At 65.3% G+C, this 57,671-nt stretch carries 49 protein-coding genes (1 of these 49 running past the window's edge); 30 read left to right on the top strand and 19 right to left on the bottom strand.

Going from position 1 to position 57,671, the window contains the following annotated elements; translation table 11 throughout:
* On the top strand, positions 1-415 hold the 3' portion of the coding sequence (locus tag ACSR1C_RS12915) for an NAD(P)-dependent oxidoreductase (protein ID WP_460259840.1). It extends 920 nt beyond the left edge of the window; 415 of the gene's 1,335 nt are visible here — the last part of the coding sequence; its start codon lies beyond the left edge, outside the window; it ends in the stop codon at positions 413-415.
* Between the two features lie 16 nt (positions 416-431).
* A complete protein-coding gene (gene preA / locus ACSR1C_RS12910) occupies positions 432-1,736 on the top strand; it encodes an NAD-dependent dihydropyrimidine dehydrogenase subunit PreA (RefSeq protein ID WP_460259841.1) in 1,305 nt (434 codons plus the stop codon).
* Between the two features lie 81 nt (positions 1,737-1,817).
* On the opposite strand, the gene ACSR1C_RS12905 is transcribed toward preA, so the two are convergent.
* Positions 1,818-2,432 (bottom strand): TetR family transcriptional regulator C-terminal domain-containing protein, encoded by a 615-nt coding sequence (locus ACSR1C_RS12905; protein ID WP_460259842.1) that lies wholly within the window; start codon positions 2,430-2,432, stop codon positions 1,818-1,820.
* Positions 2,433-2,696: 264 nt separating this feature from the next.
* Between ACSR1C_RS12905 and aptA the strand changes: the two genes are divergently transcribed.
* The 8 genes from aptA (at position 2,697) to ACSR1C_RS12865 (ending at position 11,425) form a co-directional block, all read left to right on the top strand.
* Positions 2,697-4,025 (top strand): omega-aminotransferase AptA, encoded by a 1,329-nt coding sequence (gene aptA, locus ACSR1C_RS12900; protein WP_460259843.1) that lies wholly within the window; start codon positions 2,697-2,699, stop codon positions 4,023-4,025.
* A 39-nt stretch (positions 4,026-4,064) separates the two neighbouring features.
* Complete coding sequence (locus tag ACSR1C_RS12895) at positions 4,065-5,315, top strand: Zn-dependent hydrolase (protein WP_460259844.1); 1,251 nt, start codon at positions 4,065-4,067, stop codon at positions 5,313-5,315.
* Positions 5,316-5,423: 108 nt separating this feature from the next.
* A complete protein-coding gene (gene hydA / locus ACSR1C_RS12890) occupies positions 5,424-6,878 on the top strand; it encodes a dihydropyrimidinase (RefSeq protein ID WP_460259845.1) in 1,455 nt (484 codons plus the stop codon).
* Positions 6,879-6,938: 60 nt separating this feature from the next.
* Entirely contained in the window at positions 6,939-7,721 is a 783-nt protein-coding gene (locus ACSR1C_RS12885) for an ABC transporter ATP-binding protein (RefSeq protein WP_460259846.1), read from the top strand.
* Positions 7,714-8,580 (top strand): ABC transporter permease, encoded by an 867-nt coding sequence (locus ACSR1C_RS12880; protein ID WP_460259847.1) that lies wholly within the window; start codon positions 7,714-7,716, stop codon positions 8,578-8,580. The genes ACSR1C_RS12885 and ACSR1C_RS12880 overlap by 8 nt, the downstream gene beginning before the upstream one ends.
* Positions 8,577-9,419: an ABC transporter permease gene (locus ACSR1C_RS12875; RefSeq protein ID WP_460259848.1), complete on the top strand. Its 843-nt coding sequence runs from the start codon at positions 8,577-8,579 to the stop codon at positions 9,417-9,419. The genes ACSR1C_RS12880 and ACSR1C_RS12875 overlap by 4 nt, the downstream gene beginning before the upstream one ends.
* A 51-nt stretch (positions 9,420-9,470) precedes the next feature.
* The gene (locus tag ACSR1C_RS12870; protein WP_460259849.1) at positions 9,471-10,439 is read left to right on the top strand and encodes a glycosyltransferase family 2 protein; all 969 of its coding nucleotides are present in this window, start codon (positions 9,471-9,473) and stop codon (positions 10,437-10,439) included.
* Positions 10,440-10,444: 5 nt separating this feature from the next.
* Positions 10,445-11,425 carry an ABC transporter substrate-binding protein gene (locus ACSR1C_RS12865; protein WP_460259888.1) on the top strand — a complete coding sequence of 327 codons (981 nt, stop codon included), beginning with the start codon at positions 10,445-10,447 and terminating at the stop codon, positions 11,423-11,425.
* A 70-nt stretch (positions 11,426-11,495) separates the two neighbouring features.
* On the opposite strand, the gene ACSR1C_RS12860 is transcribed toward ACSR1C_RS12865, so the two are convergent.
* A complete protein-coding gene (locus ACSR1C_RS12860; RefSeq protein WP_460259850.1) occupies positions 11,496-11,996 on the bottom strand; it encodes a hypothetical protein in 501 nt (166 codons plus the stop codon).
* A gap of 218 nt (positions 11,997-12,214) precedes the next feature.
* Here ACSR1C_RS12860 and ACSR1C_RS12855 point away from each other — a divergent pair, with 218 nt between their 5' ends.
* Positions 12,215-12,385: a hypothetical protein gene (locus ACSR1C_RS12855; RefSeq protein WP_460259851.1), complete on the top strand. Its 171-nt coding sequence runs from the start codon at positions 12,215-12,217 to the stop codon at positions 12,383-12,385.
* Between the two features lie 67 nt (positions 12,386-12,452).
* On the opposite strand, the gene acs is transcribed toward ACSR1C_RS12855, so the two are convergent.
* The 6 genes from acs to ACSR1C_RS12825 all read right to left on the bottom strand — a co-directional run bounded on the left by acs (position 12,453) and on the right by ACSR1C_RS12825 (position 19,795).
* Positions 12,453-14,402, bottom strand: coding sequence for an acetate--CoA ligase (gene acs, locus ACSR1C_RS12850; RefSeq protein ID WP_460259852.1), 1,950 nt, complete (start codon positions 14,400-14,402; stop codon positions 12,453-12,455).
* 79 nt (positions 14,403-14,481) lie between these two features.
* Positions 14,482-15,237, bottom strand: coding sequence for an ABC transporter ATP-binding protein (locus tag ACSR1C_RS12845; RefSeq protein WP_460259853.1), 756 nt, complete (start codon positions 15,235-15,237; stop codon positions 14,482-14,484).
* An 81-nt stretch (positions 15,238-15,318) separates the two neighbouring features.
* The gene (locus ACSR1C_RS12840) at positions 15,319-16,074 is read right to left on the bottom strand and encodes an ABC transporter ATP-binding protein (RefSeq protein WP_460259854.1); all 756 of its coding nucleotides are present in this window, start codon (positions 16,072-16,074) and stop codon (positions 15,319-15,321) included.
* Between the two features lie 12 nt (positions 16,075-16,086).
* On the bottom strand, positions 16,087-17,304 hold the full coding sequence (locus ACSR1C_RS12835) for a branched-chain amino acid ABC transporter permease (protein ID WP_460259855.1): 1,218 nt from the start codon (positions 17,302-17,304) through the stop codon (positions 16,087-16,089).
* A gap of 4 nt (positions 17,305-17,308) precedes the next feature.
* On the bottom strand, positions 17,309-18,340 hold the full coding sequence (locus tag ACSR1C_RS12830; protein WP_460259856.1) for a branched-chain amino acid ABC transporter permease: 1,032 nt from the start codon (positions 18,338-18,340) through the stop codon (positions 17,309-17,311).
* Positions 18,341-18,448: 108 nt separating this feature from the next.
* Entirely contained in the window at positions 18,449-19,795 is a 1,347-nt protein-coding gene (locus ACSR1C_RS12825; protein ID WP_460259857.1) for a substrate-binding protein, read from the bottom strand.
* 219 nt (positions 19,796-20,014) lie between these two features.
* On the opposite strand from ACSR1C_RS12825, the gene ACSR1C_RS12820 reads away from it, so the two are divergent.
* The 5 genes from ACSR1C_RS12820 to ACSR1C_RS12800 all read left to right on the top strand — a co-directional run bounded on the left by ACSR1C_RS12820 (position 20,015) and on the right by ACSR1C_RS12800 (position 25,747).
* Complete coding sequence (locus ACSR1C_RS12820; protein ID WP_460259858.1) at positions 20,015-21,319, top strand: short-chain fatty acyl-CoA regulator family protein; 1,305 nt, start codon at positions 20,015-20,017, stop codon at positions 21,317-21,319.
* 67 nt (positions 21,320-21,386) lie between these two features.
* On the top strand, positions 21,387-21,755 hold the full coding sequence (locus tag ACSR1C_RS12815; RefSeq protein WP_460259859.1) for a response regulator transcription factor: 369 nt from the start codon (positions 21,387-21,389) through the stop codon (positions 21,753-21,755).
* Positions 21,752-22,045: a hypothetical protein gene (locus ACSR1C_RS12810; RefSeq protein ID WP_460259860.1), complete on the top strand. Its 294-nt coding sequence runs from the start codon at positions 21,752-21,754 to the stop codon at positions 22,043-22,045. Before ACSR1C_RS12815 ends, ACSR1C_RS12810 begins: the two co-directional genes overlap by 4 nt.
* Positions 22,045-24,744 (top strand): ATP-binding protein, encoded by a 2,700-nt coding sequence (locus ACSR1C_RS12805; protein WP_460259889.1) that lies wholly within the window; start codon positions 22,045-22,047, stop codon positions 24,742-24,744. Before ACSR1C_RS12810 ends, ACSR1C_RS12805 begins: the two co-directional genes overlap by 1 nt.
* 79 nt (positions 24,745-24,823) lie before the next feature.
* Positions 24,824-25,747 (top strand): FliM/FliN family flagellar motor switch protein, encoded by a 924-nt coding sequence (locus ACSR1C_RS12800; RefSeq protein WP_460259861.1) that lies wholly within the window; start codon positions 24,824-24,826, stop codon positions 25,745-25,747.
* A gap of 1 nt (position 25,748) precedes the next feature.
* Here ACSR1C_RS12800 and ACSR1C_RS12795 read toward each other — a convergent pair whose 3' ends face one another.
* The 3 genes from ACSR1C_RS12795 to ACSR1C_RS12785 are packed head-to-tail and all read right to left on the bottom strand — an operon-like array spanning position 25,749 to position 27,506.
* The gene (locus ACSR1C_RS12795; RefSeq protein WP_460259862.1) at positions 25,749-26,171 is read right to left on the bottom strand and encodes a DUF6691 family protein; all 423 of its coding nucleotides are present in this window, start codon (positions 26,169-26,171) and stop codon (positions 25,749-25,751) included.
* Positions 26,171-26,596 carry a YeeE/YedE family protein gene (locus tag ACSR1C_RS12790; RefSeq protein ID WP_460259890.1) on the bottom strand — a complete coding sequence of 142 codons (426 nt, stop codon included), beginning with the start codon at positions 26,594-26,596 and terminating at the stop codon, positions 26,171-26,173. The genes ACSR1C_RS12795 and ACSR1C_RS12790 overlap by 1 nt, the downstream gene beginning before the upstream one ends.
* Before the next feature lie 46 nt (positions 26,597-26,642).
* On the bottom strand, positions 26,643-27,506 hold the full coding sequence (locus tag ACSR1C_RS12785; protein ID WP_460259863.1) for an MBL fold metallo-hydrolase: 864 nt from the start codon (positions 27,504-27,506) through the stop codon (positions 26,643-26,645).
* 150 nt (positions 27,507-27,656) lie between these two features.
* Between ACSR1C_RS12785 and ACSR1C_RS12780 the strand changes: the two genes are divergently transcribed.
* From ACSR1C_RS12780 to ACSR1C_RS12770, 3 genes are all read left to right on the top strand, one after another.
* Entirely contained in the window at positions 27,657-27,974 is a 318-nt protein-coding gene (locus tag ACSR1C_RS12780; RefSeq protein ID WP_460259864.1) for a TraR/DksA family transcriptional regulator, read from the top strand.
* 38 nt (positions 27,975-28,012) lie between these two features.
* Entirely contained in the window at positions 28,013-28,225 is a 213-nt protein-coding gene (locus tag ACSR1C_RS12775; RefSeq protein ID WP_460259865.1) for a hypothetical protein, read from the top strand.
* 149 nt (positions 28,226-28,374) lie between these two features.
* Positions 28,375-30,234, top strand: coding sequence for an enoyl-CoA hydratase-related protein (locus ACSR1C_RS12770; RefSeq protein ID WP_460259866.1), 1,860 nt, complete (start codon positions 28,375-28,377; stop codon positions 30,232-30,234).
* Between the two features lie 10 nt (positions 30,235-30,244).
* Here the strand turns inward: ACSR1C_RS12770 and ACSR1C_RS12765 are convergent, their stop codons facing one another.
* On the bottom strand, positions 30,245-30,460 hold the full coding sequence (locus ACSR1C_RS12765) for a hypothetical protein (protein ID WP_460259867.1): 216 nt from the start codon (positions 30,458-30,460) through the stop codon (positions 30,245-30,247).
* 131 nt (positions 30,461-30,591) lie between these two features.
* On the opposite strand from ACSR1C_RS12765, the gene ACSR1C_RS12760 reads away from it, so the two are divergent.
* Positions 30,592-30,852 (top strand): DUF2312 domain-containing protein, encoded by a 261-nt coding sequence (locus ACSR1C_RS12760; RefSeq protein WP_460259868.1) that lies wholly within the window; start codon positions 30,592-30,594, stop codon positions 30,850-30,852.
* A gap of 34 nt (positions 30,853-30,886) precedes the next feature.
* On the top strand, positions 30,887-31,495 hold the full coding sequence (locus ACSR1C_RS12755) for a DJ-1/PfpI family protein (protein ID WP_460259869.1): 609 nt from the start codon (positions 30,887-30,889) through the stop codon (positions 31,493-31,495).
* Positions 31,496-31,518: 23 nt separating this feature from the next.
* On the opposite strand, the gene ACSR1C_RS12750 is transcribed toward ACSR1C_RS12755, so the two are convergent.
* On the bottom strand, positions 31,519-32,394 hold the full coding sequence (locus ACSR1C_RS12750; RefSeq protein WP_460259870.1) for a hypothetical protein: 876 nt from the start codon (positions 32,392-32,394) through the stop codon (positions 31,519-31,521).
* Between the two features lie 87 nt (positions 32,395-32,481).
* Here ACSR1C_RS12750 and ACSR1C_RS12745 point away from each other — a divergent pair, with 87 nt between their 5' ends.
* Together ACSR1C_RS12745 and ACSR1C_RS12740 are read left to right on the top strand one after the other, a co-directional pair.
* A complete protein-coding gene (locus ACSR1C_RS12745) occupies positions 32,482-34,140 on the top strand; it encodes an ABC transporter permease (RefSeq protein ID WP_460259871.1) in 1,659 nt (552 codons plus the stop codon).
* 190 nt (positions 34,141-34,330) lie between these two features.
* Entirely contained in the window at positions 34,331-36,289 is a 1,959-nt protein-coding gene (locus ACSR1C_RS12740; RefSeq protein ID WP_460259872.1) for a PhoX family protein, read from the top strand.
* A gap of 35 nt (positions 36,290-36,324) precedes the next feature.
* Here ACSR1C_RS12740 and ACSR1C_RS12735 read toward each other — a convergent pair whose 3' ends face one another.
* The 6 genes from ACSR1C_RS12735 to ACSR1C_RS12710 all read right to left on the bottom strand — a co-directional run bounded on the left by ACSR1C_RS12735 (position 36,325) and on the right by ACSR1C_RS12710 (position 43,954).
* Positions 36,325-37,761, bottom strand: coding sequence for an ArnT family glycosyltransferase (locus tag ACSR1C_RS12735; RefSeq protein ID WP_460259873.1), 1,437 nt, complete (start codon positions 37,759-37,761; stop codon positions 36,325-36,327).
* Entirely contained in the window at positions 37,748-38,044 is a 297-nt protein-coding gene (locus ACSR1C_RS12730; protein WP_460259874.1) for a lipid-A-disaccharide synthase N-terminal domain-containing protein, read from the bottom strand. The genes ACSR1C_RS12735 and ACSR1C_RS12730 overlap by 14 nt, the downstream gene beginning before the upstream one ends.
* Positions 38,041-38,781 carry a glycosyltransferase family 2 protein gene (locus tag ACSR1C_RS12725; protein ID WP_460259875.1) on the bottom strand — a complete coding sequence of 247 codons (741 nt, stop codon included), beginning with the start codon at positions 38,779-38,781 and terminating at the stop codon, positions 38,041-38,043. The genes ACSR1C_RS12730 and ACSR1C_RS12725 overlap by 4 nt, the downstream gene beginning before the upstream one ends.
* A 170-nt stretch (positions 38,782-38,951) precedes the next feature.
* On the bottom strand, positions 38,952-40,064 hold the full coding sequence (locus ACSR1C_RS12720; RefSeq protein WP_460259876.1) for an ABC transporter permease: 1,113 nt from the start codon (positions 40,062-40,064) through the stop codon (positions 38,952-38,954).
* 3 nt (positions 40,065-40,067) lie between these two features.
* Entirely contained in the window at positions 40,068-42,866 is a 2,799-nt protein-coding gene (gene rbbA / locus ACSR1C_RS12715; RefSeq protein ID WP_460259877.1) for a ribosome-associated ATPase/putative transporter RbbA, read from the bottom strand.
* The gene (locus tag ACSR1C_RS12710) at positions 42,863-43,954 is read right to left on the bottom strand and encodes an HlyD family secretion protein (protein WP_460259878.1); all 1,092 of its coding nucleotides are present in this window, start codon (positions 43,952-43,954) and stop codon (positions 42,863-42,865) included. The genes rbbA and ACSR1C_RS12710 overlap by 4 nt, the downstream gene beginning before the upstream one ends.
* 462 nt (positions 43,955-44,416) lie before the next feature.
* Here ACSR1C_RS12710 and ACSR1C_RS12705 point away from each other — a divergent pair, with 462 nt between their 5' ends.
* The 7 genes from ACSR1C_RS12705 to ACSR1C_RS12675 all read left to right on the top strand — a co-directional run bounded on the left by ACSR1C_RS12705 (position 44,417) and on the right by ACSR1C_RS12675 (position 57,398).
* Positions 44,417-46,789 (top strand): glycogen/starch/alpha-glucan phosphorylase, encoded by a 2,373-nt coding sequence (locus ACSR1C_RS12705; RefSeq protein ID WP_460259879.1) that lies wholly within the window; start codon positions 44,417-44,419, stop codon positions 46,787-46,789.
* A gap of 61 nt (positions 46,790-46,850) precedes the next feature.
* Entirely contained in the window at positions 46,851-49,067 is a 2,217-nt protein-coding gene (gene glgB / locus ACSR1C_RS12700; RefSeq protein ID WP_460259880.1) for a 1,4-alpha-glucan branching protein GlgB, read from the top strand.
* Positions 49,064-50,329, top strand: a complete 1,266-nt coding sequence (gene glgC, locus ACSR1C_RS12695) for a glucose-1-phosphate adenylyltransferase (RefSeq protein WP_460259881.1) — start codon at positions 49,064-49,066, stop codon at positions 50,327-50,329. The genes glgB and glgC overlap by 4 nt, the downstream gene beginning before the upstream one ends.
* A complete protein-coding gene (glgA, locus tag ACSR1C_RS12690) occupies positions 50,326-51,759 on the top strand; it encodes a glycogen synthase GlgA (protein WP_460259882.1) in 1,434 nt (477 codons plus the stop codon). The genes glgC and glgA overlap by 4 nt, the downstream gene beginning before the upstream one ends.
* A complete protein-coding gene (glgX, locus tag ACSR1C_RS12685) occupies positions 51,756-53,843 on the top strand; it encodes a glycogen debranching protein GlgX (RefSeq protein WP_460259883.1) in 2,088 nt (695 codons plus the stop codon). Before glgA ends, glgX begins: the two co-directional genes overlap by 4 nt.
* A complete protein-coding gene (malQ, locus tag ACSR1C_RS12680; protein ID WP_460259884.1) occupies positions 53,840-55,756 on the top strand; it encodes a 4-alpha-glucanotransferase in 1,917 nt (638 codons plus the stop codon). Before glgX ends, malQ begins: the two co-directional genes overlap by 4 nt.
* A gap of 28 nt (positions 55,757-55,784) precedes the next feature.
* Positions 55,785-57,398 carry an alpha-D-glucose phosphate-specific phosphoglucomutase gene (locus tag ACSR1C_RS12675; RefSeq protein WP_460259891.1) on the top strand — a complete coding sequence of 538 codons (1,614 nt, stop codon included), beginning with the start codon at positions 55,785-55,787 and terminating at the stop codon, positions 57,396-57,398.
* Positions 57,399-57,671: the final 273 nt, after the last annotated feature.

Raw genomic sequence — 57,671 nt, 5'->3', positions numbered from 1 at the left:
TCGCCGCGAGCGCGAGGCGATGAGCGCGTCGGAGCACGAACAGGGCCACGCGGCGTCGAAAGGTGTGCGGATCATCACCGGCGCGGCGCCGCTGCGCATCATCGGCAATGGCGCGGTGCAGGCGATCGAATTCGCCTATACCGCCGAAACCGAGGATGGGCTGGTCCTGACCGATGAAACCTTCCGGCTGAAGGCCGATCAGGTGTTCAAGGCGATCGGGCAAAGCCTGGAAGGCACACCAGACGGGCTGCAATTGTCGGGCCGCAAGATCGCGGTGACCGGCGCCGGGCGCACCAACCTGACCGGGGTCTGGGCCGGGGGCGACTGTGCGCTGGGTGGCGACGACCTGACCGTGACGGCGGTGGCCGAAGGCCGCGACGCCGCCGAGGATATTCATGCCAGCCTGATGGGCTGAGAGGAGGAGAACGCAAATGGCTGATCTCTCAAGCGAATTCGTGGGCATCAAATCGCCCAACCCGTTCTGGCTGGCCTCGGCCCCGCCGACCGACAAGGAATATAACGTGCGCCGCGCCTATGAGGCGGGCTGGGGCGGTGTGGTCTGGAAAACCCTGGGCGAGGATGGCCCGCCGGTGGTCAACGTCAACGGGCCGCGCTATGGCGCGATCTGGGGTGCCGACCGGCGGCTTCTGGGGCTCAATAATATCGAGCTGATCACCGACCGCCCGCTGGAGGTGAACCTGCGCGAGATCACGGCGGTCAAGCGCGACTATCCCGACCGGGCGCTGGTCGTGTCGCTGATGGTCCCCTGCGAAGAGCAGGCCTGGAAACGCATCCTGCCGCTGGTCGAAGCAACCGGCGCCGACGGGATCGAGCTGAACTTCGGCTGCCCGCACGGCATGGCCGAGCGCGGTATGGGCAGCGCCGTGGGCCAGGTGCCCGAATATATCGAAATGGTCACGCGCTGGTGCAAACAGACCACGCGGATGCCGGTGATCGTCAAGCTGACGCCGAACATCACCAATATCCTGTACCCGGCCGAGGCCGCCAAACGCGGCGGCGCGGATGCGGTTTCACTGATCAACACGATCAATTCGATCACGTCGGTCGACCTCGATACCATGTCGCCCGAGCCGATGATCGACGGCAAGGGCACCCATGGCGGTTATTGCGGCCCGGCGGTCAAGCCGATCGCGCTGAACATGGTGGCCGAGATCGCCCGCAATGCCGAAACCGCGGGCCTGCCGATCAGCGGCATCGGCGGCGTGACCACCTGGCGCGACGCGGCCGAGTTTCTGAGCCTGGGCGCGGGCAATGTGCAGGTCTGCACCGCGGCGATGACGTACGGGTTCCGAGTGGTGCAGGAAATGGCCGCCGGCCTGTCGGTCTGGATGGACGAAAAAGGCTATAGCTCGGTCGATCAGATCGTGGGCCGCGCGGTGCCCAATGTCACCGACTGGCAGTTCCTGAACCTCAATTACGTCACCAAGGCCAAGATCGACCAGGATGCCTGCATCCAGTGCGGCCGCTGCTATGCCGCGTGCGAGGATACCTCGCATCAGGCCATCGCCATGTCCGAGGATCGCGTGTTCACCGTCAAGGACGACGAATGCGTGGCCTGTAACCTGTGCGTCAATGTCTGCCCCGTCGAGGAGTGCATCACGATGGAACGCATGGCCCCGGGCGAGGTCGACCCGCGCACCGGAAAGCCGGTCGAGAAGGACTATGCCAACTGGACAATGCACCCGAACAATCCGTCCGTGCAGGCCGCGGAATAGGGGTTTCACAACCGTCGGGTGGGTTCGTCCCTGACCCCGGTCCTGTTCGCAGGGCCGGGGTTTTTTACAGGAAAAACCGGCTCAGACGCGCAACAGCCTGGTGAACAGCGTGATCAGATAGCGCTCTGCCTCGGGGAAGGGGTCGTCGGTCTGATCGCCCAGAACCGCGCGCACCTGCACGTCGAAATCGGCGTAATGCTGGGTCAGCGACCAGATCGAAAAGATCAGGTGATAGGGGTGGACATCGGCGATCCGCCCCTCGGCCGACCAGCGCGACAGCACGGCGGCCTTTTCGTCGACCAGCGTTTTCAACTCGCCCTCCAGCACATCCATCACCCGCGGCCCGCCTTGCACGATCTCATTGGCGAACAGCCGGCTTTCATGCGGAAAATCCTGGCTCATGCCCAGCTTGCGGCGGACGTAATCCAGGATTTCGTCCAGCGGCTCGCCGTTTGCATCAAGCGCGCGCAGCGGGTCCAGCCACATGTCCAGCAGCCCCGCCAGAAGGGAGCTGTGGATCGCCTCTTTCGAGGGGAAGTAATACAGCAGGTTGGGCTTGGACAGCCCCGCCGCCTGGGCGATCTGGTCCAGCGTCGATCCGCGAAACCCGTGCTGAGAGAACACCTCCAGCGCGGCCTCCAGAATGGCCTGGGTATTCTTTTGCTGGATTCGCGTGCGGGGCTGTTGTTCATTCATGGCAGTGATCTTTAAATTTTGCGGATGTTGCGTGTCCAGCTTTGGATGGAAAAAAGATGACTATTATCTGTCGCTTAAAATTGCATCACACTGGGGCCGCATCTGCCCTTGATTGCTTCGGTTTCCGTCTCGCGCGGGCGTCACAAAACTGCTACTTCTTGACGGCCTCATATGCACTGCGTAGCGTGATCCTGACCATTTGGTCAAACAATTTCCGCCGCCCCGAATGCGCACGGGGACGGCATACCAGCAGGGGGTGCTGCCATGGCGCTTGATCGCAAACCCGTCCCGAACGACCTGTCCGCCTTCTGGATGCCGTTCACCGCGAACCGCCAGTTCAAACAGGCGCCGCGGATGCTCGTGTCGGCGGACGGCATGTTCTACAAAACCGCCGATGGCCGTGAGGTGCTGGATGGCACTGCGGGTCTGTGGTGCTGCAACGCGGGCCACAACCGCCCCAGGATCGTCGAGGCGATCCGCCAGCAGGCGGGCGAGCTGGACTATGCGCCGGCCTTCCAGATGGGCCACCCCAAGGCGTTCGAACTGGCCAGCGCCGTGCGTGACATGGCGCCCAAGGGCATGGATCATGTGTTCTTCACCAATTCCGGGTCCGAAAGCGTCGAGACCGCGCTGAAAATCGCCATCGCCTATCACCGGGCGCGGGGCGAGGGCGCGCGCACCCGTCTGATCGGGCGCGAGCGGGGCTATCACGGCGTCAATTTCGGCGGCATTTCCGTGGGCGGCATCGTCACCAACCGCAAGGTTTTCGGCAGTCTGCTGACCGGGGTCGACCACCTGCCGCACACCCATCTGCCGGGCGAGAACACCTTTACCAAGGGCCAGCCCGAAAAGGGCGCCTATCTGGCCGACGAGCTGGAACGCATCGTCGCCCTGCACGGCGCCGAAACCATCGCCGCCGTGATCGTCGAGCCGATGGCGGGATCCACCGGCGTGCTGCTGCCGCCCAAGGGCTATCTGGAACGGCTGCGCGCGATCTGTACCAAACATGGCATCCTGCTGATCTTCGACGAGGTGATCACCGGGTTCGGGCGGCTTGGCGCGTCCTTCGCGGCCGAGCATTTCGGCGTGATGCCCGATCTGATGACCACCGCCAAGGGGCTGACCAACGGGGTGATCCCGATGGGCGCGGTGCTGGCCACCGGCGCGATTCACGATGCCTTCATGCAGGGCCCCGAACATATGATCGAGCTGTTCCACGGCTATACCTATTCGGGCAACCCGATCGCCTCGGCCGCTGGTCTGGCGACGCTGGAAACCTACCGCGAAGAGGGGCTGTTCGCGCGCGCCGCCGAGATGGCCCCCTATTGGCAGGAGGCGCTGCATTCGCTGAAGGATGCGCGCCATGTGATCGACATCCGCAACATGGGCCTGATCGGCGCGGTCGAGTTGGAACCGATCGCGGGCGAGCCGACCAAGCGCGCCTTCGCGGCGTTCCTTGCGGCCTATGAAAAGGGCATCATGATCCGCACCACGGGCGACATCATCGCGATGTCGCCGCCGCTGATCATCGAGAAGCAGCATATCGACCAACTGATCGGCACTTTGCGGGATGTGCTTGAAGCTTTGGATTAATCATCTTCAGCAACCACCTGAACCAAAACGGAGAATATCATGTCTGCCCCCGGCGAAAACCTCAAGATCAACGGCGCACGTCTGTGGGACAGCCTGATGGATATGGCCAGGATCGGCCCCGGCGTGGCGGGCGGCAACAACCGCCAGACCCTGACCGATGCCGATGCCGAGGGGCGCGCGCTGTTTCGCAAATGGTGCGAGGATGCGGGCTGTTCCATGGGCGTCGACACGATGGGCAACATGTTCGCCCGCCGCGAAGGCACCGACCCCGATGCGCTGCCGGTCTATATGGGCAGCCATCTGGATACCCAGCCCACCGGCGGCAAATACGATGGGGTGCTGGGCGTGCTTGGTGGGCTGGAGGCGATCCGCAGCCTGAACGATCTGGGGATCAAGACCAAGCACCCGATCGTGCTGACCAACTGGACCAACGAGGAGGGCACGCGCTTTGCCCCGGCCATGCTGGCCTCGGGGGTGTTCGCCGGTGTGCATACCCAGGACTGGGCCTATGGGCGCAAAGATGCCGAGGGCAAGACCTTTGGCGATGAATTGGCGCGCGTTGGCTGGGTCGGCGACGAAGAGGTCGGCGCGCGCAAGATGCACGCGATGTTCGAGCTGCATATCGAGCAGGGCCCGATCCTGGAGGCAGAGGGCAAGGATATCGGTGTCGTCACCCATGGTCAGGGGCTGAGCTGGACCCAGGTCACCATCACCGGCCGCGAAGCGCATACCGGATCGACCCCGATGCCGATGCGCAAGAATGCGGGGCTTGGCATGGCCAAGGTGCTGGAACTGGTCGACGACATCGCCTGGAGCCATGCCCCCCATGCGGTGGGCGCGGCGGGCCATATCGACGTCTATCCCAATTCGCGCAACGTGATCCCCGGCAAGGCGGTGTTCACCGTCGATTTCCGCAGCCCCGATCTGGCGGTGATCACGGATATGGAAGAGCGGCTGAAGGCGGGCGCAAAGGCGATCTGCGACGAGATGGGGCTGGAGGTCGCGTTCGAGAAGGTCGGTGGCTTCGATCCGGTGGAATTCGACGCAGACTGCGTGCAGGCTGTGCGGAATGCGGCCCAGCGGCTGGGCTACAGCCACATGAACATCATCTCGGGCGCGGGGCATGATGCCTGCTGGGTCAACCGGGTGGCGCCGACGGCGATGATCATGTGCCCCTGCGTGGGCGGGCTGAGCCATAACGAGGCCGAGGAAATTTCGCCGGAATGGGCCGCCGCCGGGGCCGATGTGTTGTTCCACGCGGTGCTGGAAACGGCGCAGATCGTGGGGTGAGCCGATCGGGCGGACCGGGGGCCAGCCCCCGGACCCCCGGGATATTTGCGCGAAAAAGAAGAGGCGCGGCAGGGAACATGCCCGCAACGAGTTGCAAGGAGACAGACCATGACCACTGTCATCAAGAACGGCACCGTCGTCACCGCCGATCTGACTTATAAAGCCGACGTTCTGATCGACGGCGGCAAGATCGTCGGGATCGGCGCGGGGCTGACGGGCGATGAAATCCTCGACGCCACCGGCTGTTACATCATGCCTGGCGGGATCGACCCGCATACCCATCTGGAGATGCCCTTTATGGGCACCTACAGCTCGGACGATTTCGAAAGCGGCACCCGCGCGGCGCTGGCCGGCGGCACCACGATGGTGGTGGATTTCGCGCTGCCCAGTCCCGGCCAGGGGCTGCTGGATGCGTTGCAGATGTGGGACAACAAATCGACCCGCGCCAATTGCGACTATTCCTTTCACATGGCGATCACCTGGTGGGACAAGCAGGTGTTCGACGAGATGGAGGCCGTTGTCAGGGAAAAGGGCATCAATACCTTCAAGCATTTCATGGCCTACAAGGGCAGCCTGATGGTGAATGACGACGAGATGTATTCCTCGTTCAAGCGCTGCGCCGAACTGGGCGCGCTGCCGCTGGTCCATGCCGAAAACGGCGATGTGGTGGCCGAACTGTCGGCCCAGTTGCTGGCCCAGGGGAATGTGGGGCCCGAGGCCCACGCCTATTCCCGCCCGCCGCAGGTCGAGGGCGAGGCCACCAACCGCGCGATCATGATCGCCGACATGGCCGGCGTGCCGCTTTATGTGGTGCATACCAGTTGCGAGGAAAGCCACGAGGCGATCCGCCGGGCGCGTCAGGCCGGCAAGCGGGTCTATGGCGAGCCGCTGATCCAGCATCTGACGCTGGACGAGGGCGAGTATTTCAACCAGGACTGGGACCATGCCGCGCGCCGGGTGATGAGCCCGCCTTTCCGTAACAAGCAGCATCAGGACAGCCTGTGGGCCGGGTTGCAGGCGGGCAGCCTGTCATGTGTCGCCACCGATCACTGCGCCTTCAGCACCGATCAGAAACGGTACGGCGTCGGCGATTTCACCAAGATCCCCAACGGCACCGGCGGGCTCGAAGATCGGCTGCCGATGCTGTGGACGTATGGCGTGGGCACCGGGCGGCTGACGATGAACGAATTTGTCGCCGTGACCTCGACCAACATTGCGAAGATCCTGAACATCTATCCGCGCAAGGGTGCGGTTCTGGTCGGCGCGGATGCCGATCTGGTGGTCTGGGACCCGGAAAAGGAAAAGACCATCACCGCCGGCAGCCAGCAATCGGCGATCGATTACAACGTGTTCGAGGGCAAGCAGGTCAAGGGCCTGCCGCGGTTCACGCTGACCCGTGGCAAGGTGGCGGTACAGGACGGTGAAATCCGCACCGAGGAAGGCCACGGCGAATTCGTCAAACGCGCCCCGAACGCCCCGGTGAACGCGGCGCTTTCGACCTGGAAAGAGCTGACCGCGCCGCGGCCGGTTCAGCGCAGCGGCATTCCCGCCAGCGGCGTGTGACGGCCTGACAGCAAAAACTGCGCCTCCGCCGGCGGGGGCGCCAATAACAAGGGACAAGCGGTGACAGACCCGGTAATCAATGCGGAAAAGCTGGACCTGACCTTCCAGACCAATGACGGCCCCGTTCAGGCGCTGCGCGATGTGAACCTGACCATCGACAAGGGCGATTTCGTCAGCTTCATCGGCCCGTCGGGCTGCGGCAAGACCACGCTGTTGCGGGTGATCGCGGCGCTGGAACAGCCCACCGGCGGCACCATCACCGTCAACGGCATGACCCCGAACGAGGCCCGGCAAAGCCGCGCCTACGGCTATGTGTTTCAGGCGGCGGGGCTGTATCCGTGGCGCACGATCGCGGGCAATATCAAACTGCCGCTGGAGATCATGGGCTTTTCCAAGGCCGAACAGGCCACGCGCGTCGAAAAGGTGCTGTCGCTGGTCGATCTGGGCGGTTTCGGCAAGAAATACCCCTGGCAGCTTTCGGGCGGGATGCAGCAGCGGGCCAGCATCGCGCGGGCCCTGGCCTTTGACGCGGATATCCTGTTGATGGACGAACCCTTCGGCGCGCTGGACGAAATCGTGCGCGATCATCTGAACGAGCAGCTTCTGGCGCTTTGGGCGCGCACCGAAAAGACCATCGGCTTTGTCACCCATTCGATCCCCGAGGCGGTGTATCTGTCCACCAAGACCGTGGTGATGAGCCCGCGGCCGGGCCGCATCACCGACGTGATCGAAAGCCCGCTGCCCAGGGAACGCCCGCTTGGCATTCGCGACACGCCCGAGTTTCTGGCGGTGGCCCACCGGGTGCGTCAGGGGCTGCGCGCGGGGCATGGTGACGATGCGTAACGCGGCCCTCCCCATTCTGACGGTGGTCGCGGTGCTGATCGGCATCTGGTACGCGGCGGCGGTGGCAATGAATGCGCAATGGACACGGGATCAGGCCGAACGGGCCGGGGTCACGCTGAGCGTGGGCACGATCGTCAAGGACACGCTGGCGCAGGAGCGCCCCAAGCTGCCCGCGCCGCATCAGGTGGCCGCCGAGCTGTGGAAGACCACCGCTGGCAAAAAGATCACCTCGAAGCGCAGCCTGATCTATCATGGCTGGATCACGCTGTCGGCGACGCTGCTGGGCTTTGCCTTTGGCACCATCGGCGGGATTCTTCTGGCCGTGGGAATCGTGCATAACCGCGCGATGGACATGAGCGTGATGCCCTGGGCGATCGCATCGCAGACCATCCCTATTCTGGCTATCGCGCCAATGATCATCGTGGTGCTGAATTCCATCGGTATTCAGGGGCTGGTGCCCAAGGCGATCATCAGCGCCTATCTGTCGTTCTTTCCGGTCGTGGTGGGTATGGTCAGCGGGCTGCGCAGCCCCGATGCGATGCAGCTTGACCTGCTCAGGACCTATAATGCCAGCGGTGGGGCCACGTTCTGGAAGCTGCGTCTGCCCAGTTCCATGCCGTATTTCTTTACCTCGCTGAAGGTGGGGATCGCGGCGGCGCTGGTCGGCGCCATCGTGGGCGAGCTGCCCACCGGGGCGGTGCGGGGCTTGGGCGCGCGACTTCTGAGCGGGTCGTATTACGGGCAGACGGTGCAGATTTGGGCGGCGCTGCTGGCGGCGGCGGTTCTGGCGGCGGGGCTGGTGGCGCTGGTCGGCCTGATCCAGCGCGTCACCCTCAGACGTATGGGGATCTCGCGATGACCGCGCTGTTCTTTGCCGCCGCTTTCGTGATCCTGGCGACCATCGTGAACATACGCATCGCCAATGGCGAGGCCACCGATACCGCCGCCGCGCGGCTGGCGGTGCCGGCGATCCTGGGGCTGACGATCCTGGTGGCGTGGGAAGGGCTGGTGCATGGGTTGAACGTGCCCGGCGTGATCCTGCCCGCGCCCACGCAGATCGGTGCGCGGATCGGATCCAGCCTCGATATCCTGTGGGTTGATTTCGTGCAGACCTTCGTCAAGGGCGCGCTGACCGGCTATCTGATCGGCTGTGGCGCGGCGGTTCTGGTGGCGATCGCGATCGACCGTTCGCCGTTCTTGCAGCGCGGGCTGCTGCCGGTGGGCAATTTCATCGCCGCCCTGCCGATCATCGGCATCGCGCCGATTCTGGTGATGTGGTTCGGGTTCGACTGGCAGTCCAAGGCCGCAGTCGTGGTGATGATGGTGTTTTTCCCGGTGCTGGTGAACACCGTCCAGGGGCTGGCCGCCAGCGGCCCCATGCAGCGCGACCTGATGAAGACCTATTCGGCCAACTATTGGCAGACGCTGCTGAAATTGCGCTTGCCCGCGGCGATGCCATTCATCTTTAACGGGCTTAAAATTTCAACAACCCTGGCGCTGATCGGTGCAATCGTGGCCGAATTTTTCGGCTCTCCGATCCGCGGCATGGGGTTTCGGATTTCGACCGAGGTGGGCCGCCTGGGCCTTGATATGGTCTGGGCGGAAATCGCCGTGGCGGCCGTGGCCGGGTCGGCGTTTTACGGTCTGATCGCGGTGATCGAGAAGGGGGTGACCTTCTGGCATCCTTCGCAGCGGTGATAGCGGATGGTACAAAGGCACGGGATCGGATGAACGGGGGACGGTGACGGAATGGCAAGCTATTCAACGGTGTCCCTGGTGAAGGAGGACCCCGCGCATATCAGGCGGTTTGCCGAATATTACTGCGCGGGCGGCGCACAGACCGTCTTTCTGTTCTATGACGGCACCATCGATCCGGCCTTTCTGGACGACATGCCGCGCGTGCGCCTTGTGCAATGCGATGCGGAGTTCTGGCAGGGTCTGACCGGCGCGCGGCCCGACGGGCTGGAGGAGCGGCAGATGGCGGTCTACCGGCACGTGGTCGAAGCCGCCGGGGCCGACTGGCTGCTGATCGTCGATCTGGACGAATTCGTTTTCGGCGACATGACGATCAACGCCTTTCTGGACGGTATGCCCGCCGGGGTGGAGTCGGTCGCCGTGGTGACGGCCGAGGCGGTCTATGGCCCCGGCGACGACAGGGCCCGCGATTTCGGCGCCACGGTGTTCCGCACACCGCTGCGCAGCCGTACCCGCGCGCGGATTCTGGCCTTTTTCGTTTATGGGCGGGCAGCGCGGGTGTTCGAGCGCGGCCTGCTGGGCCACAGTGCCGGCAAGCAGTTCCTGCGCACCGGGCGCAGCTATTCCCGCGTGGGCATTCACGGCAGCCAGCGCGACGGCAAGACGGTGACGGTGCGCGCCGACGCGGTGCCGGGCAACGCGGCGCGGATGTATGTCGGCCATTTCGATGCGCTGGGTTATGATCGCTGGGTCGAGAAATGGCGCCGCCGTCTGGAGGGCGAAACCCTGGCCCGGGACATGGGCCCGCGCCGCCGGGTGCAGATGACGATGATCCGCAGCGCGCGCCGCGCTGGGGACCGCGCCCTGAAACGGCTGTTTGAACGGCTTTACGGGCTGTCGGCGGTGCAGTTCGCAGTTTTGTCCGCCCTCGGGCTGGCCTTTCGGAACCCGCTTTTTGCGGAACAGGGTCCGGGTGTCGGAAACACCCTGAACATGAATAACGACAACAGGAGAGTGACATGAACATGATGAAAACCTTGGGCCTGGTGACCGGCCTTGCCGGGCTCGGCACCGCGGCGCAGGCCAGCGACGCGGTCACGCTGCAGCTGAAATGGGTCACCCAGGCCCAGTTCGCGGGCTATTACGTGGCGCTGGAAAAGGGCTTTTACGAAGCGGAAGATCTGGATGTGACGATCAAGCCGGGCGGTCCCGACATCGCCCCCAGCCAGGTGATCGCCGGCGGCGGCGCAGATGTGGTGATCGACTGGATGCCGTCCGCGCTGGCCGCCCGTGAAAAGGGCCTGCCGCTGGTCAATATCGCGCAGCCGTTCAAGTCGTCGGGCATGATGCTGACCTGCCGCAAGGATACCGGCATCACCAGCCCGGCCGATTTCCCCGGCAAGACGCTGGGCGTGTGGTTCTTCGGCAACGAATACCCGTTCCTGAGCTGGATGTCGCAGCTGGGCATTCCGGCGGACGGGTCCGAGGGCGGCGTGACGGTTCTGAAGCAGGGCTTCAACGTCGATCCGCTGTTGCAAAAACAAGCCGATTGCGTGTCCACCATGACCTATAACGAGTATTGGCAGGTGATCGACGCGGGCCTGACCCCCGACGATCTGGTGACCTTCAAATACGAGGATCAGGGCGTGGCGACGCTGGAAGACGGGCTTTATGTGCTGGAAGACAAGCTTGACGATCCCGCCTTCGTCGACGAGATGGCGCGCTTCGTCAAAGCCTCGATGAAGGGCTGGAAATACGCCGAGGAAAACCCGGATGAGGCCGCCGAGATCGTGCTGGAATACGACGAAACCGGCGCTCAGACCGAAAAACACCAAAAGCGCATGATGGGCGAGGTGGCCAAACTGACCGCGGGGTCAAATGGCGCGCTGGATGTGGCCGATTACGAACGCACGGTCGCGTCGCTGATGTCGGGCGGGTCCGACCCGGTGATCACTGCCATGCCCGAAGGGGCCTGGACCCATGCGATCACCGACAAGGCGCTGGATTAAGCGATACGCACGCCGCGCACCGACAAGGGCCGCCCGATCCGGGCGGCCCGACTTGTTTTGGTGGCACGGCTTACATGGTCAGCGCGCTGCTCAGCGTCACGTCGCCATCAAGGGAAATGGCGGCGTCGGTGTCGACCACGGGCAGCGTTTTCAGTTGCGCTTCGGTATAGCCCGAGGCGATGAAGGCGTCGCCGTCATAGGATAGCTGATCCAGTTCCAGCGCGACGTCATGCTCGCCCAGGCCCAGCAGACCGCCGACGCCGACAATCGCCATCACATCGCCGTCGATTTTGGCGAAATCCTCGATCTCGCCGATCACTTCGTCGCCGGCGCCTTTCACCTTGGTGCCGATCAGCGCCGACAGCTTGGTACCGGCGGCCTGGGTCAGATCGGCGCCGGGCAGTTCGGTTTCGGTCTGGTTCATGTTGCCCGTGGCGGGCGTCTCGGCGGTCAGGCTGCCCTCGCCCCCGGTGGTGGTGCCGGACGTGGTTTGCGCCTGCGCAAGACTGCCGGCGGCGGCCAGCGTCAGGGCGGCGGCGCTGCTTAGCAGAATGGTCTTGAACGTGGTCATAGCGGCCTCCTTCGGTTGCGTGTGCGGTGCAAGGGGAACGGCTGGGCCGCAGGTTGGTTCCCGCCACGCGGGGCCGGTGGCGGGGTATCGGCGGAAAACTTCCGGCGGGGCGCAATCCGGGCCCCGGCGGGGTTGATTCCGATCAAGGCCCGGTGCGGCGACACCTGCTAATTTACCCCATGCGGGCAAGCCCGCGTCCTGGAAGAAGGGGAAAACCGATGAAGGCCGAATTCGTTACGATCAAGGGCAGCGCGCGGTTGGCTGGCATGTTGGTGCTGGCGCTGGTTGTGGCCGGATGCGCCGCGCCGCTGAAAGAGGAGGTCGGCGAATGCGAGCCGGGCGTGGCCGGGATCAGCCATGCCGCAACGGTGACCCCGCCGGGGTGCTGAGGCAGCGCCCGCAGAAGGGCCGGCATCTGGCCGGCCCTTCTTTTTATCGGCATAGCCCGGGGTCGGATCAGGCCCGGTTCATCCGGTTTTCGATCAGCTCATCGACAACAGACGGATCGGCCAGGGTCGAGATGTCGCCCAGTGCGCCGAAATCGTTTTCAGCGATCTTGCGCAGGATGCGGCGCATGATCTTGCCCGAGCGCGTCTTCGGCAGGCCCGGCGCCCATTGGATCAGATCGGGCTTGGCGATCGGCCCGATTTCGGTCCGGACCCATTTTTCCAGTTCTTTGCGCAGCCCGTCGCTGGGCGCCTGATCGTTCATCAGGGTGACATAGGCATAGATGCCCTGACCCTTGACCGGATGCGGATAGCCCACCACGGCGGCCTCGGCCACGGCGGCATGGGCGACCAGCGCGCTTTCGACCTCGGCGGTGCCCATCCGGTGGCCCGAGACGTTGATCACGTCATCGACGCGCCCGGTAATCCAGTAATAGCCATCCGCATCGCGGCGGCAGCCATCGCCCGAAAAGTAGTAGCCCTTGTATTGCTGGAAATAGGTTTCCTGAAACCGCGCGTGATCGCCGTAAACGGTGCGCATCTGCCCCGGCCAGCTGTCTTTCAGGCACAACACGCCCTCGGCCTCGGTTTCGGTCTGTTCGGCGCCGGTGGTGGGGTCCAGGATCACCGGCTGCACCCCGAAGAAGGGCCGCGTGGCCGAGCCGGGCTTGGTCGGCGTGGCGCCGGGCAGGGGGGTCAGCAGGTGGCCGCCGGTTTCGGTCTGCCACCAGGTATCGACGATCGGGCATTTGCCCTTGCCGATATTGTCGTTGTACCAGTTCCAGGCCTCGGGGTTGATCGGCTCGCCCACGGTGCCCAGTACCTTGAGGCTGGACAGGTCGTATTTCTCGACCCATTCGGTGCCCTGACCGATCAGCGCCCGGATCGCGGTGGGCGCGGTGTAGAACTGGTTGACCTTGTGCTTTTCGCAGATCGCCCAGAACCGGCCTGCATCGGGCCAGGTCGGCACGCCCTCGAACATCAGGGTGGTGGCGCCGTTGGCCAGCGGGCCATAGACGATATAGCTGTGGCCCGTGACCCAGCCCACATCGGCCGAGCACCAGAACACGTCGCCTTCGTGATAGTCGAAGACATATTCATGGGTCATCGCGGCATAGGCCAGATACCCGCCCGAGCTGTGCACGACGCCCTTGGGTTTGCCGGTCGAGCCCGAGGTATAGAGGATGAACAGCGGATGCTCGGCCTCGATCTCGCGCGCGGGGCAATCGGGCGAGGCATGCTCCATCAGCGCCAGAACGTCCACATCGCGGCCCTGAATCCAGGTGGTCTGATCGCCGGTGCGTTTCACGACCATGCAGCGCACCTTGTCGGAACAGTGCAGCAGGGCGGCGTCGGTATTGGATTTGAGCGCGGTCTTGCGGCCACCGCGCGGGGCATGGTCGGCGGTGATCACCACCTTGGCGCCGCAATCGTTGATCCGGTTGGCCAGCCCGTCGGGCGAGAAGCCCGCGAAGACGATGGAATGAACCGCGCCAATCCGGGCACAGGCCAGCATCGCATAGGCCGCTTCGGGGATCATCGGCATGTAGATGACCACCCGGTCGCCCGCTACCACGCCCTGGGATTTCAGAACGTTGGCAAAGCGGTTCACCTTGTCCGACAGTTCCTTGTAGGTGATGTGCTGGGCGGGCTCATCGGGGTCGTCGGGTTCGAAAATGATCGCGGTCTGCAGCGCGCGGGTGGCCAGATGGCGGTCGATGCAGTTGGCGGCGACGTTCAGCGTGCCGTCCTCGAACCATTTGATCGACACCTTGCCGAAGTCGAAATTGGTGTTCTTGACCGTGTTGTAGGGCTTGATCCAGTCCAGCCGTTTGCCATGCTCGCCCCAGAACGCATCGGGGTCGCTGACGGATGCGGCGTACATCTCTTCGTATCTGGCCGCATCGATATGCGCCGAAGCTGTGAATTCGGCGCTTGGCGGATAGGTCTTTTCGCTCATGTCTTTTTCTCCCCCGGTCTTTTGGGACGTCTTGCATTAGGGTCGGCCCGGACGATTGGCACATTCCGGGCCGCAACAGTCAGATGGCCAGATATTCGGCGCGCAGCTCTTCGTTTTCCAGCACTTCGGCGGCGGAACCGTCAAAGACAATCTGCCCGGTGTCAAGGATCACCGCCCGGTCGGCCAGTTCCAGCGCGCGCACCGCGTTCTGTTCGACGATGACGGTGGTGATGCCCTGTTCCTTGATGTGGGTCAGGGTCTTTTCGATCTCGTCCACGATCACCGGGGCCAGCCCCTCATAGGGTTCGTCCAGCAGCAGTACCTTGATGTCGCGGGCCAGTGCGCGGGCGATGGCCAGCATCTGCTGCTCGCCGCCCGACAGGGTCACACCTTCCTGCTTGCGCCGCTCGCCCAGACGCGGGAACAGTTCATAAAGCCGGTCAAGCGACCAGCCCACCGGCGGGGCAATCTGCGCCAGTTGCAGGTTCTCCTCGACCGTCAGGCCGGGGATGATGCGCCGGTCCTCCGGCACCAGACCCATGCCGGCGCCGGCGGCCTCGTAGGATTTCATCAGATGCAGCGGCTGGTGATCGAGCCAGATCTCGCCATGGGTGGCGGTCGGGCTGTCGAGCCGGGCAATCGCGCGCAGGGTCGAGGTCTTGCCGGCCCCGTTGCGGCCCAGCAGCGCCAGGATTTCGCCCTCGTGCACGTTGAAGCTGATCCCTTGCACGATATAGCTTTCGCCATAATAGGCGTGCAGGTCCCAGACTGACAGGAAGGCGGGCGCGGTGGCCGCCTGATTGGCGTTTTTGTTGAAATCGGGTTTGACGTTCATCGCTGTTGCTCCTTGCGGGTCCAATTCTTCTGCGAAGAATTGCGGCGATTTTTCCGCGAAAAATCGGGGCGGCGGGCCATGTCAGGCGGCCTCGCCCAGATAGGCTTCGCGCACCTTGGGGTGGCCCTTGATGTTTTCCGGCGTGTCTTCGACCAGCGGCGTGCCCTGGGCCAGAACCGTGATCCGGTCGGCCAGCGAAAACACCACATGCATGTCGTGTTCGATGATCGCCATGGTGATGTCGCGCTTTTGCTTGATCTCCTTCAGCAGGTCGATCGTGTTGTTGGTGTCGGCGCGCGCCATGCCGGCGGTGGGTTCGTCGAGCAGCAGCAGCTTCGGCTCCTGCACCAGACACATCGCCATTTCCAGCCGCCGCTTGTCGCCGCGCGACAACGACGCGGCGTGCATGTGCCGCTTGTCGGCCATGTTCACGTCCTCAAGCATCGCCATGGCCTTGTCCATCATCGCGCGCTCGGCCGAAACGGTTTCGAACGCATGCATCCGGAACGCGCCGTCGCGCTTGGCGAAACAGGGGATCAGCACGTTTTCCAGAACCGTCAGGTCGCTGAAGATCTCGGGCGTCTGAAACACCCGGCTGATGCCCATCTGGTTGATCTCGTGCGGCTTGCGCCCCAGCACGCTTTGACCGTCGAACATGACGCTGCCGGTGTCGGGGATCAGCTTGCCCACCAGACAGTTCAGCAGGGTGGATTTGCCCGCCCCGTTGGGGCCGATGATGGCATGCACGGTGTTTTCGGCCACGCTGAGGTTCACGTTTCCCAGCGCCTGCAAACCGCCGAAGCGTTTGCCCACGCCTTTGACTTCAAGGATACCCATTTTCAGTTCTCCTTACTCGGCCACATGGGGCGCTTCTTTGGGGTGATGCTGCGGATCGGGGCCGTCGGGGCCGTCTTTCCTGCCAAAGCGTTTGGCGATGCGCTGGCCGCCTTCCATCAACCCGCCGGGCAGGAAGATGACGACCGCCATGAACATCAGGCCCAGGGTCAGGTGCCAGCCCTCGCCGGTGAACCGGGCGAAGATCCAGACCACCAGATCCTGCACCCCGCCGGGCAGCCACGAAAACCAGTCATGCAGCACGTTCTCGTTGATCTTCGAGAAGATATTCTCGAAATACTTGATGAAACCCGCGCCCAGAACCGGGCCCAGCAGGGTGCCCGCGCCGCCGAGGATGGTCATCATCACCACCTCGCCGCTTGCGGTCCACTGCATCCGCTCGGCCCCGGCCAGCGGGTCCATCGCGGCCAGCAACCCGCCCGCAAGCCCGGCATACATGCCCGAGATTACGAAGGCCGCCAGCGTATAGGGGCGCGAATTCAGCCCGGTATAGTTCAGCCGGGTCTGGTTGGTCTTGATCGCGCGCAGCATCAGCCCGAAAGGCGAGCGGAAGATGCGCAGCGCCAGATAGAAGGCCAGCACCAGCATCACCGCGCACAGGTAGTAACCCACGTTGAACTGGAACAGCCAGCTGCCGATCTCCAGCTCATAGGTTGCGCGCATCTCGGCGCCGAACAGGCCGGTCACCGGGATCGAGCCGTCGGCGGTGGCCGACTGACCCAGCACGCGCGGGTCGTTCAGCGTCAGTTGCAGCCCGGTTTCGCCATTGGTGATCGGGGTCAGAACCGAATAGGCCAAGTTGAACGACATCTGCGCGAAGGCCAGCGTCAGGATGGAAAAGTAGATCCCCGAGCGGCGCAGCGACACATAGCCGATCAGCAGGCTGAACAGCCCCGCCACGATGATCGACAGCGCGATGGCCGGGATCACGTTCATGCTGAGCAGCTTGAACATCCAGACCGCCGAATAGCTGCCCACGCCCAGAAACGCCGCATGACCGAAGGACAGATAGCCGGTCAGGCCGAACAGGATGTTATAGCCGATGGCGAAGATGCCGAAGATCACGAAGCGCTGCATCAGGTCGGGATAGCCCGCGTTGAATTGCGCCAGTTCCGATCCGGCCGGGAACGGGTTCAGGATGAAGGGCGCGGCCAGGGCCAGGATCGCCACGACAGCCAGGAGGGTGGTGTCTTTCTTTTCGAGACCGAACATATGCTTATTCCTCCATCACGCCTTTGCGACCCATCAGGCCGCGTGGCCGGGTCAGCAGGATGACGATTGCGACCACATAGATGATGATCTGGTCGATGCCGGGGATGATCCCCTTGATCGCGTTCATCGAGGCGAAGCTTTCCAGAACGCCCAGCAGGAAGCCGGCCAGCACCGCGCCGGGCAGGCTGCCCATGCCGCCGACGACGACCACGACGAAGCTGAGCACCAGGAAATCCATTCCCATGTGGTAATTGGGTGAATTGATCGGGGTATACATCGCGCCGGCCAGTCCCGCGACCGCGGCGGCGATGCCGAACATGATGGTGAAGCGCTTGTCGATATTGATTCCCAGCAGGCCCACGGTTTCGCGGTCGGCCATGCCCGCGCGCACCACCATCCCGAAGGTGGTGAATTGCAGGAAGGCGAAGACCGCGCCGATGATCACCGCGGCGAACAGGAAATAGATCATGCGCCAGATCGGATAGATCACCGCGTTGGCCTCCATCCCGATCAGCACGCCCAGATCGGCCGAACCCTTGAACGCGTCGGGGGCGGGGGTCGGAATCGGATTGGCGCCGAAGAAGTGCTTGATCACCTCCTGCAGCACGATCGCCAGGCCGAAGGTCACCAGGATCTGGTCGGCATGGGGGCGCTTGTAGAAATGCTTGATCAGCCCGCGTTCCATCACATAACCCAGACCGATCATCACCGGAATGGCAAAGAAGATGGACAAGGGCACCGCCCAGTCGATCAGCGCGCCGCCGAAATCGGGGCCGAACCAGCTTTCGACATAAGGCGTTTTCACCTTCAGCGGATTGCCCAGGAAATCGAGCCGCGTGGGATCCACCGTTTCGAACGACAGGGTGAACAGCTTGGACACCGTCACCGTGCAGAAGGCACCCAGCATGAACAGCGCCCCATGGGCAAAGTTCACCACGCCAAGCGTGCCGAAGATAAGCGTCAGGCCAAGGGCGATCAGCGCATAGGCCGAGCCTTTGTCGAGCCCGTTGAGGGTTTGTAGAAGGATCGCGTCCATCAGTCCCCACCCGTATTTATTGTTGTGAAAGTTGTATCCGCGGCGGTTGCGCCCGGGCAGCGAAGCACCGGCCGCACCCGAAGATGCGGCCGGCCGTGTTCAGGCCGATCAGGCGCCCGGATTGCAGGCGCCCAGGTTTCCGCCTGCGAACATCGGATGATCCGGCGCATATTCCACCTGCGCGCGCGGCGTCACATCGACGACCTCCAGCAGGTCATACTCGTTGGCGGGGTTTTCTTTGCCCCGCATCACGAGCACGTCCTTGAAGCACTGGTGATCTTCGGCGCGATAGAGCGTCGGGCCGTTGCCCAGACCGTCGAATTCGAAGCCTTCCAGGGCCTCGACCACGGCGCAGGGGTTGAACGACCCGGCACGGGCCACCGCATCCGCATAGAGCAGGGTCTGCGCATAGCAGGTCTGGGCGGCGTTCGACGGCGGAAAGCCATATTTGGTGCCGAACGACTTGACGAAAGCCTTGGTGCCTTCGTCCTGCAATGTCCAGGACCAGTTGGTCGAGCCCAGGATGCCCTTGATGTTCTCGCCGGCGCCCTTCGCCATCAGCTCCGAATACAGCGGAACGACGATTTCGAACTGTTTGCCGTTGACCATCTTGTCGCGCAGACCGAACTGCACGGCGTTGGTCAGCGAGTTGACCATGTTGCCGCCGTAGTGGTTCAGGATCAGCACATCGGCGCCCGAATTCAGAACCGGCGCGATGTAGGACGAGAAATCGGTCGCGGCCAGCGGTGTGCGCACCTTCTCGACGGTTTGCCAGCCCAGGGCCTCGGTCGCGGCTGCGATCGATTCTTCCTGGGTCCAGCCCCAGGTGTAGTCGGCGGTCAGGTGATAGGCGCGGCGGTCGGTGCCGTAATTCTTCGCCAGCACCGGGGCCAGCGCGGCGCCCGACATATAGGCGTTGAAGAAGTGGCGGAAGCCGTTGGCCTTCTTGTCCTTGCCGGTGGTGTCGTTCGAGTGGGTCAGACCGGCCATGAAGATAACGCCGGCTTCCTGACACAGGCCCTGAACGGCCACGGCCACGCCCGAGGACGAGCCGCCGGTGATCATGATGGCGCCGTCCTTTTCGATCATCGACTTGGCCGATGCGCGCGCGGCGTCCGATTTGGTCTGGGTGTCGCCGGTGACGTATTTCACCTTGTGGCCGTTGATGCCGTTGCCCTGCAGCGCCTTGGAACTGAAGGTGTTCAGCAGACCGCCATCGCCTTCGCCGTTCAGATGCTCGACCGCCAGCTGATAGGCGCGCAACTCGTCCGCGCCCTCATCCGCATAGGGGCCCGATTGCGGAACGTTGAAGCCGAGCGTGACATCGCCGGTGCCCGGATCGTTGGTAAAGGCCGATGCGGATCTGGCGGTGAAGATCGTCGGCAGCGCAACGCCCGCACCGGCGACAGCGCCGGTTTTGAGCACGCCACGACGGGTAAGTGTCGTTTTGGACATGGAATCCTCCCGTGTTGTTGATCGCGGCCGCGCCTCCTCTGCGCGGGTCGCTACCCTTTTACAGGGTGCGCTCAGTATCAGGGGTGTTTCGAAAATTTCGCAACAACTGCTTTTCTTGAAACGATTTTTTTGTAAATAATTACACAATGCCATGGTGTACATTGTAAATGACTTATCACGCAGGTGCAGAAAGCCCTTGTTAACAGCGGAGTTTTTCCAATGCCGCGAAGCGCATTGACGGGAACGCGAATCCGGGAACGGCGCCTGGTGCTGGGCCTGCGCCAGGCCGATCTGGCGCGCACGGTCGGGATTTCGCCCTCCTACCTTAATCTGATCGAACACAACCGGCGCAGAATCGGCGGGAAATTGCTGATCGACCTCGCGCGCCAGTTGGGGGTCGAGGCCGGCGCGCTGACCGAAGGGGCCGAGGCCACGCTGCTGGTGGCGCTGCGCGACGCCGCCGCCGGGCACACACCCGCCAGCGACGAATTGCCCCGGATCGAGGAATTCGCCGGCCGGTTTCCGGGGTGGGCGCAGCTGCTGGCCGACCGCCACCGCCGGGTGGCCGAACTGGAGCGCATCGTCGAGGTGCTGACCGACCGGATGACCCACGATCCGTTCCTGTCGGCCTCGCTGCACGAGGTGCTGTCGCGTGTGACCGCGATCCGGTCCACCGCCGCAATTCTGGCCGATACCGCCGACATCGACCCCGACTGGCAGGCGCGCTTTCACCGCAATCTGCGCGACGACAGCCGCCGCCTGGCCGAGGGGGCACAGGCGCTGGTCAGCTATCTGGACGACAGCGCCGCCGGGGCGGAACGCCAAAGCGCCCCGCGCGAAGAGGTCGAGACGTTCCTGGAGGCGCGCGGCTATTTCCTGCCCGAGCTGGAACAGGGTTCCGGCGATATCGGCGCGTTGATCGCGGGGGCGGATGCGCTGTCCTCAACACCCGCGCGGGACATGGCGCGCCGCTATCTGGAACGCTATGCCCGGGATGCCGCCGCGCTGCCGCTGGCCCCGTTCGCCGCCGCCGCGCGGGATCTGGACATGGAGCCGGGCCGCCTGGCGCAGCAGTTCGGCACCGATCCGGCACAGGTGATGCGCCGCCTGGCCACCTTGCCCGACGCGCAGCGCCCGGTGAATATCGGGCTGGTGGTCTGCGACGGATCGGGCACGCTGACCTTTCGCCGCCCGCTGGCGGGGTTCGCGCTGCCCCGGTTCGGCGCGGCCTGTCCGCTTTGGCCGCTGTATCAGGCGCTGTCGCGCCCGATGGCACCGATCCGCGCCGTGGTCGAAATGCCGGGCCGCCTGCCGCAACGCTTTCTGATCTATGCGTTTTGCCAGCCGGCACGCCCGGTCGGGTTCGACGGCCCGCTGGTGCTGGAGGCGTCGATGCTGATCCTGCCCGCCCCGGCCGATGAAAACGCCACACCGGCGCAGCCGATCGGTACAAGCTGCCGGATTTGCCCGCGCCGCGACTGCCCGGCCCGGCGCGAGCCGTCGATCCTGGCGGATGGGTTTTGACAGCGGCCTGGTTCTTGGCGATATTCGCCGGATAATAACGAACAGCCGCATAACCGGGGGGAGACGGATGGGGCGAGATGTTCTTTTGATCGAGGACGAGCCGAATATCATCGAGGCGATCCGCTTCATCCTGTCGCGCGACGGCTGGAGTGTGCAGACCCATTCCGATGGTACAAGCGCCTATGCGGCGGTGCGGGCCAAGCGGCCCGACGTGGTGATCCTGGATGTGATGCTGCCGGGGCGCAGCGGGTTCGACATCCTGCGCGACATCCGCGCGGGCGCGGACACGGCGGCGCTGCCGGTGCTGATGCTGACCGCCAAGGGGCAGACCCGCGACCGCGAGATGGCCGCCAGCCTGGGCGCCAGCCGCTTCATGTCCAAGCCGTTTTCCAACACCGATGTGCTGGCCACGGTGCGCGAACTGGCGGGTTCGTGAAACCGCCGGTCCGGCCCCTGTTCCTGGCGCGGCAAAGTTACCGCGCCCGCCGGATCATGGATGCGGCCCGGCTGCTGCCGATCCTGGGGCTGTTTCTGTTCCTGCTGCCGCTGCTGCGGCAATCGGGCGACGGCGGCGAAGGCGGGGGGCTGAGCGCGCAACTGGTCTATCTGTTCTCGGTCTGGCTGGCGCTGATCGCGGCGGCCGCGGCGCTGGCGCGGCGGCTGCGCGGGGCCGAGGATGCCGTGGCCGACCCGGACGGCGCCGGGGGTGGCGGGGGCGCGCCGTGATCCGGTTCAATGTTCTGGTGGCGGTCGGGCTGGCCTATGTGGCGTTCCTGTTCATCATCGCCTTCGCGGCCGAGCGCCGCGCCAGCGCCGGGCGGTTGGGCTGGCTGCGCTCGCCGCTGGTTTATACGCTGTCGCTGTCGGTCTATTGCACCGCCTGGACGTTTTACGGCGCGGTCGGCTATGCGGCGCGGTCGGGGCTGGAATTCGTGACGATCTATCTGGGCCCGACGCTGGTGCTGGTCGGCTGGTGGTGGGTGCTGCGCAAGCTGGTGCGCATCGGCAAGACCCAGCGCATCACCTCGATCGCCGATCTGATCTCGTCGCGCTATGGCAAGTCGAACACGCTGGGGGTGATCGTCACGCTGCTGGCGGTGGTTGGCACGACGCCTTATATCGCGCTGCAACTTCAATCGGTTACGCTGTCTTTTTCAGTTTTCGCGCGCAGTTCGGACCATGGCTGGGGCCCGCCCGATCCGAATGCGACCGCGCTGTGGGTCGCGGTCGGGCTGGCGCTGTTCACGGTGCTGTTCGGCACCCGCAATCTGGATGCGAACGAGCGTCACCACGGCGTCGTCACCGCCATCGCGGTCGAAGCGGTGGTCAAGCTGGTGGCGCTGCTGGCGGTGGGCATCTTCGTGGTCTGGGATGTGGCCGGCGGCGTGGCCGCGATGGCCGACCGCATCGCCGCCTCGCCCATCGCCGATGTCGGCTTCCGCCCCGGCCGCTGGGTCGGGCTGACCTTCATGTCGGGCGCGGCGCTGCTGTCGTTGCCGCGCATGTTTCAGGTGCTGGTGGTCGAAAATGCCGACGAGCGTCACCTCGCCACCGCGTCCTGGGCGTTTCCGTTGTATCTGTTTCTGATGAGCCTGTTCGTGGTGCCGATCGCGGTCGTCGGCCTGGCGACCCAGCCTGAAGGCGCCAATCCCGATCTGTTCGTGTTGTCGGTGCCGCTGAGCATGGACAAGGGCGGGCTGGCGCTGCTGGCGTTTCTGGGCGGGTTTTCGTCGGCCACGTCGATGGTGATCGTGGCGGCGATCGCGCTGTCTACCATGGTGTCGAACCATATCGTGATGCCGCTGTGGCTGCACCGGCAGGGCATGGGCGTGGCGACGATTTCGGGCGATGTGCGCGATCTGGTGCTGCGGGCGCGGCGGATCTCCATCGCGGGCGTTCTGGTGCTGGGATACCTGTATTTCCGGCTGACCGGCGGGTCCGAGGCACTGGCCGCGATCGGGCTGATTTCATTCACCGGCGTGTCGCAGGTTTTGCCGGCGCTGCTGGGTGGCATCTTTTGGCGGGGGGCGACGCGGCGCGGGGCGGCGGCGGGGTTGCTGACCGGCTTTGCGCTGTGGCTTTATACCCTGTTCCTGCCCAGTTTCGGTGCGGGTGTGGTCATGAGCGAGGCGCTGTTGACCCAGGGGCCGCTGGGGATCGGCTGGCTGCGGCCGCAGGCGCTGTTCGGCGTGACCGGGATGGATCCGCTGATCCATGCGATGTTCTGGTCGATGGCGCTGAACAGCTTTGCCTTTTTCGCGGTGTCGCTGTCGGGCTTTCCCTCGCCGATGGAACGGCTGCAGGGCGCGCAATTCGTCAATGTGTTCGAACATTCCAACCCGGCGCGCGGCTGGGCCCAGGGCAGCGCCGAGGCCGAGGATCTGTTGATGATGTCGCAGCGCATTCTGGGTGCGGACGAGGCGCAGGCGCTGTTTCAGCACGCCGCGTCCGGGCAGGGCAAGGTGGGCTATCTGCCCGATACGACGCCGGCCTTTCTGGAACGTCTGGAACGGGCGCTGTCGGGTTCGGTCGGGGCGGCGACGGCCCATGCGATGATCGGCCAGATCGTCGGGCGCTCGTCGGTTTCGGTCGAGGATCTGATGGCGGTCGCGGACGAGACCGCGCAGATGATGGAATATTCCAACCAGCTGGAGGCGAAATCGGAGGAGCTGACCCGCACCGCCCGCCAACTGCGCGAGGTGAACGAGAAGCTGACCGAGCTGTCGATCCAGAAGGACGCATTTCTGAGCCAGATCAGCCACGAGTTGCGCACGCCGATGACCTCGATCCGCGCGTTTTCCGAGATTTTGATGGAGGGCGACGGGCTGAGCGGCGCGGATCTGACGCGCTATTCCTCGATCATCCACGAAGAGGCGATCCGCCTGACCCGGCTGCTGGACGATCTGCTGGATCTGTCGGTGCTGGAAAACGGGCAGGTGCATCTGAACGCCCAGCCCGGCAATCTGCGCGATCTGATCGACCGGGCGGTGGCGGCGACCGGATCGCCGGGCGGCGGCGGGCGGCTGCGGATCCTGCGCGACCGCGGATCCGAGGATCTGGCGCTGGTCACCGATACCGACCGGCTGAGCCAGGTGTTCATCAACCTGATCGCCAACGCGCAGAAATACTGCGACGCCGAAACGCCCGAACTGCGCATCCGGGTGCGCCGCAGCGGCCGCGACGTGGCGGTGGATTTTGTCGACAATGGCAACGGTATCCCGAAGAAGAGCCAGGATATCATCTTCGAGAAATTCTCGCGCCTGTCGGACCGCAACGCGGCGGGCGGGGCCGGGCTGGGGCTGGCGATCTGCCGCGAGATCATGCTGAAGCTGGGCGGCGGCATCGCCTATCTGCCGGGGCAGGGCGGGGCGGCCTTTCGGGTGTCGCTGCCGTTGGCGCAGGAACAGGCGGCCCAGGGGCGCTAACGCTTTATAAACTCTGTCCGGGGCAGGATGAAGCAAAGCCGTTGTGCCCAAGAAAGGCCCCCTGCCGGTGGATGACACTATGAATTCCGCGCTCAGACGCAAGGTCGCGCCGCCGGTGCCCGACGGTCGGGCGGCGCGGCTGCCGCCGACCGTGGCGTATGTGCTGGCCCGTGCGCTGGCCCGCGCCGCGCAGGAAGAACTGGAACTGGCGCTGAGCGTGACGGATGTCGAGGAAAGCCGCCCCGATCTGGCGGCGCTGGACGCGGCGGTCGGCGAACACGCGCTGCTGGTGCTGCTGGACGGTCCGGCCGGTGCGGTGGGGCTGGCGATCCTGTCACAGCCCTTTCTGGCCGCGGTGGTGGCGCAGCGCATGACCGGGCGGATGCCCGCCGCGCAGGCCGCGCCGCGCCCGCCCACCCGCATCGATGCCGAGATGGCGCGCGACCTGATCGACCGCACCCTGGCCGAGGCCGATACCGCCCTGGCCGCGCCGCAGGGGGCGGCGGGCTGGCTGACCGGCTATCGTTTTCGCGATGCGCTGACCGATCCGCGGTTGCTGGGGTTTGCGCTGGCCGATACCGGCTATCACGGCGTGCGGATGCAACTGGAACTGCCATCCGGGGGGGGCGAGCTGTTTCTGGCCTTGCCCGAGCCGCCGTCCGCTTCGGGCACGGCGCCCGCGCCTGATCGGGGCGAATGGGGGGCGGCGCTTCGGGGCAGCGTACTGGCGGCGGAACTGACGGTCGAGGCGGTGCTGGCCCGCATCCGCCTGCCGCTGTCGCAGCTTGCCGGGCTGAAGGCCGGCGATGTGCTGCCGCTGCCGGGTCATTCGATCGGCGCGGTGCGGCTGGAAGGCGCCGGGCGGGCGCTGATCGCCAGCGGCCGGCTGGGCCGGACGCGCGGCGACCGGGCGGTGCGGCTGGACGGGGCGACCGCGACGCCGCAGCAAAAAGGCGCGCCCGAAGCGGACGCGCCCGAAGGGCCGGAACCCGTGGCCGGTTAGGTCAGGCCGGGGCCGGAAACCGGCGCCGGATCGGCACCGCGGCCACCATGCCGGCCAGCATCGCCGCCACAAAGACCCAGTGGCCGACCCCGCCATAGCCGAGCGAGGCCAGCGCCGGACCGGGGCACAGCCCGGCCAGGCCCCAGCCCATGCCGAACAGGACCGAGCCGACCACCAGATCGCGGCCGATCTTCGGCGCGGGCGGGGTGGGGAAATCGCCGCCCAGAACCGGGCGCCGGTTTTTGGTCAGCGCCCAGGCCACCGCCATCGGCAGGATCGCGCCGCCCATCACGAAGGCCAGCGTCGGGTCCCAATCGCCGAACACGTCCAGCCAGCCCTGCACCTTGGCGGTGTCGGTCATGCCCGAGATGAACAGCCCCGCGCCGAACAGCGCGCCGGATAGAAAGGCAAACAGATTGCGCATCAGATCACCCCCAGAATGTGCCGGAACAGCAGCACGGTGACACCGCCCGCCAGGATATAGAACACGGTGGCCGAAATGCCGCGCAGCGACAGCCGCGAAATGCCGCAGACCCCGTGCCCCGAGGTGCAGCCATTGGCCAGCCGCGTGCCGACCCCCACCAGAAGCCCCGCTGCGATGATCACGGCATAGTTCGTGGTGATGTGGGTATCGACCGTCTTGTAGAACGGATAAATCACCAGCGGCATCAGCACGACCCCCGCGACGAAGGCGATCCTTTCCCAGAAGGTACGGCTGCCCGATCCATCGATCAGGCCGCCCAGAATGCCGCTTGCCCCCATGATCCGCCCGTTGAAAAGCAGATACACAGCCCCTGCAATGCCGATCAGCAAGCCGCCGGCAAAGCCCCAGATCCAATCCGGTTCAATCATGTTCGCGCGTTTCCCTTTTTGCCCCGCGGGGCGCTTCGTTTGATCAAAGCTTGTTGATCGGTACCTTCAGATAGACCGTGCCGTTATCCTCGGGCTCGGGCATCTGGCCGGCGCGCATGTTCACCTGAAGCGACGGCACGATCAGCCGCGGCATCCCCAGGGTCGCGTCACGCGCGGTTCGCATCTTGATGAAATCGCCCTTGTCGTTGCCGCCGCCGACATGGATGTTCTTCGCCTTCTGTTCGCCCACGGTGGTTTCCCAGGCAAAGACCTCGCGGCCCGGCGCCTTGTAGTCGTGACCGACGAAGATCCGGGTCTCGTCCGGCAGCGACAGGATTTTCTGCACCGATTCATACAGCGTTTCGGCCGATCCACCGGGAAAGTCGCAGCGGGCCGTGCCGAAATCGGGCATGAACAGCGTGTCGCCCACAAAGGCCGCGTCGCCGATGACATAGGTCAGGCAGGCGGGGGTGTGGCCGGGCGTGTGCAGCACGTCGCCGCGCAGCTGCCCGATGTGAAAGCTGTCGCCCTGGCTGAACAACTGGTCGAACTGGCTGCCGTCGCGCTGAAACGCGGTGCCTTCGTTGAAGACCTTGCCGAACGTGTCCTGCACGACCTTGATCTTTTCGCCGATGCCGATCTTGCCGCCGACGGCGTCCTGGATATAGGGCGCGGCCGACAGGTGGTCGGCGTGGACATGGGTTTCGAGGATCCATTCGACCTCGAACCCTTGCTCCTTGACCCAGGCGATGATCGCATCGGCCGAGCGGGTGTCGGTGTGGCCCGACGCATAGTCGAAATCCAGCACGCTATCGATGATCGCGGCCTTTTTCGACATCGGATCGCGTACGACGTAAGAGACGGTATTGGTGGCCTCGTCGAAGAAGGCCTTCACTTCGGGTGACATTTCTTGCGACTCCTCCTTGGGGGTTCAAAGAACATATGCGTTTTTGTTGATGTGTTTCAACAGTCACGTGACGTGCAATTGACGTGCATCAAGGCGGATACACCCGGTCAGTGTAACAATCATGCAAATACCAAAGGGAAGGATGTGTCGATGGCCACGATAGCTGAGCGTAAAAAAGTTCTGGAAAACAGGCTTGCCGAATTGAATGCCCGTGTGCACGACATCGAGGACGAGTTGGATACGCATCAGTCCCGCGACTGGGGTGAGCTGGCCGTCGAGCGCGAAGAGGACGAAGTTCTGGAAGGAATGGGCAGTTCCGCGCTGCGAGAGATCGACCGCATCCGCGCGGCGCTGGTGCGGATCGCCGAGGGAGAGTACGGTTTTTGCGTGAAATGCGGCGAGGAGATCGCCGAAAAGCGGCTGGATATCCTGCCCGCCACGCCATTTTGCAGCCGTTGCGCGGGGTGATCGCGCAGCACCTGAAACTTTGAAACTGGGAGGGCGTCATGGCCTTCGAAGAACTGAAAGCAGGGATCACGCTGATCATGGACGAGATCGAGAAGCGGCCCGGGGACCGGCATATCCTGCAAGAGGAGTTGCGCGAGAAGATTTGCGAATTGCGCGCGCTGGGACTGCCGGTGCCTGAAGATATCCTGAGGCTCGAACAGCAGCTGGAAGGTGACGACGCCGACGACATGTATGACAACATGCCGGTCTGACGGTCTGCCTGACAGGCGCTGCGCCTGATGATTTCATCAAAGTGTTGCGTTTCCCCTTGGCGCCTATACTAATGGTGCCAAGGGCGGTGTTGTGACGGCCAGTATGGGTGTTGCGGGCCGAGGTGGGTTCAGGGCAGGGGTCTGTCGATATGAGTGAGCAGGTGCGTGTGGCTGTCGATGAGATGGGCATTGCGCGCCTTGTGCTGGACAATCCCCCGCTGAACGCGCTGGGGCCGGTCTTGCGTCGGCAGTTGGGGCAGGCCTTGGCGCGGGCCTGTGCCGATCCGGCGGTGCGTGCGATCCTGCTGATGGCGGCAGGGCCGACCTTTCCAGCCGGGGCCGAACTGACCGAGGCCGCCGTAGCCCCCAATACCCCTGATCTGACCACCCTGTGCGCCCGAATCGAGGCGTGCCCCAAGCCGGTGATCGCCGTGCTTCAGGGCACCGCGTTGGGGGCGGGGTGCGAACTGGCGCTGGCGGCGCATTACCGTCTGGCGGCGGCGCAGGCCCATATCGGGCTGCCCGAGGTCACGCTGGGCCTGCCGCCCTCGGCCGGGGCGACGCAGCGGCTGCCGCGTCTGGCCGGACCCGCCGTCGCGCTGGAAATGATGCTGGTCGGCAAATCCGTCACCGCGGCCGAGGCCGCGCGCCTGGGGCTGGTGGACCGGGTGGCCGAGGGCGATCTGGACACCGCCGCCCGTACCTATGCCGCCGAACTGCTGGCCGGGGGCGCCGGGCCGCGCCCGACCTGCGACCGGCGCGACGGGCTGCGGGATGCAGCCGGCTATCAGGCGGCGGTGCGTGATTACCGGGCGCGGGTGGCGGACCGGCCGATCGCCGCGCCGGGCCGGATCGTCGATTGCGTCGCGGCGGCGCAACTGCTGCCGTTCGAGGCCGGGCTGGCCTATGAGGCCGCGGCCTTCGAGGAATGCGCGGACAGCGACGCGGCCCGCGCGTTGCGCTACGCCTATATGGCCGAGCGGCGGCTGGGCGTTCTGCCGGCCCCCACGGATGCCTCGGCGCGCCGGATCGAAACCGTGGCGGTGATCGGGGTGGGGCCCGTGGCGGCGGGCTGGGCGATTGCCTGTCTGGATGCGGGCGTCCGGGTGCTGCCGGGCGACGCGGCCGCGCAGGCGGATCTGGCCCCCCGCATTGGCGCCACCTATAGCGAGGCGATCCTGCACAAGCGCCTGTCAGAGGCGCAGCGCGCCGAACGTCTGGCCCGGCTGGCCGACACTGGGGCGGATTTGGCGCAGGCCGATCTGGTGATCGCGACCGGCGCGGTGGATGCGCCGGCGCTTGAGGCGGCGATGCAGCCCGGCGCGGTGCTGGCGCTGTCGGTGCCGCCGGGGGGCGCGCCCGATCTGTCGGGGCTGGCGCGGCCCGCCGACGCGCTGATCGTTCAGGTGACGGCGCCTGCGCATCTGACCCGGCTGACCGAGGTCCTGCCGCTGCCCGAAACCGGGCCGGGCGCGTTGATCGGCCTGCGGCGGCTGCTTCGGCGCATGGGCCGGGTCGCGGTTGTCAGCCCCGCGCAGGGTGGCGGGATCGGCGCCTCGGTCTGGGGGGCGTGCGCGCGTGCGGCCTTGGGGCTGGTGGCGGCGGGATCCCCGCCCGAGACGGTCGCGCAGGCATTGCGCGCGCAGGGCTTCACCCGTGCCCCGTGGCGCACGCCGCCCCCGGCGCCGCCCGACCTCCGGATGCGCGCCCTGCCGCCTGACGGGATCGTGACCCGCTGTCTGGCGGCAATGGCCAATACCGGCGCGCTGCTGCTTGAGGCCGGGCTGGCGCGGCAGCCTTCGGATATCGATCTGGTGATGATCCACGGCTACGGCTTTCCGCGCTGGCGCGGCGGGCCGATGATGGCGGCGGACCAGGCCGGGCTGCTGCATGTGCAAAAAACGCTGCAAGCGCTGCGCGAAGACGATTCCGAACTGTGGGCGCCGTCGCGCCTGTTTGCCGATCTGATCAAGAACGGGCGGCATTTCGCCGATCTGAACACGGGCTGAGCGGCGGGGGTCAGCCCAGCAGGATACCCACGATCACCAGCGCCAGCCCGATCACCGACACGAACAGTGCGCCCATGTTCAGCACCACCACCCGTTGCAGCCGGGCGCGCATCTCTTCGTCCGGCAGGTTTGCGCGTTTGGCGCGGGCGGCCAGCAGGATACAGCGGACCAGGCCCACAAGCCCGACCAGCGACACCGCCGCCCCGCCCCAGATCAGCACATCCATGTCCCGCCCCTTTGCATTGTTTCGCGACGGCAGCTAGCCGATTGGCGCGCCCGGCGCAAGCGCGGCGGGGCTTGCGGCGCGGCGGGGCGGGCGGTATCGGAGGGCAAGCAATCGAACAGAATGAGGCACAGATGGAAGATACCGTAACCGACGCGACCTACCGTGTGACCGCAGACGAGCTGCGCCAGTTCATCGAGCGGTTCGAGCGTCTGGAGGCCGAAAAGAAAGATATTGCCGACCAGCAAAAAGAGGTGATGGCAGAGGCCAAGGGCCGTGGCTATGACACCAAGGTGATGCGCAAGGTCATCGCCCTGCGCAAGCGCGACCGCGACGACATCGCCGAGGAAGAAGCAGTGCTGGAAATGTACAAGGAAGCGCTGGGGATGAGCTGACCCCGACCACCGGGGCGGAAAGGATGGCGGCATTATGCGACGGATCGGCGCCCTGATCTTTCCCCGGTTCGAGTTGCTGGATTTGTTCGGCCCGTTGCAGATGTTCGGGCTGCTGGCCAAAAGCTACAGCCTGCATCTGGTGGCCGAAACCGCAGGCGCGGTGCCCAGCGGGCAGGGGCCCTGCGCCTGGGCCGAACAGGCGCTTGGGGACGGGGCGGGTTTCGACATCCTGCTTGTGCCCGGCGGCACGGGCACCCGCCGCGAGGTGGAGAACCCCGTGCTGCTGGACTGGCTGCGGGACGCCGCCGCGCAGGCCGAGTTCGTGCTGAGCGTCTGCACCGGCAGTGCGCTGCTGGCGCGCGCCGGGCTGCTGGACGGCCGGTGCGCCACCACCAACAAGCGCGCCTTTGCCTGGGTCCGGTCGCAGGGGCCGGGGGTGACCTGGCAGACCCGGGCGCGCTGGGTCGAGGACGGGCGGTTCTTCACCTCGTCCGGGGTTTCCGCCGGGATCGACATGAGCCTGGCGGCCATCGCCCGGATGCACGGGGCGGATCGGGCGCGCGAGGTGGCGGGATGGGCCGAATACCGCTGGTCCGAGGACGCGGATGACGACCCGTTCGCGGCGGCCAACGGGCTGCTTTAGCGGCGGCACAGGATCGGGGCGGGTCAGGGCGTGATGAAATGCACGCCCTGCATGCGCTCTATCTCGAACATGTCTTCTTCGTACAGCTCGGTCATTTCCTCGACCAGATCCTCGGTCCAGCCGGGCAGGTCCAGTTCCATCTCGATCTCGTCCTCAATCGCGAACTTGTCGAGAAAGGCCGCCACCACCCGGCGGCGCTGAATCTCGTTCGCGGGCGGGTGACCGTCCAGATAGTCGTTCATCCGCTTCATCCCGGTCTTGCTCATGATCGAGGACAGGAAATCGTCGGTGCCCGCAAGCGTGGTGAACGGATCGTGGCCCGACACTTCGCGCAGCAGTTCGGGCCAGATCAGCGGGGTATCCTCGTTGCACCAGACCGTCAGCGTGGCCTGCGGGTTGGCGTCGCGGATGGCGCGCACCACCTCTGACCAGCGCAGCGCGCGCGGGTCGGCGCCCGACAGGAATTCGTCGAACGGAACATCCGTGCACCCGGTATAGACCGCCGGCAGAAAGGTCGCGGGGTTGCGCAGGCCAAGATAGAACTCGCACTCGGCATCGGGAAAGATCTGCGACATCCAGAAGCTGCGCTCGCCCGCCTGGCTGTACAGCCTGCCGTCGCGCAGCACCCTGGCGGCCGAGCACAGGAAGGTCTGGTTCGAAAAGATCACCCGCTCGGCGTGGTCTTCGTCCATTACCGCGTCCAGCAGCATTTCCTGGGTTTCGGCCGGCGCGGGCTGGCCACGCAGCGACAGCATGGTTTCGCGCAGGATCGGGCGATAGCGCGCCGGTCCGGGCACGATGATCCCTTCCTCGGCCAATATCCCTTTGTTTTTGAGCAGGCATTTGCGCAGCCTGTCCTCGTCGGTGGAATGTGCGCCCAGGTGATAGACGACCTGCATCTGGCCTCGCGATCCTGTCTGTTCTTGCCTCTCATGGATATACGAGCTTTTCTGGACAGTAAAATGGCTTTCCTGTAGATCGCGGTCATGGCCGAGCAAAACACTCAGATTAGCAGCCCCCGTTTCCCGCGCCTGCGGGCCGATCCGTGGTCGGTGGGGGCGGTCGCGATTGCGGTTCTGGTGCTTTTGCCGATCGTGTCGGTGCTGTGGATGGCGCTGAACCCGGCCGAAAATGTCTGGCCGCATCTGATCCGTACCACGCTGCCGCGATACCTGGAAAATACGGCGATCCTGATGGCGGCGGTGGCGCTGCTGTCGGCATCGGTGGGCACCGGCGCGGCCTGGCTGGTGACGATGTACCGCTTTCCCGGCGCGCGTTGGCTGGAATGGCTGCTGCTGCTGCCGCTGGCGATCCCGGCCTATGTCGGTGCCTATGCGCTGGTCGATTTCCTGGAATATGCCGGGCCGGTGCAGACCGCGCTGCGCGATTTTTTCGGCTGGAGCAGCGCGCGCGATTACTGGTTTCCTGAAATCCGGTCGCGCGGGGCGGCGGTTCTGGTGCTGTCGGCGGCGATGTACCCCTATGTCTATCTGCTGGTGCGCGCGGCCTTCCGCGAGCAGTCGGGCGGGATATACGAGGTGGCGCGCGCCCTGGGGGCGGGGCCGCTGGGCCGCTTCGTGCGGGTTGGCCTGCCGCTGGCCCGCCCGGCGATTGCGGCGGGCGCGGCCATCGTGATGATGGAAACGGTGAACGATTTCGGCGTGGTCGATTACTTTGCGGTGCAGACCCTGACCACCGGCATTTTCAGTGTCTGGCTGGAGGGGGGCAATACCGGCGGCGCGGCCCAGATCGCGGTGGTGATCCTGGTGCTGATCCTGGTGCTGATGTCGCTGGAAAAGGCCAGCCGGCGGCGGATGCGCTATTACAACCCGCCGCGCCACAGCCGCCCGATCGCGCGGATCCGGCTGACCGGACTGCAAGGGCTGGCGGCGATGCTGGCCTGTCTGTTGCCGTTCCTGATCGGGTTCGCGCTGCCGGTGGGGGTGATCGCATCGCACGCGCTGAAGGCTTCCGATGGCTGGCTGGCGCCGGGGCTGTTGTTGGCGCTGGGCAACACGGTGCTGGTCGGCGGTCTGGCGGCGGTGGTGACGGTGCTGGGCGCGCTGTTTCTGGTTTACGGTGTGCGGCTGTCGGGCCGGGCGCTGCCCCGGCTGCTGATGCCGGTCACGACGATCGGCTATGCCGCACCGGGGGCGGTGCTGGCGGTCGGGCTGCTGATCCCGATGGCGCTGGCCGACAATGCGCTGGCCGACGCGGTGGAACGCCTGACGGGCGTCGATATCGGGCTGGTGATGACCGGTTCGGCCTTTGCGGTGGTCTATGCTTATTGCGTGCGGTTCTTCGCGGTCGCGCAGGGGGCGGCGGATTCGGCGATGGGGCGGATCACACCCAGCCTGCCGATGGCCGCGCGCTCGCTGGGGCGCACGGCGCGGGGCACGCTGACGGCGGTCTATCTGCCGTTGATCCGCGGCTCGGTCGGCACCGCGTTGTTGCTGGTTTTCGTCGATTGCGTGAAAGAGCTGCCCGCCACGCTGCTGCTGCGCCCGTTCGGGTTCGATACGCTGGCGACGCGGGTCTATGACAAGGCGTCGCTGGAAAACCTGTCCGACGCGTCGCCCGCGGCATTGCTGGTGATGGCGGTGGGGCTGGTGGCGGTACTGCTGATGGCGCGCGCCAACCGCTGAGACGCTGACAGGGCCTGCATCCGGTGGCCGGTCAGGCCGCCGCCAGGCCCAAAACCTTGACGTCAGACAACATCGCCTGACGATTGGACTGCTTCGCAATAACGTTGCGAAAGGTTCATCTTGGGTTCACCGCAGGTTTGCGGGTCCAGGCGACAGTCAATCGATCAGGTCCACCCGTAAAGGATTTCCCATGACCGACCGCAACAAGACGCGTGCGCGCCCGACGCGCAGGACCAAGATGGCATCGACCTATGGGGCGATGTTTTCGGCGCATATCGACCGTCGCGGGCTTCTTGCAGGGTTTGCCGCGCTGTCCGCCACTGCGCTGCTGAAATCCGGGACGGCCTTTGCGCAGGACACCTCGGCGACATTTACCGAACTTCGCCGTGCCCGTGACGCGGACGATCATTGGCCCGAAGGCTATGACCGGCAAATCCTGATCCGCTGGGGCGATCCGATTTTCCCCGATGCGCCCGATTTCGATCCGGCCGCGCAGACCGGCGCGACGGCCGCGCGGCAGTTCGGCTATAATAACGATTTCACGGCCTATCTGCCGCTGCCGCTGGGCTCGAACAGTTCGGACAACGGGCTACTGGTTGTCAGCCATGAATACGCTTCGCCCTATCTGATGGTCGATGGTGTGACCGACGAGGATTACCGCGACAAGCTGACCGAAGACCAGATTCGCGCCATGATGGGGGCCACCGGACTGTCGGTGGTCGAGATCCGCAAAGGCGCAGGCGGTTGGGACATTGTGAAGGAAAGCCGCTACAACCGGCGCATTCACCTGTCGACCGAGATGGCGATCAGCGGCCCGGCAGCGGGTGACGACCGGCTGAAAACCAGCGCCGATCCGACCGGCACGCGGGTTCTTGGCACGATTTCGAACTGCAATGGCGGGGTCACCCCGTGGGGCACGGTGCTGTCGGGCGAAGAAGGCGGCATGGATGTCTTCGGGGGCGACTACACCACCTTGCCCGATCAGGATCTGGTCGAGCGTCAGGGCTGGGACGAGGACGAGAACGACGAATACGCCGCGGCCCGGATCGAGCCGCGGTTCGACTATGGCGCCGAGCCGAACGAATGGATGCGTTTCGACTGGGTGGTGGAAATCGACCCCTTTGATCCCGACGCCATGCCGGTCAAGCGCACTGCCCTGGGCCGCATGACGCATGAGGGCGCGCAGACCGCCGTCGCCCCGGACGGGCGGGTCGTGATCTACATGGGCGACGACGACGACTTCGAATATCTCTATCGTTTCACCACCCGCGATGCGTGGAACCCCGATGATCGCGCGGCCAACCGTGACCTGCTGGATCATGGCACGCTGGCCGTGGCGCGGTTCTCGGACGACGGTACGCTTACCTGGGTGCCGCTGATTGCGGGCGAAGGGCCGCTGACCGCCGAGGCGGGCTTTGCCACCCAGGCCGATGTGGTGCTGAATACCCGGGTTGCCGCCGATCTGTCCGGTGCCACGCCGATGGACGCGCCCGAAGGCTTTGTGCCGCATCCGCAGACCGGGAAGATCTATGTCGCGATGACCGAGAACGAGGATCGCCTGGCCGCGGGCGAGGGCGATGCGCGCGAACAGGTGAACGCCGCCAACCCGCGCGGGCCCAACGATCACGGGCACATTCTGGAACTGATCCCGCCCGGAGCGCCCGACGCGCCGGATCATGCCGCCGATACCTATGCCTGGGGCGTCTTTGTGCTGTGCGGTGATCCGGCGGATGACGCATCCGGTGCCGCGATGCACCCCGCGACCAGCACGGCCGGCTGGTTTACCGACCCCGACAACATGGCGGTCGATCCGCAGGGTCGGCTGTGGGTCTGCACCGATGGCCCGCCCCCCGAGGGCATCGCCGACGCGCTTTACGTGATGGATACCGAAGGTCCGGGACGTGCCCTGCCCAAGCTGTTCTACATCCCGCCGGTCGGATCAGAGGCCTGCTCGCCGGCCTTTACCCCTGACGGCCAGACGGTTTTCATTTCCGTACAGCATCCGGGCGACTTGCGGCTTGAGGATAACGAAGACGCGACACGCATTTCCGACGCGGGAACCGCCTGGCCCGATTTTACGCGGGGCATGCCGCCCCGACCATCCGTCGTGGTGCTGACGCGTCGGGACGGGGGGATGGTCGGCGCGTAAGCTGGTCACTGCGGCGTCTCTTTGCCCCATTCAGATCAGGATTCGCCCGCGTTCAGGCAGCCGGGCGCCAGTCTGAAGATCCGCAGCGTCTTGCGGGCATAGGCGCCTTCAGCAGGTTGCCATTCGGCCAGCGGTTGGGCGCCCGTGCAGGGCGCGGTGGCGCCATCGGTCAAAAACAAGGCCGGTTCCGCTAGTGACGCGGGCACCGGGAACACCTGTTCGTAATAGCTGCCCGGCTGGCCGGGGCGGGGCAGGGCATAGATGCGCAAATCCGTGTCGCGCAGAGTATAGTAAAGATCGGCCAGCAGGCTGCGGTTCTGGGCCACCAGGACCGAAACCCCCTGCGTCTCGGCCACGGCCTGCGCGCGGCGGCTGACATCGGCGATGCCGATATAGCGCGCCAGCAGCGGCTTGCCGTCAAGCCGGGGCGCCTCGGGCGTGATCATCAGCACGGGCAGCGCCAGCGCCAGGCCCAGATGCAGGGCCTGGCTGCCGATCAGCACTGTGCGTCTGGCCTGAAACGCCGCGACCACCAGCACCGTGCCCGCCGCATAGGCCGCGACCGCCCAGTTGGCATAGGCCTTGGACAGCAGCGCCTGCACCACGATCAGCGCCACCACCGGGGCCGAGAACAGCAAAAGCGTCAGATCGGAACCCCGCAGCCGCCCGCGCAGGCCCCGCCATGTCATCCACAGCAGCCCGGCGAACAGCACCGGGCCGAAGACCGCGAATTGTGCGATCAGGAACTCGGCCGCCTGGCCGACATGCAGCGCGGCGGCCCCCCAGCCGGCATTGTCCATCGTGTGCCGCACGGTGGCGGCGTCATGGGTCAGGTTCCACCAGATATTCGGCGCCGCCACGCACAGCGCCACGGCTGCGGCCAGCGCCGTGTCGCGCGTCCGCAGCCGCTGCGCCGGCTGCGCCAGCGCCGCGCCCAGCACGAAATAGACCGCGGCATATTTCGACATCAGCCCCAGCCCCAGCGCCGCCCCCATCAGCGCCGCATCGCGGGCCGAAGCCGCGCGCGCCAGCCGGAAATACATCCACAGCGCCAGCGCGAAAAAGGGCAGCATCACCGTATCGGTCGACATCAGCGCCGATCCCACCGTCACGAAGGGCAGCGCCACATAGACCGGCCCGGCCCAGGCGGCGGCACGCGCGCCGTACAGCAGATTGGCCAGCGCCATTAGCAGGAAGGCGGTGATCATGTGCAGCACCGGCGCGGGCGCGCGGACCCAGAACGGCGCGTCGGACCCGGCGATTTCGGTTACCGCGCGGATCAGCCAGCCGATCATCGGCGGCTTGGAATAATAGCCGAAATCGAGGTTCTGGCCCCACAGCCAGTATTGCGCCTCGTCCACGAACAGATCGGTGCCGTTGAATGCCAGAAAGCCCAGCCGCCACAGCGTCACGCCGATGACAATGCAGATGGCGGGCAAAAGCGATGGCCGCGCCGCGTCAGGTGCGGGCATAGATGAACCACAGATTGCGCAGGTAGATCGCGATGCCGATGCCCTGGCCCAGGATGATTACCGGTTCGCCACGCTGGAAACCGTAGACCAGCAGCATCAGCCCGCCGACCAGCGAGAACCACCAGAACGCGTTGGGCATGACCGACTTGCGCTCGCGCTCGGACATGATCCACTGGATCAGGAAGCGCATCGAAAACATCATCTGGGCGAACAGGCCGATCAGCAGCCAGATCAGATCGCTTCGCGAGGTGATCCCGAAATAGTCGAGCAGGGATTGCATCATTTCGCCGGCACCTCGGTCGGTCGGGATTTCTTGCGCCGCGCGATCAGCCAACTGACACCGATCAGATCGCGTATTCCCACCAGACCGCGCTGAAGGTTGTTATAATTCGACCGGCCCGCGTGGCGCGCGGTATGGCTGACATCGACATGGGCTACGTCCCAGCCATGGGCCGAAAACAGCGCCGGCAGATAGCGGTGCATGTTGTTGAAATAGGGCAGTTCCAGAAACGCGTCGCGGCGAAATGCCTTCAGCCCGCAGCCGGTGTCGCGGGTGCGGTCCTTCAGGATATAGCCGCGGATCGCATTGGCAAGTTTCGACGCGATCTTCTTGGACCAGGTATCCTGCCGCGCGACGCGCTGCCCGGCCACCAGACCGACGCTTGCGGCCCCCTCGATCGCGGCCAGCAGGTGCGGAATTTCCGCAGGCGGGTTCTGGCCGTCGCCGTCCAGCGTGCAGATGACCGGCCCGTGCGCCAGTGTCACGCCCGAATGCACCGCGGCGGATTGGCCGCCCGACACATCATGCTTGACCGCCCGCAGCCAGGGGCGATCCGCCTGGGCCCGCCGGATGATGGCCAGGGTGTCGTCGTCGGATCCGTCATCGACCAGGATCACCTCGAACCGGCGCCCGTCGCAGGCGGCGGAGATGCCGTCGAGCAGGAACAGGACGTTGTCAGCTTCGTTTTTCATCGGAATGACGACCGAAAATTCCGGGGCGCCGCCGTTCTGGTTGTTCAAGTCCTGCCCCTTTCAGGTTTCTTGTCAGTCAAGGCCGGTGCGGTCGTGAAAACCGTCCAAAAGGCCCTGGCCATCCGGCGTGGGGCCGTCTGGTCAGCTTCTCTTACAGTACCGTGACGGGATGATGAAGAAAAGATCGGCGAATGCGCCGGGCCGGGCAGCCCGGCGGCCTATTTCAGGAAATCGCGGAACTGTTGCAGGGCCAGGAAGAACAGCACGCTGCCAATCGCCGCAAGCGCCAGAAGCTGGGGCCAGACCACATCCAGCCCCGCGCCGCGAAACAGCACGGCCTCGGCAAGGATGCCGAAATGCGTGTTGGGCGCCGACATCATGATGTACTGGATGACTTCCGGCATGCTTTCGCGCGGCGTGATGGTGCCGGACAGGACCTGAAGCGGCAGCAGAACCAACATCAGCAACAGGCCGAACTGCGGCATCGTGCCGGCCAGCGTGGCCAGGTAGATCCCCATCGAGGTGGTGGCGAACAGGTGCAGCGCGGTTCCGACCAGAAACAGCGCCAGCGAGCCGGGGATCGGCACCGACAAGAACCCCTCGACGATGACGACCAGCGAAAACGCCGAGGCCGCCAGCACCACCAGCCCCATCGACCATACCTTGCTGACCATGATCTCCAGCGACGAAACCGGCATGACCAGCAGATGCTCGACCGTGCCGTGTTCGCGTTCGCGGATCAGGGCGGCGCCGGTCAGGATGATCGACAGCATGGTGACCGACGTGATGACGTTTGAAATGGCCCCGAACCAGGATTGGTTCAGGGTGGGGTTGAAGCGGGCGCGCAGAACCAGATCGACCGCAGGCGGGCTATCGGATCGGTGCCGCGTCAGATAGGCGTTGATTTCGCCGTTGATGATCGCCTGTATATAGCCCGCGCCGGTAAAGGCCTGGGTCAGCCGGGTCGCATCCACGTTCAATTGGATGGTCGGTATCTCGCCGCCCAGAAGATCGTTCTGGAAATTGGACGGAATATTCAGCGCGAACGTGTCGATCCCCGCGTCCATCCTTGCATCCATCTCGGCCCGGGTGATCAGCTTGGGCGGCACGAAATAGGGCGGGTAGAACGCATCGATCAGGCGTTGCGACGCTGGCGAGCTGTCTTCGTCAATAATCGAGATTGTCGCCTTGTTCAGCACCTCGGGCATCGCCTTGGCGGCGGTATAGATCGACAGGGTGAAGGCATAGACGATCATCAGCGCCAGGATCGGATCACGCAGCAGCCCGCGCAGTTCTTTCACGCCCAGATGCAATATGTTGGACAGACGCATCGCCTACCTCGCCTGTTTGCGTGTCAGCAGCGCACCGATCAACAGCACCACCGGACCGGAAATCAGCAGCGGTATTATCGAGCCGGTCAGATCGCCGAACCCCAGCGCCTTCGAAAACGTGCCGCGGGAAATTTCCACGAAATAGGTCGTGGGATAGATCCGGCCGATGAATGCGCCGGCCCCTTCCAGTGTCGAGACCGGGTCGATTATTCCCGAATACTGCACCGCCGGGATCAGCGTTGCGAGCGCAGTGCCGAACAGGGCCGCGATCTGGCTTTCCATGAAGGTCGAGATCAGCAGCCCCATGGCGGTGCTCACGAACACATAAAGCAGCGCCGCCACGGTCAGCAAGGTGACGCTTCCTGTGACCGGCACCCCGAAGATGAAGACCGCAAGGGCCAGCAGCATGAAGTAGTTGAGCATCGCCAGCCCGATATAGGGAAGCTGCTTGCCCAGCAGGAATTCCAGCGGCGTCACCGGGGTGACATACAGATTCACGATCGAGCCCAACTCTTTCTCGCGCACGACGCTGAGCGCGGTCAGCATGGCCGGAATCAGTAGCAGCAACAGCGGAATGACGGCGGGCACCATGGCGGGCAGGCTGCGCACGTCGGGATTGTAGCGATAGCGCGTTTCCAGGGTGAAACTGCCGGCGACCGCGGCGTCGCCATAGATTTCGCGTGTACGCTCTGTGATCCACCAGGCATGCATTCCCTGCACGTAGCCCTTTACGGTTTCCGCGCGGGTCGGCATCGCGCCATCGATCCAGGCCCCGATCTGGACATCGCGGCCGCGTTCCAGGTTGCGGGCAAAACCCGGCGGGATTTCGATGGCCAGACTCAGCTCGCCGTTCCGCATCCGCCGGTCGAGGTCGTCGTAATCGATGATGGGCGGGTGTTCTATGAAATAGCGTGAGCCCGCGATTTGCGCGATATAGTCCCGGCTCAGCCCGGTCTGGTCATGATCCAGCGCGGCGAAGGTCAGATCCTCGACATCCATGGTGATACCGTAGCCCATCACGAACATCAGAAGGGCGCTGCCGAGGGTCGCCAGCGCCAGGCGGATCGTGTCGCGCGTCAGTTCCAGCGACTCGCGTTGTGCATAGCTGAACAGGCGCCGCATGCTGAAGCTGCGGCGGTTTTCGGCCCGGCTGGTTTCTGAATCGCCGTCGATCAGCGTGGCGATCTCGGCCGGAGCGGGGGTGTCGGCCCCCGCGTCGCCCTGCGCACTGACATCGCGCAGATAGGCGATGAACGCGTCTTCCAGCGTGTCGGTTCCGCGCCCGGCGACGATCTCGGCCGGGGCGCCGCTGACCAGCACATCGCCGGCATGCATCAGCGAAATCCGGTCGCAGCGCTCGGCCTCGTTCATGAAATGGGTCGAGATGAAAATCGTCACCCCGTCCTTGCGCGACAGTTCCACCAGGATTTCCCAGAACCCGTCCCGCGCGATGGGATCGACGCCCGAGGTGGGCTCGTCCAGAATCAGGATGCTCGGCGCGTGGATCATCGCCACTGCCAGCGACAGGCGTTGCCGGATGCCCAGCGGCAGCGTCGCCGGAAACGCGCCCATCACGTCGGTCAGGTCGAACCGCGTGGCCATTTCATCGACGCGCACGGGAATCTTTTCGGGGTCAAGCTTGAACAGACGGGCGTGCAGTTCCAGATTTTGCCGCACGGTCAGTTCGGAATAAAGCGAAAACCCCTGGCTCATATAGCCGATATGGGTGCGGATCTCGATGTCGCGGGCGTTCAGCGTCTTGCCGAACAGATGCGCCGTGCCTTCGCTGGGATGCAAAAGGCCGGTCAGCATTTTCATTGTGGTGGTCTTGCCGCAGCCGTTCGAGCCCAGAAAGCCGAAGATCTCGCCCCGGTGAATCTGAAAGCTGACATCGTTCACGGCGGTGAAATCGCCGAACCGCATGGTCAGGTCGGTGGCTTCGATCGCAAAGCCGTCCTCGTCCGAACCTTCGCGTGGCGGGATCACCAGCTTGTGGTGGCCGGCGCGGACCTCTTCGGGCTGAAGCGCGATGAACGCATCGTCCAGCGTCGCCTCGCCGGTGCGGTCCAGGATGGATTGTGGCGTGCCCGCATCCAGCACTCGCCCGCTATCCATCGCCACAAGCCAGTCGAAGCGCGCGGCCTCTTCCATATAGGCGGTCGCGACGATCACGCTCATGCCGGCGCGGCTGGCGCGGATGCCGTCGATCATTTCCCAGAATTGACGGCGCGACAGCGGGTCGACCCCGGTGGTCGGTTCGTCGAGGATCAGCAGGTCGGGGTCGTGGATCAGTGCGCAGCACAGGCCCAGCTTTTGCTTCATCCCGCCCGACAGCTTGCCTGCGGGGCGGTCGGCGAAGGGGGCAAGGCCGGTGCCGTCCAGCAATTCGCCGATCCGGCGGTTCCGCTCGGTGTGGCTGTGGCCGAACAGCCGGGCGAAGAAGTCGACATTCTCGAAGACCGACAGCGTGGGATAGAGGTTCCGGCCCAGCCCCTGCGGCATATAGGCGATGCGCGGGCAGGTGGCGCTGCGGTGGCGCCGGTCGGCCATGTCGCCGCCCAGCACCTGCACCTGACCGTCCTGGATTTTACGCGCCCCGGCGATCAGCGACAGCAGGCTGGACTTGCCGACGCCGTCCGGGCCGATCAGCCCGACCATGCAGCCCGCCGGCAGATCCAGCGTGACCCCGTCCAGCGCGCGGACCTGCTTGTAGGACAGCGCGACGCCGTTCAGACGAACGACAGGGTCCGCGGTCGCGGCGGTGCCGGGCGCGGGGGGGGGCGTGCTGCCGGGGTCGCTCATTTGACCAGATTGTCCTCAAGTGTGACCAGGTTGTCCTCAAGCTCGGCCGGCCAGGGCATCTGCGGGTCGAGCCGCACATAGGCCACGCCGGGCAGGCCGGTCTTGACCTGACGGATATAGCGGCGCAGCAGCTCGGGCGCGATCTGGGCCTTGAGGCGGAACATCAGCTTCTGGCGCTCGACCTCGGTCTCGACGGTTTTGGGGGTGAACTGCGCGACATCCGCGACATAGGAAACGGTCGCCGGGATGGTATAATCCGGGGCTGCGTCCAGCACGATGCGCACCTCGCTGCCCAGTTCGATCAGCCCGGCCTGTTCGGTGGGCAGGAAGAAGGGCATATAGACCTCGCCCAGATCGACCAGGTTGATGATCCGGCCGCCGGGCGACACGATCTCGCCTTCGCGCGCGACCAGATACTGCACCCGTCCGTCGCGCGGTGCGCTCAGGGTGTTGTCCTCGATCTGAACCTTGATGTTGTCGATCGCGGCCTGTGCGGCCTCGGCCGCGGCTTCGGCCCCGACGACCGACGCCTGGGCCGAGGTGATCGCAGCCTCGGAGGCGGCGAGCGACGCCTCTGCCGCGGCGACGGCGGCCTCGGCGCCAAGGGCCGCGGCCCGGTCGGAATCGAGCGAGCGTTCGGAGACGGTCTCGGTGGTCACCAACTGTTCGGCGCGGCGATACTGTTTCTCGGCCGCGTCCAGCGTGGCCTGCGACTGGGCCAGCGACGCTTCGGCGGCGCGCTTTTCGGCCTCGCGCTGCCGGACCAGGACCTTGGCGGTCTCGATGGCGATCACCGCCTGCTTGTGCTGCGCCTCGGCCTGATGCAGCGCGGCTTCCAACTGTTGGGTGTCGATATGGACCAGAACCTGGCCCGCCTCGACGAAATCGCCCTCATCCACCAGAATTTCGGAAATCCGGCCCGCAGTTTTCGCGGCAACGTCAATCTCCACCGCTTCGATACGGCCATTCCCCCAGGCGAATCCTGTGGGCACGCCATTGCCCTTGAGGTTCTGCCACAGGAAATATCCAGCAACTGCGGCAATCGCCAGAACCGCGGGAATTATCCATTTCGGGGGGGTCTTCGGCATGGAAGTCTCCAACGCATTTAAGTATTTAAGTCTGGTGTCTCAGCTTTGTGCCAGCCGGGTGTTACCTTGCCGGCAGACAAGATGATAGCGGCATGATCCTCTATAGCGCCACACTATGGTAGGGCTTTGACACAAATCAATTGCCCTTGCCGCATGGCAGCATCAAGTTGTCGTTCCGTTGCGGCAGCTTGGCGAATGTGCTGCCTTGGCTGCACCCGATCGCCCCGCCAACCCCGCACCCGGCCCGGCAGTGGGCGGCCTTCCACATGAAAGCGCCTTTTTTCGCGACGAAAAGAGCGGATATTAGGCGGCTCCGAAATCCAGCCGGTTTGTGTTTGCAAACCGGATCATGAGAGCTTGAACAGGGTCCGCATCCACGAAATAAAGCGCTGAAAGTGTCGCTATTCCCGCTCTCCGGTCGCCACTTCCGGCGCCCCGGTCTTTGTCACGAAAGAGTTGCCAATGACGTCCGCAGATATGCGCGAAACCATCCTGCACCAGTTGAAATATTCCATCGGCAAGGACGCCGAGCACGCCAGCCTTTACGATTGGCGCATGGCGTTGTCGCTGGCGGTGCGCCAGCATATCGTCGATCCGTGGTTCGCGGCAACCAAGGCCACCTATGACGGGCATCACAAGCGGGTCTATTACCTGTCGATGGAATTCCTGATCGGGCGGCTGCTGCAGGATGCGGTGGTAAACCTGGGGCTGATGGATGCGGTCAGCGGCGCGTTCGATGCGCTGGGCCTGCCGCTGGACACCGTCTTGCATGACGAACCCGACGCGGCGCTGGGCAATGGCGGTCTGGGGCGGCTGGCCGCCTGCTATCTGGAATCGCTGTCGACGCTGGGGGTGCCGGCCTATGGCTACGGCATCCGTTATGAGCATGGGCTGTTCCGGCAAAGCTTTGTCGCCGGACGCCAGGCCGAAGAGCCCGAGGACTGGCTGAACCAGAAACATGTCTGGGAATTCGAGCGCCCCGAGGTCAGTTTCCGCATCGGTTTCGGCGGCGAGGTCCGCGAAGAGGGCGGCCGTACCCGGTGGCAACCGGGCGAGCAGGTCGTGGCCTCGGCCTTCGACATGCCGGTGATCGGCTGGGAGGGACGCTGGGCCAACACGCTGCGGCTGTGGGGGGCGCTGCCGCTGGAGCTGCTGGATCTGGACAGTTTCAACCGCGGCGATTACGCCGCCGCCGCCCGGCCCGAAACGCTGGCGCGCACGATCAGCCGGGTGCTGTATCCCGACGACACCACGCATCAGGGCAAGGAGCTGCGCCTGAAGCAGGAATTTTTCTTCACCGCAGCCTCGCTGCGCGACATCCTGCGCCGGTTCCTGAGCGAATATAACGATCTCACCCTGCTGCCGCAGAAAGTGGCGATTCAGCTGAACGACACCCATCCGGCGATTGCCGGGCCCGAACTGGTGCGGCTGCTGCATGACGAGCATGGGGTGGCGTTCGAGGACGCGATCCATATCGCGCAGGGCTGCCTGTCCTATACCAACCACACCCTGTTGCCCGAAGCGCTGGAGCGCTGGTCCGAAGGGCTGATGCGCGGGCTGTTGCCGCGCCATATGCAGATCATCGAGCGGATCGACGAATGGCACGCCCGCAGCGTGCCCGACCGCAAGGTTACGGTGCGCGAGCATGGCGACGTGAAGATGGGCGAGCTGTCCTTCATCATGGCGCATCGGGTGAATGGCGTGTCGGCGCTGCATACCGGGCTGATGAAGACCACGGTGTTCCGCGAACTGCACCGCCTGCACCCCGACCGGATCATCAACCAGACCAACGGCGTGACCCCGCGCCGCTGGCTGAAAACCTGCAACCCGCGCCTGTCGGGGCTGATCGACGATGCCATCGGCACCGGCTGGGTCAAGGATCTGGAGCAGCTTCAGCAGCTGGAGCCGCATGTGGACGATGCCGCCTTCATCACCGAGTACGCCGCCGCGAAACGGGCCGACAAGGTCGAGCTGTCGGACTGGATCGGTGAGACGCAGGGCATCAGCCTTGACCCCGAGGCGATGTTCGACGTGCAGATCAAGCGGATCCACGAATATAAGCGCCAGCATCTGAATATTCTGGAAACCATCGCCCATTGGCAGGCGATCCGCGACACGCCCCATGCGGGCTGGGTGCCGCGGGTCAAGATCTTTGGCGGCAAGGCCGCCCCGGGCTATGTGCTGGCGAAAGAGATCATCTATCTGATCAACTCGGTCGCCGCGGTGCTGAACGCCGATCCGGTGACCAGCAAGTTCCTGAAGGTCGTGTTCGTGCCCAACTACAATGTCTCGGCCGCCGAGCGGATCATCCCCGCCTCGGATCTGTCCGAGCAGATCTCGACCGCCGGCAAGGAGGCGTCCGGCACCGGCAACATGAAATTCGCGCTCAACGGCGCGCTGACGATCGGCACGCTGGACGGCGCCAATGTCGAAATCCGCGAGCGTGTGGGCGAGGAGAATTTCTTTTTGTTCGGCATGACCGCCGAGCAGGTCGTCGCCCGCCGCGCGGAACCCAATCACGCGATTGAGGCGATCCGCGCCAGCGCACCGCTGGCCCGCGCCATCGCCGAGATCGAGGCCGGCACTTTCTCGATCGACGATGCGGGCCGGTTCCGTGCCGTCACCGACAACCTGAAGGGGCCGGACTATTTCCTCGTCTGTTCCGATTTCGCCGACTACTACGACACCCAGCGTGCGGTGGATGCGGCCTTTGCCGACTCTGCTGGCTGGGCCCGGATGGCGGCGCTGAACACGGCGCGGTCGGGGTGGTTTTCGTCGGATCGGGCGATCCGCGGCTATATGGCCGATGTCTGGGACACAACAGCGGCAATATGATTGCTGCAGATGCATAAAGGATAGTTGCAGTCTGCGCGAATCCACATAGTCTGGGAGCACCATGAAGATAGCCGCGAAAGACGTCGTCACCGGCATCGCGCCGGAAGAAGCCTGCAAGTTGCAGAACGGAATACATGACGATCCATTTTCGGTACTGGGGCCGCACAAGATCGGGCGGCGCTGGTTCGTCGTCGCGATGGACCCCGGCGCGGAAACCATGTCAATCGAGTCATCAGAGGGTGTTCACCCGATGCTGCCGGTGCCTCAGGCGCCGGCGGTTTTCGTTGGGCGGCTGCCCCGGCATGAACCTTACCGGCTGCGTGGTGCGGCGGGCGATGCGACCTGGGTCTATGACGACGCCTATCGCTATGGCCCGGTGTTGGGCGAGATGGACGAATACCTGTTCGCCGAAGGCACCCACCGGCGGCTGTGGCAGGTTCTGGGCGCGCATCTGATCACCCATGAGGGCACGCAGGGCACCCATTTCGCGGTCTGGGCGCCCAATGCGTGGCGGGTTTCGGTGGTGGGCGATTTCAACTTCTGGGACGGGCGGCGCCACGCGATGCGGCGGCGCGGCTCGACCGGGGTGTGGGAAGTTTTCGTGCCCGATGTGGGGCAGGGCGTGCATTACAAATACGAGATCGTCGGCCCCGATGGCACGCTGCTGCCGCTGAAGGCCGACCCGGTGGGGTTCGGGGCCGAGCATCCGCCCTCGACCGCGTCGGTGGTGCGCGATATCGGCGGTCACGACTGGCAGGACGGCCAGTGGATGGCCGAGCGCACGGGCCGCAACGCCCGCACCGCCCCGATCACGATCTACGAGGTGCATCTGGGGTCGTGGCGCAAGCGCGACGGCTGGCGCCGGATGTCCTATCTGGAGGCCGCGGGCGAGTTGGTCGATTACGTGGCCGACATGGGTTTTACCCATATCGAATTCATGCCGGTCAGCGAGCATCCGTTCGACGGCTCGTGGGGCTATCAGCCGGTGGGGCTGTACGCGCCCACGATCCGCTATGGCACCCCCGGGGAATTCCGCGCCCTGGTCGAGGCCGCCCATGCCAAGGGGCTGGGGGTGATCCTGGACTGGGTCCCGGGGCATTTTCCGAACGACGATCACGGGCTGGCCCGGTTCGACGGCACGTCGCTGTATGAATATGCCGACCCGCGCGAGGGGTTCCATCAGGACTGGAACACGCTGATCTACAATTTCGGCCGGGCCGAGGTGGCGAATTTCCTGATCTCGAACGCGCTCTATTGGCTAGAGGAATACCATGTCGACGGGCTGCGCGTGGATGCGGTGGCGTCGATGCTGTATCGCGACTATTCGCGCCAGCCGGGCGAATGGGTGGCCAACGTGCATGGCGGGCGCGAGAATCTGGAAGCGATCTCGATGTTGCAGCGGATGAACATCACCACATATGGCGAGGTCGGCGGCATTCTGACCGCGGCCGAGGAAAGCACCAGCTTTCCCGCCGTGTCACAGCCGGTGCACGAGGGCGGGCTTGGCTTCGGCTACAAGTGGAACATGGGCTGGATGAATGACACGCTGGACTATATCAGCCGCGAGCCGATCCACCGCCAGCACCATCATCATCAGATGACCTTCGGGCTGCATTACGCATTCTCGGAAAACTTCATCCTGCCGATCAGCCATGACGAGGTGGTACATGGCAAAGGCTCGATGCTGGCCAAGATGCCCGGCAACGAGTGGGAGAAGTTCGCCAACCTGCGCGCCTATTACGGGTTCATGTGGGGCCATCCGGGCAAGAAGCTTCTGTTCATGGGCTGCGAATTCGGCCAGCCCGCGGAATGGAACCACGACTGGGAACTGGACTGGTCCGCCGCCGGCGCGCCGCAGCATGCGGGGCTGGCGCGGCTGGTGCGCGATCTGAACACGCTTTACCGCGCCGAACCCGCGCTGCACTACAAGGATTGCGATGGCGACGGGTTCGAATGGATCGAGCCCAACGACGCCACCCATTCGGTTTTTGCCTGGATGCGTCGCGGCGGGCCCGACGATCCGCTGGTGGTGGTGGTGTGCAACTTCACCCCGGTCGAGCGGCAGGGCTGGCATATCGGCCTGCCCGCGCCGGGCCGCTGGCGCGAGGCGCTGAATTCCGACGCCGAGATTTACGGCGGCGGCGGGCGTGGCAATCTGGGCGGGGTCGACGCGGTCGAGGTCGCGGCGATGGGCCGGTCCTGGTCGGCGCCGATGACGCTGCCGCCACTTTCAACGATGATCTTTGTTCACGAGTCAGAAGGGGGACGCACGACATGATGATACCCAATGCGCGGTTGTCGGCCCGCGCCATGGCCTTCGTTCTGGCCGGGGGGCGCGGCAGCCGCCTGAAGGAACTGACGGACAGCCGCGCGAAACCGGCGGTCTATTTCGGCGGCAAGACCCGGATCATCGACTTCGCGCTGTCGAACGCGCTGAATTCGGGCATCCGCAAGATGGCGATCGCCACGCAATACAAGGCGCATTCGCTGATCCGTCATTGCCAGCGCGGCTGGAACTTTTTCCGGGCCGAGCGCAACGAATATCTCGACATCCTGCCGGCCAGTCAGCGGGTGGATGAAAACAAGTGGTATCTGGGCACGGCCGATGCGGTGACCCAGAACATCGATATCGTCGACAGCTATGATGTGGACTATGTGCTGATCCTGGCGGGCGATCACGTCTACAAGATGGATTACGAACTGATGCTGCGTCAGCATGTGGACAGCGGCGCCGATGTCACCGTGGGCTGCCTGACCGTGCCCCGGGCCGAGGCCAGCGCCTTCGGTGTGATGGCGGTGGATGCGGCCGGTCAGATCGTCCATTTCCTGGAAAAGCCCGCCGACCCCCCCGGCATTCCGGACGACCCCGAGATGGCGCTCGCCTCGATGGGGATTTATGTGTTCGAGTGGAAATTCCTGCGCCAGCTGTTGATCGAGGATGCCGCCGACCCCGAATCCGAGCATGATTTCGGCAAGAACATCATTCCGAAGGTGGTGCAGGGGGGAAAGGCGATCGCGCATCGCTTTACCGACAGCTGCGTGCGTCCCGCGCCGGATGCGCCGGCCTATTGGCGCGACGTGGGCACGGTGGATGCGTTCTGGAAGGCCAATATCGACCTGACCAATTTCACCCCCGATCTGAACCTGTGGGACCGCAACTGGCCGATCTGGACCTATTCGGAAATCCTGCCGCCCGCCAAGTTCATCCATGACGAGGAAAACCGCCGCGGCGTCGCGCTATCCAGCCTGATCGCGGGGGGCTGCATCATTTCGGGGACCGAGGTGCGCAATTCGCTGCTGTTCACCGGGGTGCATACCAACAGCTATGCGGTGCTGAACCATTCCGTGGTGCTGCCGCGTGTGGTGATCGAACGTTCGGCCCGGCTGACAAATGTGGTGGTCGACAGCGGCGTGGTGATCCCGCGCGGTCTGGTGGTGGGCGAGGATCCGGACGAGGACGCCAAATGGTTCCGTGTGACCGAGGGCGGGGTCACGCTGATCACCCAGAACATGCTCGACCGCCGGGCCGCGACATCATGAAGACCGCGCTTTCGGTCGCGTCCGAGGTTGCCCCGCTGATCAAGACCGGCGGGCTGGCCGATGTGGTTGGCGCGCTGCCCGCGGCGCTGGCGCCAGAGGGCTGGCGCCTGGTGACGCTGGTGCCGGGCTATCCGGCGGTGATGGAGCAGTTGAACAACCCGCGCCGCATCCGGGCCGAACGCAGTTGTTTCGGCGGCAAGGCGCAGGTGCTGGCCGATACCGTGGCCGGGCTTGATCTGCTGGTGCTGGATGCGCCGCATCTTTATAACCGCTCGGGCTCGATCTATCTGGGGCCTGACGGGCGCGACTGGCCCGACAACCCGGAACGCTTCGCGGCGCTGTCGTGGGTGGCGGCGCGGCTGGCCGCGCTGGGGATCGAGGGCGAGCGCCCCCAGGTTCTGCACGCCCATGACTGGCAGGGGGGACTGGCGCCACTGTATCTGCGTCAGGTGCGGCTGGGCAAAAGCGTGGGCAGCCTGCTGACCGTGCACAACATCGCCTTTCACGGCATGGCGCCGCGCGACCGGCTGCGGGCGCTGAAACTGCCCAAGAAGCTGTATCATCACGAATGCCTGGAATATCACGGCACCATCAACGCGCTGAAGGCGGGGCTGGTGATGGCCGACAAGATCTCGACCGTCAGCCCGACCTATGCGCGCGAACTGCTGACCCCGGATTTCGGCATGGGGCTGGACGGGGTGCTGCGCGCGCGTGCCGCCGACCTGACCGGCATTCTGAACGGCATAGACGAGGCGGTGTGGAACCCGGCCACTGACCCCGACATCGTCCCGCTGACCACGCCCAAGGGCAAGGCGCGCAACAAGGCGGCGCTGCTGAAGGAATTCGGGCTGAGCGACGGGCAGGGGCCGCTGTGCGTGGTGGTGTCGCGGCTGACCGGGCAGAAGGGGCTCGATATGCTGCTCGATGCGCTGCATGTGCTGGAAGAGCGCGACGCGCGGCTGGTGCTGCTGGGTTCGGGCGAGCCGTGGCTTGAAGCCGCGTGGAAGGATGTGGCGGCGGCACAGCCCGGTGTGGCGGTGCGCATCGGCTATGACGAGGCGCTGTCGCACCGGATCATCGCGGGTGGCGACGCGATCCTGGTGCCGTCGCGGTTCGAACCCTGCGGTCTGACCCAGCTTTACGGGCTGCGCTACGGCACGGTGCCGCTGGTGGCCGATACCGGCGGATTGGCCGATACGGTGATCGACGCCAACGATGCGGCGCTGAAGATGGGCGTGGCCACCGGGCTGAAATTCGCGCCGGTCACGACCGATGCGCTGCGCCATGCGCTGCACCGTCTGTGCGATCTGTATGGCCAGCCCGGCGCGTTCGCGCAGACCCGCCGCAACGCGATGCAACAGCCGGTGGGCTGGGCCGCGTCGGCACCGCGCTATGCCGCGCTTTACGACAGTCTGGGGACACGGGTATGAGCGGCGGGATTTCGATCGGCCCCAGCCGTGACACGCGGTTGGGGGCAAATTTCGACGGCGAGGGCGTGAATTTCGCGGTCTTCTCGGAACATGCCACCCGGATGGAGCTGTGTCTGTTTTCCAAGGTCGGCGAAGAGATGCACCGCATCGACCTGCCGGAACGCGACGGCGATGTCTGGCACGGCTATATCTCTGGGATGCGCCCCGGCCAGCGCTATGGCTACCGCGCCCACGGGCCTTACCGGCCGGACGAGGGGCACCGCTTCAACCCCAACAAGCTGCTGATCGACCCCTATGCCAAGCGGCTGACCGGCTATCCGCGCTGGTCCGACACGCTGATGGGCTATACCGTGGGCGCGCGCAGCGCCGACCTGAGCTTCGATCCGCGCGACAACGCCGCCGACATGTCGAAATGCATCGTCGAGGATCCGGCCTTTTCCTGGGGTGACGACCCCGCGCCGCGCACTCCGCTGGCCGAAACCGTGATCTACGAGGCGCATGTGAAGGGGCTGACCCGGCTGCACCCGGAGGTGCCGGTGCCGGGCACCTATCTGGGGCTGGCGTCGGATCCGATGCTGGAGCATATGACCAAACTGGGCATCACCGCGGTCGAGCTGCTGCCGGTGCAGGCGTTCCTGAACGACCGGTTCCTGCGCCAGCGTAACTTGACCAATTACTGGGGCTATCAGACGCTGGGCTTTTTTGCGCCCGACACCCGGTATCTGAGCACCGACGGCATCGCCGAGTTCCAGATCATGGTCGCCCGCCTGCATTCGGCGGGCATCGAGGTGATCATGGATGTGGTCTATAATCACACCTGCGAAGGCAACGAGTTGGGCCCGACCCTGGCTTACCGCGGCCTGGACAATCGCAGCTATTACCGGCTGGAGCGCGACCCGCGCTATTACGTCAACGACACCGGCACCGGCAACACGCTGAATGTGGATCATCCGATGGTGCTGCGGATGGTGATGGACAGCATGCGCTATTGGGTCGAGGTGATGCATGTGGACGGGTTCCGGTTCGATCTGTGCGCCACGCTGGGCCGGACCGATACCGGGTTCGACCGCGGTGCCGCCTTTTTCGATGCGATACGGCAGGATCCGGTGCTGTCGGCGGTCAAGCTGATCGCCGAGCCCTGGGATATCGGCCCCGGCGGCTATCAGTTGGGGGCGTTTCCGTCGCCGTTTTCGGAATGGAACGACAAGTTCCGCGACGGGGTGCGCCGGTTCTGGCGCGGCGATCCGGGACGGGTGCCGGATCTGGCCGACCGGCTGACCGGCTCGGCCGCGCAGTTCGACCATTCGGGGCGCCCGGCCACGGCGTCGGTCAATCTGCTGACCGCGCATGACGGGTTCACCCTGGAGGATGTGGTCAGCTATTCGCGCAAGCACAATCTGGCCAACCGCGAAGACAACCGCGACGGCCATGGCGAGAATTTCTCGGACAATCTGGGGGTCGAGGGGCCGACCTCGGACATAACGATCACCGCGGCGCGGGATCGGCGCAAGCGCAACATGATGGCTACCTTGCTGCTGAGCCAGGGTACGCCGATGATCCTGGCCGGCGACGAGTTGGGCAACAGCCAGCGCGGCAACAACAATGCCTATTGCCAGGATAACGAGACAAGCTGGATCGACTGGCGCATGGCCGACGCGGCGTTTCAGGACTTTACCCGCCGGATGATCGCGTTCCGCAAGGCGCATCCGATTCTGCGGCAAAAGCTGTTCCTGCACAGCCACGAGCGGGCGATCGACGGCAAGGTGGATCTGTTCTGGCACCGTCCCGATGGCGGCGCGATGATCCGGGCCGACTGGCAGGATCCCGACCTCAAGATTCTGGTGGCAGAGATGCGCACCGCCTTCAACACCCCCGACTACGCCGCGCGCGAGGATGCCATTCTGGCGGTGTTCAATGCCGGCAAGCCCGAGACGGTTGTCCTGCCGACGGTGCCCGCGGGGCAGGTCTGGGTCCGCCATATCGACACCGCCGTACCCGAACACGCCCCCGAACCCGTGGCCGAGGACCGGATCACCGTGGCCGAGGATGCGGTTGTCGTGCTGGTTCTGGAGGCCCAGGCGTGAGTGCTGCGCTAGAGGCGCTGGCCGAAGCTTTGGGTGTTGTGTGGCGCTATTGGGACGGGGCCGGGCGCTATACCGAGGCCCCGGCCGAAACCCTGCGTGCGGTGATCGGCGCGCTGGGCGTCTCGGCGGCGGATGACGGGCAGGTGGACGCAAGCCTGGCCGCGTTGTGGGCCGGGCGTGCCGCCAACCCGATGCCGCGCTGGGCGGTCGTCACGGCGGGCGAAGCGGTACATATTCCGATGCCGGGCGACGCCGCCGGCTGGGAGCTGCATCTGGAAGAGGGCACCGTTTTGCGAGGTGTCCCCGAGGGGGGGCAGGCCGTGACCGGCCCGTTGCCGGTGGGTTATCACGAGTTGCGGGTGGGCGCGCATCGCGTGGCGCTGCTGTCGGCGCCGCGCCAGATCGACGAGGCGCCGCGCGGCTGGGGCGTGATGGCGCCGCTTTATGGATTGCGGCCTGTGGGCTGCGGCGGGATCGGCGATTATGCCGATCTGGCGGCCACGGCGCGGGCGCTGGCCCTGCATGGCGGGGGGTTTGTCGGGATCAACCCGGTGCATGCGGGCTTTGCGCAGGATCGCGGCGCGTTCAGCCCGTATTCGCCGTCCAGCCGCAACCGCTTTGCCACGTTGCATATCGCGACGCCGGGGGATGCGCCGCCCGCCGATGGCGATCTGATCGATTACGAGACCGCCACCGCGGCCAAGCTGGCGGAACTGGACCGTGCCTTTCTGGCGTTCGAGGCGGCGGGCGGCGATCCTGCCTTTGACCTGTGGCGCGCGGCGGAAGGCGGTGGGCTGCAGGATTTCGCCACCCATCAGGCCCTGTCAGAGGTGCACGGCGCCTATTGGTATGACTGGCCCGAGGCGTTCAAGGCCCCGGATACGGAGGCGGTTCGCGCCTTCGCCGCCGCCAATGGATGCCGGATCCGCGCCCATGCCTGGCGGCAATGGATGGCCGAGACCCAGCTTGCGGCGGCGCAGGGCGCGGCGCGCGCTGCGGGGATGGCGCACGGGCTTTATCTGGATCTGGCGGTCGGCACCCATCCCGGCGGGGCCGAGACCTGGGCCGACCCGGTGCTGTTCGCGCGGGGCGTGTCGCTGGGCGCGCCGCCCGATTCCTTTGCCCCCGATGCGCAGGTCTGGGGGCTGGCGCCGATGTTGCCGCAGGTGCTGGCCGCGCGCGGCTTTGCGCCGCTGGCGCTGACCCTGCGCCGCCAGCTGCGGTTTTGCGGCATCCTGCGGATCGACCATATTCTGGGGTTCGAGCGTACCTTCTGGGTGCCCGACGGGTTGCCCGGCGCCTATGTCACCATGCCCAAGGCGGCGCTGCTGGCCGTCGCGCGGATCGAGGCGGCGCGCGCCGGTGCGGTCATTGTGGGCGAGGATCTGGGCGTGGTTCCCGACGGGCTGCGCGCCGATCTGGCGCAGGCCAATATCCTGGGCTGCCGGGTCGCCATGTTCGAGCGTGACTGGAACGGCGATGGTCATTTCATCGCGCCCGAGCATTACCCCGAGCAGGTCATGGCCTCGTTCGGATCGCATGACACGCCGCTGTGGCGCGGCTGGCGGTCGGGGCGCGACATCGACTGGCGCGAAAGGCTGGGCGATCTGGGCGCGGACGAGGCCGCGCAGGCCCGGCAGGGGCGGGTGCAGGATGTGGCCGCGTTCGATCGGTTGACCGGCGGGCAGGGGGGCGATGTGATCGCCATGTTCGCCTTCATTGCCGCCACCCGCGCGCGGCTGGCCGCCGTACAGCTGGAGGATATCCTGGGCGCCGAAGAGCAGCCGAACCTGCCCGGCACGATCCATGACCACCCGAATTGGCGCCGTAGGCTGAGCCGCGGCGCGGATGTATTGAAAGATGACAAGATTTTGAAACAGACCGGCGCCATCATGGCGCGACACGGACGATAGGAGGCCCGCCTTGGAACGCATCACCGTCATGACCCAACCCATCGAAGGACAAAAACCCGGCACGTCGGGGCTGCGCAAGAAGACGCGCGTCTTCCTGCAGCCGCATTACCTGGAAAACTTCGTTCAGGCGGTCTGGAACGGCATTGGCGGCGTGGCGGGCAAGACCCTGATTCTGGGCGGGGACGGGCGCTATTTCAACGACCGCGCGGCGCAGGTGATCTTGCGCATGGCGGCGGCGGGTGGGGCTGCGAAGGTGATCGTGGGGCAGGGCGCGCTGTTGTCGACCCCGGCCGCGTCCCACATGATCCGCAAGCGTGGCGCCGATGGCGGCCTGATCATGTCGGCCAGCCACAACCCGGGCGGCCTGGACGAGGATTTCGGCGTCAAGTACAACATCGGCAATGGCGGCCCCGCGCCCGAGGATGTCACGGCCCGGATTTTCGCGGCCACCAGGGATATCGCCGAATACCACATCATCGAGGCGCAGGATGTCGATCTGTCGGCCTCTGGCGAAACCGAACTGGCCGGCATGGCGGTCGAGGTGGTGGACCCGGTCGCCGATTATCAGGCGTTGATGGAGACGCTGTTCGATTTCGACGCGATCCGCGCGCTGATCGCCAGCGGATTTACCCTGCGGTTCGATGCGATGCACGCGGTGACCGGCCCCTATGCCAAGGCGATCCTCGAAGGCGTGCTGGGGGCGGCGCCGGACAGCGTGGTGAATGCGGTGCCCCTGCCCGATTTCGGCGGCGGCCACCCGGACCCGAACCCGATCTGGGCCAAGCCGCTGATGGATCTGATGCTGGGCAGCAGCGCCCCTGATTTCGGCGCGGCCTCGGACGGCGATGGCGACCGCAACATGATCGTCGGGCGCGGCTGCTATGTGACGCCTTCGGACAGTCTGGCGGTGCTGGCCGCGAACGCGCATCTGGCACCGGGCTATGCGGGCGGGCTGAAAGGGGTGGCGCGGTCGATGCCGACCTCGGGCGCGGTGGACCGTGTGGCGGCGGCGAAAGGGATCGCGTGTTACGAGACGCCGACCGGCTGGAAATTCTTCGGCAATCTGCTGGATGCGGGGCTGGCCACCCTGTGTGGCGAGGAAAGCGCCGGTACGGGATCGGATCATGTGCGCGAAAAGGACGGGCTTTGGGCGGTGCTGCTGTGGCTGAACATCCTGGCGGCGCGGCGTCAGTCGGTGGCGCAGATCATGGCCGACCACTGGGCCGAATACGGGAGGAACTATTATTCGCGCCACGATTACGAAGGCATTGATATCGGCGCGGCCAACGCGCTGATGGACGGTTTGCGCGCCAGGCTGGCCGACCTGCCCGGCGAACAGGTCGCGGGGCTGCGCGTCGAAACGGCCGATGAATTCGCCTATGACGACCCGGTCGATGGCTCGCGGTCCGAAGGGCAGGGCATCCGCATCGGGTTCGACGGCGGCGCGCGCATCGTGTTCCGCCTGTCGGGGACCGGAACGCAGGGGGCCACCCTGCGGGTCTATCTGGAACGGTACGAGGTCGATCCGGCGCAATTGCAGCTTGATCCGCAGGTGGCGCTGGCCCCGGTGATCCGGGCGGCCGAGGCGCTGGCCGGGATCAAGGCCCATTCCGGCCGCTCGGCCCCCGATGTGATCACCTGAACGACGGACGATTCCGGCATTTGCGCCGGATTCGCCGCCCTCGGCAGGGCAAAGGACAGGGGTGGTCCCGGGGTCGTCCGGACCGCATCGCCGCAAAAGCCCTGCAAAACAGGCACCCGGGCGGTTCTTTGCAGATTTGTGGCAGAAAATCGAAAAAAGCTCTTGCGGGTTTGTTCGAGTATCCGTAGAACCCCCTTCACCGGCGGCGCAGAGACGCGGCGGCGGGGCGGCGGACGGGCCTGACGGAGACGGAGTGGCCCGGAAGTTGAGACT

Source organism: Actibacterium sp. D185-2 (assembly GCF_054954595.1).
This window is presented reverse-complemented; position numbering and strand designations above follow the sequence as displayed.

Coding starts and splice junctions, on each gene's coding strand:
- preA (WP_460259841.1), top strand. CDS start 432: ATGGCTGATCTCTCAAGCGAATTCGTGGGCATCAAATCGCCCAACCCG.
- ACSR1C_RS12905 (WP_460259842.1), bottom strand. CDS start 2,432: ATGAATGAACAACAGCCCCGCACGCGAATCCAGCAAAAGAATACCCAG.
- aptA (WP_460259843.1), top strand. CDS start 2,697: ATGGCGCTTGATCGCAAACCCGTCCCGAACGACCTGTCCGCCTTCTGG.
- ACSR1C_RS12895 (WP_460259844.1), top strand. CDS start 4,065: ATGTCTGCCCCCGGCGAAAACCTCAAGATCAACGGCGCACGTCTGTGG.
- hydA (WP_460259845.1), top strand. CDS start 5,424: ATGACCACTGTCATCAAGAACGGCACCGTCGTCACCGCCGATCTGACT.
- ACSR1C_RS12880 (WP_460259847.1), top strand. CDS start 7,714: ATGCGTAACGCGGCCCTCCCCATTCTGACGGTGGTCGCGGTGCTGATC.
- ACSR1C_RS12875 (WP_460259848.1), top strand. CDS start 8,577: ATGACCGCGCTGTTCTTTGCCGCCGCTTTCGTGATCCTGGCGACCATC.
- ACSR1C_RS12870 (WP_460259849.1), top strand. CDS start 9,471: ATGGCAAGCTATTCAACGGTGTCCCTGGTGAAGGAGGACCCCGCGCAT.
- ACSR1C_RS12865 (WP_460259888.1), top strand. CDS start 10,445: ATGAAAACCTTGGGCCTGGTGACCGGCCTTGCCGGGCTCGGCACCGCG.
- ACSR1C_RS12860 (WP_460259850.1), bottom strand. CDS start 11,996: ATGACCACGTTCAAGACCATTCTGCTAAGCAGCGCCGCCGCCCTGACG.
- ACSR1C_RS12855 (WP_460259851.1), top strand. CDS start 12,215: ATGAAGGCCGAATTCGTTACGATCAAGGGCAGCGCGCGGTTGGCTGGC.
- acs (WP_460259852.1), bottom strand. CDS start 14,402: ATGAGCGAAAAGACCTATCCGCCAAGCGCCGAATTCACAGCTTCGGCG.
- ACSR1C_RS12845 (WP_460259853.1), bottom strand. CDS start 15,237: ATGAACGTCAAACCCGATTTCAACAAAAACGCCAATCAGGCGGCCACC.
- ACSR1C_RS12840 (WP_460259854.1), bottom strand. CDS start 16,074: ATGGGTATCCTTGAAGTCAAAGGCGTGGGCAAACGCTTCGGCGGTTTG.
- ACSR1C_RS12835 (WP_460259855.1), bottom strand. CDS start 17,304: ATGTTCGGTCTCGAAAAGAAAGACACCACCCTCCTGGCTGTCGTGGCG.
- ACSR1C_RS12830 (WP_460259856.1), bottom strand. CDS start 18,340: ATGGACGCGATCCTTCTACAAACCCTCAACGGGCTCGACAAAGGCTCG.
- ACSR1C_RS12825 (WP_460259857.1), bottom strand. CDS start 19,795: ATGTCCAAAACGACACTTACCCGTCGTGGCGTGCTCAAAACCGGCGCT.
- ACSR1C_RS12820 (WP_460259858.1), top strand. CDS start 20,015: ATGCCGCGAAGCGCATTGACGGGAACGCGAATCCGGGAACGGCGCCTG.
- ACSR1C_RS12815 (WP_460259859.1), top strand. CDS start 21,387: ATGGGGCGAGATGTTCTTTTGATCGAGGACGAGCCGAATATCATCGAG.
- ACSR1C_RS12800 (WP_460259861.1), top strand. CDS start 24,824: ATGAATTCCGCGCTCAGACGCAAGGTCGCGCCGCCGGTGCCCGACGGT.
- ACSR1C_RS12795 (WP_460259862.1), bottom strand. CDS start 26,171: ATGCGCAATCTGTTTGCCTTTCTATCCGGCGCGCTGTTCGGCGCGGGG.
- ACSR1C_RS12785 (WP_460259863.1), bottom strand. CDS start 27,506: ATGTCACCCGAAGTGAAGGCCTTCTTCGACGAGGCCACCAATACCGTC.
- ACSR1C_RS12780 (WP_460259864.1), top strand. CDS start 27,657: ATGGCCACGATAGCTGAGCGTAAAAAAGTTCTGGAAAACAGGCTTGCC.
- ACSR1C_RS12775 (WP_460259865.1), top strand. CDS start 28,013: ATGGCCTTCGAAGAACTGAAAGCAGGGATCACGCTGATCATGGACGAG.
- ACSR1C_RS12770 (WP_460259866.1), top strand. CDS start 28,375: ATGAGTGAGCAGGTGCGTGTGGCTGTCGATGAGATGGGCATTGCGCGC.
- ACSR1C_RS12765 (WP_460259867.1), bottom strand. CDS start 30,460: ATGGATGTGCTGATCTGGGGCGGGGCGGCGGTGTCGCTGGTCGGGCTT.
- ACSR1C_RS12760 (WP_460259868.1), top strand. CDS start 30,592: ATGGAAGATACCGTAACCGACGCGACCTACCGTGTGACCGCAGACGAG.
- ACSR1C_RS12755 (WP_460259869.1), top strand. CDS start 30,887: ATGCGACGGATCGGCGCCCTGATCTTTCCCCGGTTCGAGTTGCTGGAT.
- ACSR1C_RS12750 (WP_460259870.1), bottom strand. CDS start 32,394: ATGCAGGTCGTCTATCACCTGGGCGCACATTCCACCGACGAGGACAGG.
- ACSR1C_RS12745 (WP_460259871.1), top strand. CDS start 32,482: ATGGCCGAGCAAAACACTCAGATTAGCAGCCCCCGTTTCCCGCGCCTG.
- ACSR1C_RS12740 (WP_460259872.1), top strand. CDS start 34,331: ATGACCGACCGCAACAAGACGCGTGCGCGCCCGACGCGCAGGACCAAG.
- ACSR1C_RS12735 (WP_460259873.1), bottom strand. CDS start 37,761: ATGCCCGCACCTGACGCGGCGCGGCCATCGCTTTTGCCCGCCATCTGC.
- ACSR1C_RS12730 (WP_460259874.1), bottom strand. CDS start 38,044: ATGATGCAATCCCTGCTCGACTATTTCGGGATCACCTCGCGAAGCGAT.
- ACSR1C_RS12720 (WP_460259876.1), bottom strand. CDS start 40,064: ATGCGTCTGTCCAACATATTGCATCTGGGCGTGAAAGAACTGCGCGGG.
- rbbA (WP_460259877.1), bottom strand. CDS start 42,866: ATGAGCGACCCCGGCAGCACGCCCCCCCCCGCGCCCGGCACCGCCGCG.
- ACSR1C_RS12710 (WP_460259878.1), bottom strand. CDS start 43,954: ATGCCGAAGACCCCCCCGAAATGGATAATTCCCGCGGTTCTGGCGATT.
- ACSR1C_RS12705 (WP_460259879.1), top strand. CDS start 44,417: ATGACGTCCGCAGATATGCGCGAAACCATCCTGCACCAGTTGAAATAT.
- glgB (WP_460259880.1), top strand. CDS start 46,851: ATGAAGATAGCCGCGAAAGACGTCGTCACCGGCATCGCGCCGGAAGAA.
- glgC (WP_460259881.1), top strand. CDS start 49,064: ATGATGATACCCAATGCGCGGTTGTCGGCCCGCGCCATGGCCTTCGTT.
- glgA (WP_460259882.1), top strand. CDS start 50,326: ATGAAGACCGCGCTTTCGGTCGCGTCCGAGGTTGCCCCGCTGATCAAG.
- glgX (WP_460259883.1), top strand. CDS start 51,756: ATGAGCGGCGGGATTTCGATCGGCCCCAGCCGTGACACGCGGTTGGGG.
- ACSR1C_RS12675 (WP_460259891.1), top strand. CDS start 55,785: ATGACCCAACCCATCGAAGGACAAAAACCCGGCACGTCGGGGCTGCGC.